Origin of the sequence: Candidatus Brevundimonas colombiensis (assembly GCA_029202665.1) — a bacterium.
GTDB lineage: Bacteria > Pseudomonadota > Alphaproteobacteria > Caulobacterales > Caulobacteraceae > Brevundimonas > Brevundimonas colombiensis.
The window spans coordinates 2985788-3041865 of sequence record CP119326.1 but is presented as its reverse complement, the minus strand read 5'-3'; the positions used below and the strand labels follow the sequence as shown (position 1 = coordinate 3041865).

Here is a 56078-nt window from a genome sequence, read left to right as displayed (position 1 = left end):
TGGGCAGGATCTGGTCTTCCAGGTGCACGGCGCCCGCGCCCGCCTCCTCGAAGGTCCGCACCATATGCATGACGTTCAGCGCCTCGCCGTAGCCGGTGTCGCCGTCCACCAGCAGCGGCAGGCCCGAGGCGCGCGCGATCTGGCGGATGAAGAAGGCGACCTCGTCCACCGTGATGATGCCCAGGTCCGGCAGGCCCATCGAGGCCGTCATGGCCGCGCCGGACAGGTAGACGCCGTCGAAACCGGCGTTCCGCGCCTGGATCGACGCCTGGCCGTTGTGGGCTCCCGGCAACTGCCAGATGCCGTCGCGGGCGAGGGCGGCGCGGAACCGCTTTCCGGCGGACTCGGTCGGCAGGTCCGAGGCGAGAAGATAAGGCATGGAGTGTCGTCTCTCAGAGGGGCTCAGGCGCGCTCGGCCAGGGGGGCGAAGGCCAGGTTCTCCGGCCCGGTGTAGTTGGCGGACGGGCGGATGATCTTGTTGTCCGTGCGCTGTTCGATGACGTGGGCGGCCCAGCCGGTGGTGCGCGAGATCACGAACAGGGGCGTGAACATCGCCGTCGGCACGCCCATCATGTGGTAGGAGACGGCCGAGAACCAGTCCAGGTTCGGGAACATCTTCTTCTCGTCCATCATGACGCTCTCGATGCGTTCGGCGATGTCGTACATCCGGGGCGACCCGGCCTCGTCGCTGAGCTGTTTGGCGACACGCTTGATCACCACATTGCGCGGGTCGGATATCGTGTAGACCGGGTGGCCGAAGCCGATGATGACCTCCTTGGCCTCCATGCGGCGGCGGATGTCGGCCTCGGCCTCGTCGGCGTCGGCGTAGCGTTTCTGGATCTCGAAGGCGACCTCGTTGGCGCCGCCGTGCTTGGGGCCGCGCAGGGCGCCGATGGCCCCGGCGATGGCCGAGAACATGTCCGACCCGGTCCCGGCGATGACGCGCGCGGTGAAGGTCGAGGCGTTGAACTCATGCTCGGCGTACAGGATCAGCGAGGTGTGCATGGCCCGCACCCAGCCCTCGGACGGCGGCGTGCCGTGCAGCAGGTGCAGGAAATGGCCGCCGACCGTCTCGTCGTCGGTCTGGACCTCGATGCGGCGGCCGTTCTGGCTGAAATGGTGCCAGTACAGCAGCATGGACCCCAGAGAGGCCACCAGCCGGTCGGCGATGTCGCGCGCGCCCGGGTGATTGTGGTCGTGGGCTTCGGGCAGGGCGCACCCCAGGGCCGAGACGCCCGTGCGCATCACGTCCATCGGATGGGCCGCCGCGGGCACGGTCTCCAGCGCCGACTTCACCGCGGACGGCAGGCCGCGCAGGGCCTTCAGCTTGGTCTTGTAGGCCTTCAGCTGGGCCTTGTTGGGCAGGGCGCCGTGGATCAAAAGATGGGCGATTTCCTCGAACTCGCTCGTCTCGGCGAAGTCCAGAATGTCGTAGCCGCGGTAGTGCAGGTCATTGCCGGACCGGCCGACGGTGCACAGCGCCGTATTGCCCGCCAGAACACCGGACAGGGCGACGGACTTCTTGGGTTTCACGCCGGGCGCGAGGGTGGTCTCGGTCATTGAAGTCTCCTCAAGGAAGGCTGGGATCGACGATGGAAGGATGTCAGGCCGGGGCGAACGGTTCTGGATGGCGCGAGAGGGGCGTCGGTCGCCCGTCGGCGTCGACCGCCACCATCTCGAAACGGCCATGAAGCGCGGGGCGGCGGACGCCGGTGGAAAGGATTTCGGCGACGCCCTCGACCTCGACGGTCAGGGAGGTTCGTCCGACCCGAACCACGCGCGCCACCATGTCGAGCAACTCGCCGACCTGCACAGGGGTGAGGAAATCGGTCGCCTCCGACCGGGCCATGACGACGTCCCGCCGCGCGCGGCGACTGGCCGCGATGAGGGCCGCCTTGCTCAACAGGGCCAGGCCCGACCCGGCGAACAGCGCGCCGTAGTGATTGGCCTGGTCAGGAAAGACCATCTCCGAAAAGCGGGTCTCTTCGTATTGAAACGGGGTCGGAGACGACATTGGACCTCGGGGCGCGGCCGATCCGCGAGGTCAGGAGATATTCACGGCCTACGCCTCATCAGAAGGACTAAAAAGGCGGAAAGCTGCGGAGCCGAAGCTGTGAACCTGCAAATAATGCAAAGCCGAACCCGGTCCTGATTTTGCAAAATTGGCGGATTTACAGAAGGGCTTTCACAAACTTCCGCCGTTTCAGTCGTCCTCACGCGCCGGTCTGACGCCTATTGAGGGCGCACTGTCCAACCTCCGTCTTCCTGCTCGAAAGATCGCACCGATGAATCAGGCCTACCGCAGTCGGTTGCTGAGCGCCCCCGGTGACATGCGCGCCGATTACTTCGACACGCGCGCCGCGATCCACGCGATCCAGCCCGGCGCCTATGACGGCCTGCCCTATGTGCTGCGGGTCCTGGCCGAACAGCTGGTTCGCCGGTGCGACCCGGCGCTGTTGCCGGACGCACTGCGTCAGATCATCCACCGCAAGCGCGACCTGGACTTCCCCTGGTACCCGGCGCGCGTCGTCTGTCACGACATTCTGGGCCAGACGGCGCTGGTCGATCTGGCGGGCCTGCGCGACGCCATCGCCGATCAGGGCGGCGATCCGGCCAAGGTCAATCCGGTGGTGCCGACCCAGCTGATCGTCGACCATTCGCTGGCGGTCGAGGCGCCGGGCTTCGATCCCGACGCCTTCGCCAAGAACCGCGCCATCGAGGATCGCCGCAACGCGGACCGCTTCCACTTCATCGAATGGACCAAGCGGGCGTTCGAGAATGTGGACGTCATTCCCGCCGGCAACGGCATCATGCACCAGATCAATCTGGAGAAGATGAGCCCGGTCATCCAGGTGCGCGACGGCGTGGCCTTCCCGGACACCTGCGTCGGCACCGACAGCCACACGCCGCACGTCGATGCGCTGGGCGTCATCGCCATCGGCGTCGGCGGACTGGAGGCCGAGACGGTCATGCTGGGCCGGCCGTCGATGATGCGCCTGCCCGACATCGTGGGCGTGAATCTGACCGGGCGTCGCGCCGAAGGCATCACCGCCACCGACATTGTTCTGGCCCTGACCGAGTTCCTGCGCGGGCAGAAGGTGGTGGGCGCCTGGCTGGAATTCTTCGGCGAGGGCGCCGACAGCCTGACCATCGGCGACCGGGCCACCATCTCCAACATGTGCCCTGAATATGGGGCCACGGCGGCGATGTTCTACATCGACCAGCAGACGCTGGACTATCTGCGCCTGACCGGGCGCGAGCCGGATCAGATCGCCCTGGTGGAAACCTATGCGAAGACGACCGGCCTGTGGGCCGACGCCTTGAAGACGGCGGAATACGAGCGGGTGCTGACGTTCGACCTGTCGACGGTCGAGCGTAATCTGGCCGGTCCGTCCAACCCGCATCGCCGCCTGCCCACCGCCGCCCTGCACGAGCGCGGCGTGGCGGTCGACCTGGAAGGCGCCCTGGCCGAAGAGCGCGAGGGCCTGATGCCGGACGGGGCGGTGATCATCGCCGCCATCACCAGCTGCACCAACACCTCCAATCCCCGCAATGTCGTCGCCGCTGGTCTGGTGGCGAAGAAGGCCAACGCCCTGGGCCTGGTCCGCAAGCCCTGGGTCAAGACCTCGTTCGCGCCGGGATCGAAGGTGGCGCAGCTGTATCTGGAGGCGGCGGGCCTGCTGCCCGAACTGGAGGCTCTGGGCTTCGGCATCGTGGCCTTCGCCTGCACCACCTGCAACGGCATGTCCGGGGCGCTGGACCCGGTCATCCAGCAGGAGATCATCGACCGCGACCTCTATACGACCGCCGTCCTGTCGGGGAACCGCAACTTCGACGGCCGCATCCACCCCTATGCGAAACAGGCGTTCCTGGCCTCGCCGCCGCTGGTGGTCGCCTACGCCATCGCGGGCACGGTGCGGTTCGACATCGAACAGGACGTGCTGGGCGTTGGCCCGGACGGCGCGGAAATCCGGCTCAAGGACCTGTGGCCCACCGACGCCGAGATCGACGCCATCGTCGGCGAATATGTGAAGCCGGAACAGTTCCGCACCGTCTATGAGCCGATGTTCGCCCGACGCGGCAGGGGCGGCGCGCCCGTCGCGCCGCTGTACGACTGGCGGCCGACCTCGACCTATATCCGCCGCCCGCCCTATTGGGACACCGAGGGGCTGGGCGCCCTGGCCGCCAGCCCTCGCACGCTCAAGGGGATGCGCCCTCTGGCCATCCTGCCGGACAATATCACGACCGATCACCTGTCGCCGTCCAACGCCATCCTGGCCACCTCGGCGGCGGGGGAATATCTGACCGCGATGGGCGTGCCGGAAGAAGACTACAACTCCTACGCCACCCACCGGGGCGACCACCTGACGGCCATGCGCGCCACCTTCGCCAATCCTCAGCTGGTCAATGAGATGGCCGTGGTGGACGGGGTGGTTAAGAAGGGGTCGCTGGCGCGGGTCGAGCCGGACGGCAAGGTCATGCGGATGTGGGAGGCGATCGAGACCTATCTCACCCGTCGCCAGCCGCTGATCATCATCGCCGGGGCCGACTACGGCCAGGGATCGTCGCGCGACTGGGCCGCCAAGGGCGTGCGCCTTGCGGGTGTCGAAGCCATTGCCGCCGAGGGTTTCGAACGCATCCATCGCACTAATCTGATCGGCATGGGCGTGCTGCCGCTGGAGTTCATCAATGGCGTGACCCGTCTTGGCCTGCAGCTGGACGGGACCGAGACCTATGATGTCGCGGGAACGCCCGCGCCGGGCGCCGAGCTTTCGCTGGTCATCCGCCGCGTCGACGGAACCGAAGAGACCGTGCCGGTCAAATGCCGCCTCGACACCGCCGAAGAGGTTTCGATCTATGAGGCGGGCGGCGTGCTGCAACGCTTCGCACAGGACTTCCTGGAACAGGAGCGCGCCGCCTGATGCCGCACCATCCGCAGATCCGCATCCCCGCCACCTATATGCGCGGCGGCACGTCCAAGGGCGTCTTCTTCCGGCTGGAGGATCTGCCTGAGGCGGCGCGCGTTGCCGGCCCGGTGCGCGACCGGCTGTTCCAGCGTGTGATCGGCAGCCCCGACCCCTATGGCAAGCAGATCGACGGCATGGGGGGCGCGACCTCCAGCACGTCGAAATGCGTGATCCTGTCGCCCAGCGAACGACCCGGCCATGACGTCGACTATCTGTACGGCCAGGTGTCCATCGATGCGGATTTCGTCGACTGGTCGGGCAATTGCGGCAACCTGTCGACGGCGGCGGGGGCCTTCGCCATCCATGCGGGCTATGTCGACGCAGGCCCGGATGGCGTCCGCACGGTCCGCATCTGGCAGGCCAATATCGGCAAGACCATCATCGCCCATGTGCCTGTAGAGGGCGGCGCGGTGCGGGAGGCCGGCGCTTTCGAACTGGATGGCGTGACCTTCCCCGCCGCCGAGATCGTGCTGGAATTCATCGACCCGTCGGATGGGGGCGAGGGGGGCGACGACGGTGCGGCGGGCATGTTCCCGACCGGCAACCTGGTCGACGAGCTTGAGGTTCCCGAAGAACTGGTCGCGGGCGGGCGGTTGAAGGCCACCCTGATCAACGCCGGGATTCCGACCCTCTTCGTCAATGCGGCGGATCTGGGCTATACGGGGGTCGAGCTTCAGGATGCGATCAACGGCGATGCAGCGGCCTTGAAGCGGTTCGAGGCCCTGCGCGCCATCGGCGCCGTCCGCATGGGTCTGATCGACACGGTCGAGGGCGCCGCCCGGCGTCAGCACACGCCCAAGATCGCCTTTGTCGCCTCGCCCGCCGACCATCTGGTCTCCAGCGGTCGCCGGATCGCCGCGTCCGACATCGATCTCTTGGTTCGCGCCCTGTCGATGGGCAAGCTGCATCACGCCATGATGGGCACCGCGTCCGTCGCCATCGCCGCCGCCGCCGCCGTGCCGGGGACGCTGGTCAATCTCGCCGCGGGCGGGGGGGCGCGCAGCGCCGTCCGGTTCGGGCATCCGTCGGGGGTGTTGCGCGTCGGCGCCGAGGCGATTGAGCAGGACGGCGGCTGGGTCGTTTCGAAGGCGGTGATGAGCCGCAGCGCCAGACGTCTGATGGAGGGGGTGGTCCTGATCCCTGCCGACGTGATCGAGGGTTGAAACCCAGCTGCGCCGACCCGGATCGGCCTCACATTTTACTTTGCAATATTTGCATATCTGCGGTTATCTTCGCAGTTATCACTGCTAAATCTTGCAAATTTAGCGCGGCAAAATGTGAAAGTTGTAAAACTGGATGAGCAAGACCTTCATGGGCGTTCGCCTGAGGCGGTTGCGGGAAGAGCGCAAGCTGACCCAGACGGCGGTTGCGCGGGCGCTTGGAATCTCCAACAGCTATCTCAGCCAGATCGAACAGAACCAGCGGCCCTTGACCGTGCCGCTGCTGTTGAAGCTGAACGCCGCGTTCGGGGTCGATGTCCAGTTCTTCTCGGAGGACGAGGAGGGGCGGCTGATCTCCGATGTCCGCGAAGCGCTCGTGGAGGGCGGCGCCGAACAGATTTCCACGGTGGAGTTGCGCGAACTGGCCCTGAACATGCCGGCGGTCGGGCGGGCGCTGGTCGGTCTGCATCGCAAGGCGCGTCAGAGCGCGGACCGCGCCGAGGCCATGGCGCTGCGGCTTGGCGAGAATTTCGACGAGGGCGCGCCTGCGCGGATGCCGTTCGAACAGGTTCGCGACTTCTTCTACGCACGCCGCAACCATGTCGCCGAACTGGATGAGGCCGCCGAACGTCTGTATGGCGCGGCCGGTCTTTCGCCGCGTCAGGTGCGTTCCGGGCTGGAGGCCTGGCTGGCCCAGCGACACGGCGTCCGCGTCGTCGTCGATGAGGCGGAGGCGGCGCTGCGTCGCTTCGATCCGTTGAACCGAACGCTCCATGTCTCGCCCTTCACCAAACAGGGCCAGCAGGCGTTTCAAATGGCCATGCAACTGGCCTTTCTGGAGTTCGGCGACCTGATCGACGACCTGCTGAACGCCGCCAGCCTCAGGGAGGTCGAGGCGCGTGATCTGTTGCGCATCGGTCTGGCCCAGTATTTCGCTGGCGCGGTCCTGCTGCCCTATGCCGATTTCCTGCGTCAGGCCGAGGCTGTCGGCTATGACATCGTGCGGTTGGGCCGTCATTTCGGGGTCGGGTTCGAGACGGTCTGCCATCGGCTTTCGACGATGCAGCGTGCGGGCGGCCAGGGCGTGCCTTTCTTCTTCGTGCGGGTGGACCGGGCCGGCAATATCTCCAAACGCCAGTCGGCGACGGATTTTCACTTCTCCAGGGTGGGCGGTTCCTGTCCGCTATGGAATGTCTATGAGGCCTTCACCCAACCCGGTCGCGTCCTGACCCAGGTGGCCCAGATGCCGGACGGCCGCACCTACCTCTGGATCGCAAGGACGGTGGGCAGCCCGGATCCGGCCTATGGGGCGCCGGGCAAGACGTTTGCGGTGGGCCTGGGGTGCGACATCCGCCATGCGTCGCGTCTGGTCTATTCGCATGGGCTGGACATGGTCGACCTGTCCGCCGCCACGCCGATCGGCGCGGGTTGCAAGGTCTGTGAACGGCCAGCCTGCCCCCAACGCGCGTTTCCGCCGATCGGCCGGGCCCTGCTGATCGATCCCGATCGCAGCGCGGCCACGCCCTACCCGACGGCCGCAGCCTGACGGCGCCTTGTCGCGCGATGCTGCGATTGCGGGCCTTTGACGGGGCGCGCCGCAGGCGGCTTTGCCGGATCGCAGGACCTCGGTCTTCGCCGGGCTGAGGCGAATATCATATAAAGATATCTTTATATGTTTATTGACTTGGCGTCGCGATCTGGCATTCTGTGGCGGTCGAGGTTCTCCGTACGGTTTTCGGGCTGTGCGGCGCTAAGAGGGAAGCCGGTGTGACGCCGGCGCTGCCCCCGCAACTGTGAGCGGCGAGCTGAAGGTTCATCTTATGTCACTGGGGTTCGCCCCGGGAAGGCCGGACCGGAAGCCGTGACCCGCAAGTCAGGAGACCTGCCCCGACAGATAACGTCCTCCGGCGGGGTGTCGGTCAGGTCGCATGAACGCCGCGACGGGACGATCCCGCGCGTGAGCGGTCGCGCGTCCCTGCCTGCTGTCCCGCCACAGCATCAACGGCAAAGACAATGGCGAGCAGCGACTTCACCTTCACCATCAAGCGCACCGCGCTGGACGAGGACTATGTTCCCGCCGCAAGCACGCGGATCACGACCAACTTCGCCAATCTGGCCCGTGGCGAGAGCCGTCAGGAGAACCTGCGCAACACTCTGAGGATGATCGACAACCGCTTCAACTCGCTGGCCTGTTGGGACAATCCGAAGGGGGATCGCTACGCGGTCGAGCTGCAGATCGTCTCGGTCGAAATGAGCGTCGCCCCGGGCGAGGGGACGGACAGCTTCCCGCTGATCGAAATCCTCCAGACGACGATCGTCGATCAACAGACCGGCCGGCGCATCGACGGGATCGTCGGGAACAGCTTCTCCTCCTATGTCCGCGACTACGATTTCAGCGTGGTCCTGCCGGCGCACATGAAGGCCAATCCCGGCGCCTTCGCACCGGCCGATTTCGGCGACCTGCACGGCAAGCTGTTCAAGCATTTCCTGAACTCGGCCGCCTATCGCGACAACTTCAGCAAGCCGCCGGTGATCTGTCTGAGCGTGTCCAGCAACAAGACCTATCACCGGACCGGCGCCGAGCACCCCGTGCTGGGCCTCGAATACGACAACGACGAGGTCTCGCCGACCGATGAGTATTTCGCGAAAATGGGCATGAAGGTCCGCTACTTCATGCCCAGGGGCAGCGTCGCGCCGTTCGCCTTCTATCATATCGGCGATCTGACGGCGGACTACACCGACCTGGAGCTGGTCAGCACGATCAGCACGATGGAGACGTTCCAGAAAATCTATCGACCCGAGATCTACAACGCCAACTCTCCGGCCGCCGAGCAGTATCAGCCCAGCTTGAAGTTGCAGGACTATTCGGTGACCCGCATCGTCTACGACCGCGAGGAGCGCAGTCGGCTGGCCGTCGAACAGGGCAGGTTCGTCGAGGAGCGGTTCATCAAGCCGTACCGGGCCGTCCTGGACCAATGGTCCGCCAACTTCGCCGCCTGATCCGTTCAAAATTACAAAGTCATCGACATGAAAACCCTGTTGCCCACCTCGACCGCCGGCAGTCTGCCCAAACCCTCATGGCTGGCGACGCCGGAGACGCTCTGGTCGCCCTGGAAGCTGGAGGGCGAGGAGCTGCTCGCCGGCAAGCAGGACGCCTTGCGCCTGGCCGTGGACGATCAACGGCGGGCGGGGATCGACATCGTCGGCGACGGCGAACAGACACGCCAGCATTTCGTCACCACCTTCATCGAACATCTCGACGGCGTCGATTTCGAAAAACGCGAGACCGTCAGAATCCGTAACCGCTATGACGCGAGCGTGCCGACCGTCACCGGCGCGGTATCGCGATCCAGGCCGGTCTTCGTCGAGGACGCGAAGTTCCTGCGGGCGCAGACCGATCAACCGATCAAATGGACCCTGCCGGGGCCGATGACGATGATCGACACCCTCTACGACGCCCACTATCAGAGCCGCGAAAAGCTGGCCTGGGAGTTCGCCCGCATCCTCAACCAGGAAGCCCGGGAACTGGAGGCCGTCGGCGTCGACATCGTCCAGTTCGACGAGCCGGCCTTCAATGTCTTCTTCGACGAGGCCAACGACTGGGGCATCGCCACCCTGGAGAGGGCGGCCGAAGGGCTGAAATGCGAGACGGCCGTCCACATCTGCTACGGTTACGGCATCAAGGCCAATACCGACTGGAAGAAGACGCTGGGCTCGGAGTGGCGCCAGTACGAGGAGACCTTCCCCAACCTGCAGAAGTCCACGATCGATATCATCTCGCTGGAGTGCCACCACTCCCGCGTCCCGATGGATCTGATCGAGCTGATCCGGGGCAAGAAGGTGATGGTCGGCGCGATCGACGTCGCCAGCGAGGTCGTCGAAACGCCCGAGGAGGTCGCCGAAACCCTGCGCGCGGCTCTCCGGTTTGTGGACGCCGACAAACTGTATCCGTCCACGAACTGCGGCATGACCCCGCTGTCTCGCCACGTCGCCAACGGCAAGCTGAAGGCCCTGGGCGCGGGGGCGCAGATTGTCCGGCAAGAACTCTCGGCCTGACCGCTGCGGCGCCCGCATGAGGCGGGTTCCAGAAAGAGTCCAACCATGACCCTCCTGAATGACTTCAGCGAAGACATCGACCTGCGCCGGCTGTTCGGGCGGTTTCCGACCGGCGTCACCGCCCTGTGCGGCATGGATGGGGACCAGCCTGTAGGCATGACCGCCAGCGCCTTCGTCGCGGTCTCGCTCAACCCGCCCTTGGTGTCGGTGTGTATCAAGCATGGCTCCTGGACCTGGCGGCGGCTTCGCACGCGCCAGCGCCTTGGAATAACCTTCCTCGGCCATGGACACGCGGCGACGGCGCGCCAGCTGGCGTGCAAGGCCGACGACCGCTTCCTGGGGCTGGACTACGAGGTGGCGTCCAACGGCGCGCTTTTTCTAAAGCAGGCGACGGCCTGGCTGGACTGCTCGGTCGAGAAGGAAATCGAAGCGGGCGATCACGACATCGTCCTCTTCCGGCTCCACCAGGCGGCGCTCGCAGACGACGGCGTCATGCCCCTGATCTTCCATTCCAGTGATTTTCACACGATTGCGCCTATCGATCAGCCGCTGACCGCGGCGCTGTCAGCCTAGCTCCATGGGTGTCTTTCAGAACCAGGCCTTCAGGCCGACGACGACCTGGGTTCTGTCCGCTTCGCCGTCGCCCGCCGCGATCAGGTCGGCGGTCGATCCCAGGGCGCGGGTCCATTCGACGCCGAGGTAGGGGGCGAATTGGCGGGTGAATTCGTAGCGCAGCCGCAGGCCCGCCTGGATCGACGACAGGCCCGAGCCGATCTGAAGTTCGGGTATGTCGCGGGCGGACAGGGCGGCTTCGATGCGCGGTTGCAGGATCAGGCGCTGGGTGATGCGCTGGTCGTATTCGGCCTCGACCCTGGCGGTCAGGTCGCCATTCGTTGACAGGAAGGCGGCGGCGTCGATCTCCCACCAATGGGGGGCCAGTCCTTGCAGGCCCAGCACGGCATGGGTCGTTTCCGGCCCATTGGGACGAAAGTCCTGACGCACGCCCGCCTGCAGGTTCCAGAACGGCGAGATGGCGCGGCTGTAGAGGGCCTGGACTTCTATTTCGTGCAGGCGGCCGTGCAGCTCGCCTTCGCCCTCGGTCTTCCACCAGAAGCGATGGATGTCGCCGCCCGTCCAGCCCTGGACATCCCAGACATAGGCGTCGGGGCCGTCTCCGAAACCCGTCTCCAGGCGGTCGATGACGACGGCGGTCGTGCGGACATCGCCGTTTTCGGCGATCAGCAGGCGGCGAGAGGCGGCCATGGCCTCGGCGCCGAACACGGTGTCGGCGGCGTAGGCCGGGCCGGATCGTGCGGCGTCGGGCGGGGGAGCGTTCGGCGTCGACATGCTCATGCCGCTCATGCCGCTCATCCCGCTCATGTCGTGACCGGCGTGCGGGTCCGCAGCCTGAGCCTCCATCTCGCCCATGTCGTGGCCCGCATGGGGATCGACGGGGGAGGCCATGGCGTGACCCGCGTGCGGGTCTGCGGCCTGCGGCGGGGGATGTTGGGCGTGTCCGGCGTGGGGATCGGCGGTCTGAAGCGCAGGCCGCGCCTGGGCGGCGTTGGCGGTCAGCAGCAGGGGCGCCAGGGCCAGGAGAAGGCGGCTCATGCGGCGGCTCCGTCCAGCGGGCGCACGGTCACGACGTTGAACATCCCGGCGTGCATGTGCATCAGCAGGTGACAGTGGAAGGCCCAGTCGCCGGGCGCATCGGCGGTCAGGTCGAAGGTGACTTTCGACCCCGGCGCGACATTGACGGTGTGCTTCAACGGCTGATGGCCGGCGGGTCCGCCCGTGACCAGTTCGAAGAAGTGGCCGTGCAGGTGGATGGGGTGGGACATCATGGTGTCGTTGACCAGGGTGACGCGCACCCGTTCGTTGCGCTCGAACCGGATCGGCTCGACCAGTTCGGAGAATTTGCGCCCGTCGAAGCCCCACATGAACCGCTCCATATTGCCGGTCAGGTGGATTTCCAGGGTCCGCGACGGCGGGCGTCGGTCCTTGTTGGGGCTGAGCGAGACCAGGTCGGTATAGACCAGCACCCGATGCGGCGCGTCCTCCAGACCCAGCGGCCGTTCGCCCAGGCGGTCGGCGGGCGCGGGCGAGATCATGTCCACGCCGACGCCCACCGCCATGGTCGGCGGCGCCTTGGCCGCATCGCGCATCGACATGGAGCCATGATCCATGGACGCGTGGTCCATCGCGCCGTGATCCATGCCGCCCATGCCGCCCATCCCCATGTCGCGCAGGGTCAGGTTCGGAACGGGCCTCAGCGGCGGAACCTCGGCCGTCATGCCCAGCCGGGGCGCCAGGGTGGCGCGCCCCATGCCGGATCGGTCGATGGCCTCGGATACGAGGGTATAGGCGCGGTCTTCGGTGGGACGAACGATCACGTCATAGGTTTCGGCGACGGAAATCTGCAACTCGTCGGTCTCGACCGGGCGGACGTTCTCGCCGTCGGCGTTGACCACGGTCATGGCCAGGCCGGGAATGCGGACGTTGAAGATCGACATGGCCGAGGCGTTGATGATGCGCAGGCGCACCCGCTCGCCGGGGCGGAACAGGCCGGTCCAGTTCTCCTCAGGGCCGTGGCCGTTGATCAGATAGGTGTAGGTCGAACCGTTGACGTCCAGGATGTCGCGCGGGTCCATCCGCATCGCCCCCCACATTCGCCGTTCCTCAAGGCTCATCCGGTCCGACCCGTCGATCAGTCCGGCCAGGGTGGTGCGCTGGCGATTGAAATAGCCGGGGCTCTTCTTCAGCTTGTCCAGAATCTGGTGGGGATGCAGGAAGCTCCAGTCCGACAGCACCAGCACATGCTCGCGGTCACAGGCGACCGGATCGGCCCCCGCCGGGTCGATGACGATGGGGCCGTAATGGCCCATCGCCTCCTGCAGGTTGGAATGGCTGTGATACCAATAGGTGCCCGACTGGATGACCGGAAACTCATAGACGAAGGTCTCGCCCGCCTTGATGCCGGGAAAGCTGATGCCCGGCACCCCGTCCATCTGGAAGGGCAGCAGCAGGCCGTGCCAGTGGATCGAGGTGTCCTCGTCCAGGGTGTTGGTCACGGTCAGCCGGGCGTTCTGACCCTCGCGCAGCCGGATCAGCGGCGCGGGCAGGGTTCCGTTGACGGTGACCGCATGGCCCGTGCGGCCGGCGACGGTGAAGGGCGAATGGCCCACGGTCAGGTCGATATTCGGCCCGGTCAGGGTCGGCAGGTCGGCCCGCAGGCCGGGCGATCCGGTCTGGGCCCAGGCGGGCAGGGCGGCCTGCAGCGCCATCAGGCCGCCGCCGGCCGCGACGCCGCGCAACAGGCTGCGGCGGTCGAGAGGGGGCCGGGTCATGGCGTCACCCGTTGCGGGGCCGCGCATCAAAGGGCCATGCCCAGCATGGCGGCCGCCATGGCGATCATCATCAGATTTTCGGTCAGGCTGACGAAGCCCAGCGGCACATTGGACGCCCCGCCGACGCAGGCGCATTTCAGCTCTCGCTTATCGACATAGACGGCCTTGAACACCGAAATGGCGCCCACGCCGCCGATGAACAGGGCGACCGGCGCCGACAACCAGGTCAGGGCGCCCGACAGCATCAGCACGCCCGCCCCCAGCTCGGCGAAGGGATAGACATAGCCATAGGTCGGCCATTTCTGCGCCAGAAGATCGTAGTTCAGGAACATGGTGGAGAACTTCTCCACATCCTGCAGCTTCAGCATCGCCAGCAGACACATGGCCGTGGCGATGAAGTTGGGCAGGATCGACACGCTGACCAGGGTTCCATAACGCAGCCAGGCGATGGCCGCCGCGATCAGCAGGGCGACCGCGAACACGGCCAGAACCGGGACGTAGCTGGTCTGGCCTGGCGCCGGGACCTTTTGGCCGAAGAAGCGGCGCAGATCGTCGTGGCCGCCGATACGTCGTCCGTCAATGAAGGTCTGGGGCGTGGTCTTGACGTCGTGCTCGGCCTTGAAGGCGTCGGTTTCGGCGCGGGTCGTCAGATGACGATCATCGACCCGATAGCCCTTGCGTTTCAGCAGCCATAAGGACTTGCGGCCATACGGACAGACGTGGTCCGGCATGACCATGCGGTAGAGGATGGCGGTCTTTTCGGGATGCGGCATCGAAGGTCCAGACGGGCTGACAACGGTCTGCGCCTTCTGTAGGGTCTGTACCATGGTACGGAGTCAAGCGATGGCGATGACGATAGGCGGGTTGGCCAGGGCCGGAGCGGTCGGGGTTGAGACCATCCGCTATTATCAGCGGCGCGGTCTGCTGGAGACGCCGGCGGGGGATGGGGCGATGCGCCGATACGGCGCGGCGGATGCGGACCGTCTGCGTTTCATCCGTCAGGCCCAGGCGGCCGGCTTCACCCTGGCGCAGATCGGCGAGCTGCTGACGCTGGATTCAGGTGCGGATCGAACCCGGGTGCGCGCCATGGCGGAGGCGCGGATCGAGGACCTTGATCGCCAGATCGCGGATATGCAGGCGGCGCGCACGGCGCTTCAGCGTCTGGCGTCGGATTGCGCCCGCAACGAGAAGGGGCCGTGTCCGATCCTGAAGGCCTTCGAACGGCCGACTACGGCGTGAAGTCGATGGTGCGTTCGAACTGAGCATCGACGGCGCGGCCATGTTCGGTGATGGGCGTGACCTGCGCATCGTTCATGAGCGCCAGGGCCGCCTCGCCGAAGCCATAGCCGGGCTTGGTTTCTTCCAGAACCACACAGTCGGTGAAATGCAGATCGGTTCATGCATCTTTGCATTATCGACCGACGCAAGGCGATGCTAGCAGGAGGGACACAAGAATAATGATCACGGGAGACCTCCAGGCCATGCGCGACATTCGCCATTTCATCGACGGCGCCGCCTTTGACGGCGCGTCCGGCCGTTTCGCCGATGTCTTCGATCCCAATACCGGCGAGGTCCAGGCGCGGGTTCAGCTGGCCAGCGTCGGCGAGGTCGATCGCGCGGTTCAGGCGGCGCAGAACGCCTTCGACGGTTGGGCTTCGACCAATCCGCAGCGCCGCGCCCGCGTGATGTTCGAGTTCAAGCGCCTGGTCGAGGCGAACATGAACGACCTGGCCGAACTGCTGTCCAGCGAACACGGCAAGGTCATCGCGGATTCGAAGGGCGACATCCAGCGCGGGCTTGAGGTGATCGAGTTCGCCTGCGGCATCCCCCATGCGCTGAAGGGCGAATACACCTATGGCGCCGGGCCGGGCATCGACGTCTATTCGATGCGCCAGCCGCTGGGCGTGGTGGCGGGCATCACCCCGTTCAACTTCCCGGCCATGATCCCGATGTGGATGTTCGGCATGGCCATCGCCGTGGGCAACACCTTCGTCCTGAAGCCGTCAGAGCGCGATCCGTCCCTGCCGGTGCGTCTGGGCGAACTGATGCTGGAGGCGGGTGCGCCGAACGGCGTGCTGAACGTGGTGCATGGCGACAAGACGGCGGTGGACGCCATACTGACCCATCCGCTGGTCCACGCCGTCAGCTTCGTCGGCTCGTCCGACATCGCCCATTATGTCTATCAGACGGGCGCGGCCAACCATAAGCGGGTCCAGGCCATGGGCGGAGCCAAGAACCACGGCATCGTCCTGCCCGACGCGGACATGGATCAGGTGATCAAGGATCTGGCGGGCGCGGCCTATGGTTCGGCCGGGGAACGCTGCATGGCCCTGCCGGTCGTCGTGCCCGTCGGCAAGAAGACGGCGGACGAACTGCGCGAGCGGATGGTCGCCGAGATCGAGACCCTGAAGGTCGGGGTCTCCACCGACGCGGGCGCCCATTACGGCCCCGTCGTCACCGCCCAGCACAAGGCCCGCGTCGAGGGCTGGATCGCCAAGGGCGTCGAGGAAGGCGCCGAACTGGTGGTGGACGGTCGCGGCTTCAGCCTGCAGGGGCATGAGAAGGGCTATTTCGTCGGCCCGTCGCTGTTCGACCATGTGAAGCCGACGATGGAGGCCTACCGCGAGGAAATCTTCGGCCCCGTGTTGCAGATCGTGCGCGCCGAAAGCTTCGAGGAGGCGCTGAGCCTGCCCAGCCAGCACCAGTACGGCAACGGCGTCGCCATCTTCACCCAGAACGGCCGCGCGGCCCGCGACTTCGCCGCCCGCGTCAATGTCGGCATGGTCGGTATCAATGTGCCGATCCCGGTGCCGGTCGCCTATCACAGCTTCGGCGGCTGGAAGCGGTCGGCCTTCGGCGACATCAACCAGCACGGCATGGAGGGGCTGCGGTTCTGGACCAAGACCAAGACCGTCACCGCCCGCTGGCCCGACAGCGAACTGGAACATGCGGATTCGTCGTTCGTCATTCCGACGATGCGTTGATGCCGACAATCGCCACGGTGCTCAAACGCGATGGGTGGATCCTCGCGCTGAATGCCGTGGCGATGACTGCCTATGTCTGGGCCGCTTCTCCGGGTTTGTTTGAATCTGAAACGCGCCAGTTTGATGTAGAGTACGCGCTGCTCAGTAGTCTGAGGATTCGGTCTGTCCTGCCGAGGCTTGTTATCGTCGGTCTGATCGATGTGGCGTGGATTATAGTTCAGTTGCGCCGCCACCCCCGCGCTGAAATCCGGGCCTTGGTTTTGAGCCCGCTGGTCATCTGCTGCGGGTGGGCTGCGGCACATGTCATCACTCGAATGTTTGGCTAGACGATTATGGACTTCGCCCTTACCGACGACCAGCGCGCCATTCAGGACGCGGCCCGCGCTTTCGCCGAGGCTGAACTGGCGCCCCATTCTGCCCGCTGGGACGAGGAGAAACACTTCCCCGTCGAGGTGATGAAACAGGCGGCCGAGATGGGCTTCTGCGGCATCTATACGGGCGAGGAGCATGGCGGCATGGGGCTGGGCCGGGTCGAGGCGGCCCTGATTTTCGAAGAGTTGTCGCGTGGCGACGTGGCGACGGCGGCCTTCATCTCGATCCACAATATGGCGACGTGGATGATCGACCGTTTCGGCTCAGACGACCTGCGCGGACGGTTCGTGCCGTCGCTGGTCAGGATGGAACGGCCCTCAAGCAGCGAAGCGATAGGGCCACAAGGGTGTATCGCGTCCTACTGTCTGACCGAGCCGGGTTCGGGGTCGGACGCGGCGGCCCTGCGGACGACGGCGGTGCGCGACGGCGACCACTATGTGCTGAACGGTTCCAAGGCCTTCATCTCGGGCGCGGGGACGTCGGACGTCTATGTCGTCATGGTCCGTACGGGCGGCGAGGGGCCGAAAGGCGTCAGCGCCCTCGTGGTCGAGGCCGGGACGCCCGGCCTGTCGTTCGGGGCGCAGGAAAAAAAGATGGGCTGGAACGCCCAGCCGACCGCCATCGTCCAGTTCGACGACTGCCGCGTGCCGGTCGCTAATCTGATCGGCGAAGAGGGGGCGGGCTTCCGCTACGCCATGGCCGGGCTGGACGGCGGGCGGCTGAACATCGCCGCCTGTTCGTTGGGCGGGGCGCGGCTGGCGCTGGAGACGGCTCAAGGATACGTCGCCACCCGCAAACAGTTCGGCCGACCGATCGGCGAGTTTCAGGCCCTGCAATTCCGTCTGGCCGACATGGCGACGGACCTGGAGGCGGCGCGCCTGATGGTGCTGCGCGGCGCCTGGGCCATCGACAACAACCACCCGGAAAAGACCAAATGGTGCGCCATGGCCAAGCGACTGGCCACCGACGCCTGTTTCCAGATCGCGGACGAGGCCCTGCAACTGCACGGCGGATACGGCTATCTGAAGGATTATCCGCTGGAACGGATCGTGCGCGACCTGCGGGTCCACCGCATCCTGGAAGGCACCAACGAGATCATGCGCGTGATCATCGCGCGGGAGATGGCCAAGTGAGCGAACTCGAAATCATCGCCCGCGTCGAGAACGGCGTCGGCCGCATCACTCTGAACCGGCCAAAGGCGATCCATGCGCTCAACCGGGCGATGTGCGAGACGATGATCGCGGCGCTGCTGGACTGGCGCGAGGATGCGGCGGTTCGGTCGGTGCTGATCGACCATGCGGGCGAGCGCGGCTTCTGCGCGGGCGGCGACATCCGCATGATTGCTGAGAGCAGCGCCGGCGACCGGGTGGAGGCGCGGGCCTTCTTCATGGCCGAATATCGGCTGAACGCCCTGATGTTCGGCTATCCCAAGCCGATCACGGCCATCGTGGACGGCATCGTCATGGGCGGCGGGGTCGGGATTTCGGAACCGGCCGATGTCCGCATCGCCACCGAACGCACCACCTACGCCATGCCGGAGACGGGCATCGGCCTGTATCCCGATGTCGGGGGCGGCTGGTTCCTGCCGCGCCTGCCGGGCCAGACGGGCGTCTGGATCGGCCTGACGGGCGCGCGGCTGAAGGCGGCGGACACCGTGGTCTTGGGCATCCACACCCATTTCTTGCCGTCTGAGGGCGTCGACGCGTTGAAGGCCGACCTGCTGGCCGAGGGCGCCGATCCGGCGGCGGTCGCGGCGCGCCATGCCAAGGATGCGGGTCCCGCGCCTCTGGCCGCCCACCGCGAGGCCATCGACCGGCTGTTCGCCTTCGATACGGTGGAGGAGATTTTCGCAGCGCTTGAGGCCGACGGATCGGACTGGGCGTCGGCCCAGCTGGCGACGCTGAAGACCAAGTCCCCGACCTCGCTGAAGGTCACGCTGCGACACATCCGCGAGGGGGCGAAGGCCGCGTCCTTCGACGACAACATGGCGGTCGAATACGCCGTCAGCGGCCGGATCGGCGCGACCCACGACTTCCAGGAAGGCGTGCGGGCCGTGATCGTGGACAAGGACAATGCGCCGAAATGGTCCCCGGCGGACCTGTCGGGCGTTACGGACGCGGCGCTGGACGCCTTGTTCGCGCCCCTGCCGGAAAACGAGAAATGGATGCCGCTGGCCTGACCGCTTCCCCGCTTTCGCGGGGATGAGCAGATGACAATAGGGAGAGAGACCATGACGAAGATCGCCTTCATCGGCCTAGGCAATATGGGCGGAGGCATGGCGGCGAACCAGGCCAAGGCGGGCCATGCGGTCGTCGCCTTCGACCTGTCGCCCAGCGCGCTGGAACGGGCCAAGTCCCAGGGCTGCGTCCCCGCCGCTTCGGTCGCCGAGGCGGTCGAGGCGGCCGAGGTGGTCATCACCATGCTGCCGGCCGGACCCCATGTGCTGAGCGTCTATTCCGAGCAGATCATCGGCGTGGCGCCGACCAGCGCCCTGCTGCTGGACTGTTCGACCATCGACGTGGAGACCGCACGCAAGGTCGCGGGGCTGGCCAAGGCCGCCGGTTACGCCTTCGCCGACGCGCCGGTGTCGGGCGGCACGGCGGCGGCGGATGCGGGGACGCTGGCCTTCATGGTCGGCTGTGACGAGGGTGATTTCGGCCGCGTCGAGGCCGCGCTGGCGCCGATGAGCCGCATCACCATTCGCGCCGGAGATCACGGCGCCGGGCAGGCCGCCAAGATCTGCAACAACATGCTGCTGGGCATTTCCATGCTGGGCACGTGCGAAGCCATCGCTTTGGCCGAAAAGCTGGGCCTCGACCCCGAACGCTTCTTCGAGATCGCGTCCAAATCCTCGGGCCAGTGCTGGAGCGTGACCAGCTATTACCCCTGGCCCGGTCCGGTCCCCGCCGCCCCGTCGAACCGCGACTATCAGGGCGGATTCGCCACGGCCATGATGCTGAAGGACCTGAAGCTGGCCCAGGACGCGGCGGCCAAGTCGGGGGCGAGCACCCCGCTGGGCGCCCAGGCCGAGGCCATGTACGCCCTGTTCGACGGCATCGGCCACGGCGGTCGGGACTTCTCGGCCATGTTGCAGATGCTGAGGGGACGGCTGGCCGAACTGGACGCCGCCTGACGGCCCTTTCGATTCGGCCGCGATCCTTAAAGCCGAAAAGCCCGCGACGTCTCCGCGTTGCGGGCTTTCTCGCGCGTGGGGTGGAGGCGCCCGTGCAGCGTCCAGGGCATCGGATGACGACCGGCTGCGACGGCCCGCGCCGTGATCCCATTAGTTACTGAAAACATGCGTCATTTCTTCGCGCCTTGCCGCTGCGAAGTCGACAGGCCTTAGGGCCGGCAAAGCCACACCGGCCGAAAATAGACGGAATTGCGACCTTCCGACGCTTGCGACCTTCATTACTCCTGTGTCATGTAACCGCTTACATTCGGTATCGACGGACTTCGACAAGGGGCCGGCACGATGGAATCAGGGAGATGATGGACTTGGACATGGCCGCACCCACCGCGCTGTCCGCAGGGCAGGATGGCGCGCCTTTCGCCAAGGCTGCGACCATGCGCGATGTGGCCGAGCGCGCCCAGGTGTCCGTCGCGTCCGTTTCCCGCGTGCTGAACGGTCTGGGCGTCACGTCCGACGCGACACGCCAGCGTGTGCTCGAGGCGGTGGAGCATCTGCGTTATGTGCCGCACTTCGGCGCCCGCAGCCTGTCGACCAGCCAGAACGACACCATCGGCGTCATCCTGCCCGACCTGTTCGGCGAGTTCTTCTCTGAGCTGATCCGGGGCATGGATCTGGCCGCGCGCGCGCACGGCAAGCATCTGATCGTCTCCAGTTCGCATGACGGCGCCGAGGACACCCTGGCCGCCGTTCGCTCCATGCGCGGCCGGGTGGATGGGATGATCGTCCTGTCGCCCCACGTCGGCGCCGCCAATCTGGCCAATGAGTTCGCCGGGCGGATGCCGGTCCTGCTGATGAACGCCGGCACGGCCGAGGCGGGGCGCGCCGCCATCGTCATCGACAACCATGGCGGAGCGGTTGCGGCGGTCCAGCATCTGCTGGCCACGGGTCGGCGTCGCATCGCCCACATTCGCGGCGCGGCGGCCAACGTCGAGGCTGACACCCGCGCCGCCGGCTATGTGTCGGCCCTGGACGGCCAGGCCCCGATCATTGTGGAAGGCGACTTCTCGCAGGCTTCGGGCCACCGCGCCGCAACCGCGCTGTTGGCCATGGCCCAGCGGCCCGACGCCGTCTTCGCGGCCAACGACATGATGGCCGTCGGCGCCCTTCTGGCCTTCCAGGAGGCGGGCGTGCGCTGCCCCGAGGATATCGCCGTGGTCGGCTTCGACGACGTGCCCATCGCCGCCCTGATGCGGCCCGCACTGACCACCATGCGCGTCAATATCGCCGAAATCGGCCGCCGGGGCGTGGAGCGCCTGATCGGCCTGGTTCGCGCCGGTCAGACCGGCGAAGCCGCCGACACGCGGTGCGAGATTGTCCGACCGACGCTGGTCGAACGCCAATCCACCGCGGCGGTCGCGACCGCCAGGTTCAACAAGGGGTGAGGGACGTCATGCCGACGCCAACCGATCCCAAAGCAAGGGGAGAACTCAGGATGAACCAGTTCAACACACGCAACCTGGCCCTGGCCGCCGCCTCGGCGCTGGCCTTGAGCATGGCGGTCGCAGGAGGCGCGTCGGCTCAGAACGCGACCACCACGCTCCGCGGCTCGGTCTATGACGGTCAGACCGCCGAAGCCGGGGCGGCTGTCGTCGCCACCGAGATTTCAACCGGTTACGCGACCCGGTCGCGGGTGGGCGCGGACGGGCGCTATGTCCTGTCGGGCCTGCGGCCCGGCACCTATCGTGTTCAGGTGACCAGCGCAGACGGCCAGACGGCGGAAGAGACCGTCACCCTGTCATTGGGTCAGGTTGGAACGCTGAACCTGGACGTCGCCGCCGCCGCGACCGGCCAGGCCACGGCGGGCGCGACCGAGTTGGGCGACATCGTCGTCACCGGCCGCCGCGTGTTCGAGGTCCGCACCCCGGAAGTCGCCACCAACGTCACCCAGCAGCAGATCAACAACCTGCCGCAGATCAGCCGCAACTTCCTGAACTTCGCCGCCCTCGCGCCCGGCCTGCGCGTCACCGAAGACGACACGGAAAGGACGATTTCGGCCGGCGGCCAGACGGCTCAGGCGATCAACGTCTTCATCGACGGTCAAAACCGCAAGTCGTTGATCAACGACGGCGGCGTCGCCGGTCAGGACGACAGCCGCGGCACGCCCTTCCCGCAGGGCGCCGTGCAAGAGTTCCGCGTCATCAGCCAGAACTTCAAGGCCGAGTATGAACAGGCGGGTTCGGCCATCATCACCGCCGTGACGCGGTCGGGCACCAACGAATTCCACGGCGACGTCTTCGCCTTCTACCAGGACCCGGATTGGGTGGCGCAGGACGAAATCTCGCGCCGTAAGGACTTCGAAAAAGCTCCCGTCCGTCGTCTGCAATATGGCGCCAGCCTGGGCGGACCGATCATCCAGGATCGTCTGCACTTCTTCGGCGCCTATGAGCGCAAGGACGAAGACCGTATCGCGCAGTCGTTCCTGAACCGCACGGAATACAACGACTTCTTTGCCGCCGACCTGGGCACGGTTTCCACGCCGTACGAGCAGGATGTCTTCTTCGGCAAACTGTCGTGGCAGATCGACGATCGTCAGCGCCTTGAGTTCAGCACGGAATACAAGACGGAAGAGGACATCCGCGGCGCCAGCGGCCAGAACGCGCCCAGCCGCGCCGCCCGCAACAACGGCGAGACCCAGGCCTTCAACCTGCGTCACCAGTTCCAGGGCCAGCATTTCCTGAACGAGTTCTCGATCGACTATCTGAAGTCGAGCTACGAGCAGTCGGTGATCAACGGCACGGACTATGGTCGTCAATACGTCATCTTCCGTGACGATGTGAAAGATGATGCAAATGATCCGTCGAGTTTGGGATTCCAGTATAACGTAAACAACCGAGACTCGACCGTATTCACTGCGGGCGGCCGTGCTGATGCGCAGTTCCTGGAGCAGAAAAGCACCACGATCCGCAACGATCTGACCATCCCGGACCTGGCCTGGATGGGCACCCACACGATCAAGATGGGTGCGAAGTATTCGATGCAGAATTATTTCGTGCAGAAGGATTTGGGGCGCAACCCGACGTTCGTGTACGACATCGAAGCCCGTCCTGAAATCAACGGCAGCCGCACTATCCCCGTCGCTGTCAACCTGGGCGTCGCCGTGCCGCCGGCGGACGTCGATAACAACGTCATCGGTCTGTATATTCAGGACGACTGGCAGATTACCGACAAGCTGGAACTGAACATCGGCATCCGGTGGGACTATGAGGATAATGCGGTCAACAATGATTACCGCACGCCGGATTCCATCCGCAACATGCTGGCGGCGATCCAGAACCTGCCGGGCTATGACTTCCCGTCTTACTTCAATCCCTCGGACTACATCTCGGACGGCGATCGCAAGGCGTTTAAGGGCGCCTTCCAGCCGCGCTTTGGGTTCTCTTACGACGTCTTCGGCGACGAGAAGACGGTGATCTTCGGCGGCGCAGGCCGTTACTATGATCGCATCGGCTTCAACTTCGCCTTCGACGAACGGTTCAAGCCCTTCCAGTTCAACAAGACGATCTATTTCTCCAACGCTGGGGGGCCGCGCGGGGGGCAGGACACCATCGCCTGGGATCCCCGCTATCTGACGCCCGCCGGACTGGACCCGTTGCTGGCCGCCAGCCCCGGCGCCGGCGAAGTCTTCCTGGTGAAGAACAACTTCGAGCCGCCGCGCACGGATCAGTTCAACATCGGCATCCGTCAGAAGTTCGGCCGCTGGCAGACGGCCTTGACCTTCGCCGCTGGTCATACCGAGGGTGAATCGGCCTGGTACATCGCCAATGCGCAGACCGAGACGGGCGGTCGCTTCAGCGGGCCGACCCCGGGTTCGGTCGGCTTCTCGCAGTTCCGCAACCTGATCTTCTTCCAGAACACGGATAAGGAACGCGACTACAAGGCGATCTATCTGACGGCCGACAAGCCATATAACGCCGAGGACCGCTGGGGCTTCAACATCGCCTACACCTATATGGACGCCACTCAGAACGGCAGCCGTGACAACGTGTACGGTGCGTTTGATTTCGACTACAACACGCCGGGGCAATCTCCCGAATATCGGTCTTCGACGGACGAGCGGCACCGCATTGTGGCGTCCGGCACCCTGGGGCTGCCTGCCGACTTCCTGTTGTCGGGCATCGTCACCCTCGGATCCGGTCTGCCTTATACGGTTTACGACTGCCCCACCGCGCCTGCGGGGGGACCCAACATCTGTTGGAACGGCGGAAATCCAGAGAAACGGGCCTTCTTCCCTGGCCTCAACTTCGCCTATCGCCAGGTCGATCTGCGTCTGACCAAGGGCTTCGATGTCTTTGGGGGGCAGCGGGTCGAGTTCATTGCGGACGCGATCAACATCTTCAACTTCACCAACTACAAGTCGTTCGACACCGGCTTCAACAGCCCGCGCTTTGGCGCTGGAACAGAAGTCTTCCTGCCGACCCGCAGCTTCCAGGTCGGCCTGCGCTACGCGTTCTAAGATCCTGAGCCTGGGCCGTCTTTCGCTTGTCGGAAGGCGGCCTTTCTTTTTCGATGCAGACCCTGTGAGCATGCCCATGAATCGTCGAAACTTCCTGATGCGGACCACGACGGGCGCGGCGGTTCTGGCCGCCGGTTTTCCGGTGATGGCGGCGGCGCAGCAGGCGGGCGGAGCGGCGGTGGCGACAGGCGCAATCAATGGGACGCAGCGGCGGCCCTTGCGGCTGGATCAGGAGATCGAGGAGCTTCAGGAGCGGACCTTCCGCTGGTTCGAGAAGGTGACGGATCGCAGGACGGGGCTGACGCCGGATCGCTGGCCCACGCCGTCCTTCTGTTCGGTGGCGGCTGTGGGGTTCGCCCTGACCTGCTGGCCGGTGGGCGTCGCGCGCGGCTGGATGAGCCGGGCCGAGGCGCGCGAGCGGACGCTCACCACGCTGCGGTTCTTCCATGATCTGCCGCAGGGCCCGGAGGCGACCGGCACGGCGGGCCACAAGGGCTTCTTCTATCATTTCCTGGACATGGAGACCGGGCTGCGGTTCGCGCAGAACGAGCTGTCCACGGTCGATACGGCCCTGCTGATCGGCGGCATGTTGTTCGCCGCCCGCTATTTCGACGGCCGTCATGCCGACGAGGCGGAAATCCGGCAGAAGGCCCAGGCTATCTACGAGCGGATCGAATGGCCGTGGGCCGTGATCCGCGACAACCGCATCACCATGGGCTGGCATCCCGAGAGCGGCTTTATCCCCTCGGACTGGCACGTCTATAACGAGGGGATGCTGGTGCTGCTGCTGGCCATCGGCAGTCCGACCCATCCGGTGTCGGTCAATGTCTGGCACGAATGGGCGGCCAGCTATGACGAGAGCTGGACCGACCGCTGGGGCAGTTGGCGGCTGAACTTCGCGCCCATCTTCGGGCACCAGTATAGCCATATGTTCATCGATTTCCGCGGCATTCAGGACGCCTGGATGCGGGGTCAGTCGGCCCAACTGGGCGAATACCTCGACTATTTCGAGAACAGCCGCCGCGCCGTCTACGCCCAGCAGAAATACGCCCACGACAATGTTGCGGGATGGGCCGGCTATTCGTCCGAGGTCTGGGGCCTGACGGCCTGCGACGGGCCGGGGGACTTCAAACAGGTGATCGACGGCAGGGAGCGCGAGTTCTTCAGCTATTCCGCGCGCGGGCCCGGCGAGCGTGACGACGGCACCATCGCGCCCACGGCGGCGGCCAGCTCCATCGCCTTCGCGCCCGAGATCGTCGTGCCCTGCGTCAAGGCGATGAAGCAGAAATACGGCGCGGGCGTCTATACCGAGTGGGGTTTCCTGGACAGCTTCAACCCGACCCTGACGGTGCGCGACGGGCCGTTGCAGCACGGCAAGATCGTGGACGGCGTCGGCTGGGTGGACGGCGACTATCTGGGCATCGACCAGGGGCCGATCGTCATCATGACCGAAAACCACAGGTCCGAGTTCGTCTGGCGCCATATGCGCGGCGAGCCCAATATCCGCCGCGCGCTCGACATCGCGGGCTTCACCGGCGGCTGGATGAACGGATGAGTCCAGGCCCGCACAGAAGGGGGGCGCTGGCCCTGATGGCGGGAGGGGCGGCTGCGGCCTGCACCCCGCGCCGCTCGGGCGAGACCGTTCTGCGCTTCTGGGCTATGGGCAATGAGGGCGGGACGGTCGGGCAGTTGATGCCCGAGTTCGAGCGGCGCAATCCGGGCGTCCGCGTCTCGGTGCAGCCTCTGCCGTGGACGGCGGCGCACGAGAAGCTGTTGACCGCCTATGCCGGGGCGTCGCTGCCGGATGTCAGCCAGATCGGCAATACCTGGGTGGCGGAGCTGACGGCCATCGGCGCCCTGTCGCCGACCCCGCCCCAGGCGGCGAACCTGCTGGCGGATCAGTTTCCGGCGGTGCTGGAGACGAACCAGATCGCCGGACGGGCCATGACCACGCCCTGGTATGTCGACACGCGGCTGCTGTTCTATCGCAAGGACCTGCTGGCCCGCGCCGGGTTCGATGCGCCGCCGCAGGACTGGGCCGAATGGAAGCGGGCCATGCATGCGATCAAGCGGGTCGCGGGCGGCGACAACTACGCCATCCTGCTGCCGCTGAATGAGTTCGAGCAGCTGCTGACCTTCGGGCTTCAGATCGACGAACCGCTGCTGCGTGACCGGGACACGCGCGGCGCCTTCTCCAGCCCCGGTTTCGTCGCGGCCCTGGCCTTTTATCGCAGCCTGTTCGCCGAACAGTTGGCGCCCCTGGCCTCGTCGACGCAGATTTCCAACGTCTGGACCGAGTTCGCCAAGGGCTATTTCAGCTTCTACTTCTCTGGCCCGTGGAGCGTGGGGGATTTCCGCAGCAAGCTGCCGGCGTCGTTCCAGCCGAACTGGGCCACCGCAGGCGTGCCGGGGCCGAACGGCCTGGGGGCCTCGGCGCCGGGCGGGTCGAGTCTTGCGGTATTCAAATCCTCCCCGCATCAGGACGCGGCCTGGGCCCTGGTCCGCTATCTGTCCGAACCGGCGGTGCAGGCCCGGTTCAACGCCATCGTCGGCGATCTGCCCGCACGCCAGAGCGCCTGGGACATCGCGGGGGTCGAACGCGATCCGATGCTGGCGCCGTTCAGAGGCCAGCTGTCGCGCGCCAAGGCGGTGCCCAAGGTGCCGGAATGGGAGCGGATCGTGACGGAGATGCAGATCGTCGCCGAACGGATGGTGCGCGGCGAATATACGCCTGAGACCGCCGCCGCCGAGATCGACCGCCGCGCCGACCGGCTGCTGGAGAAACGCCGTTGGATGATGGAACAGGGCAGGGTGGTATGACCGTCGCCGATCCGACATTGGCCAAGGCGGGGACAAGAGATCGCCCGCCGCGGGGACGCGGCGCGCGCGAGCGGGCGGCCTGGGCCTTCGTCGCCCCGGCCATGCTGGCCATCGGTCTGTTCTTCGCCATTCCGGTGATCGCGGCCTTGCTGCTCAGCCTGACCGACTTCGACATCTACGCCCTGGCGAACCTGGACAATCTGCGTTTCGTCGGCCTGCAGAACTATGAGCGGCTGCTGACCAATCCGCTGTTCTGGGGGGCGATGAAGAACACACTGACCTTTGCGGTGCTGGGCGTGCCCCTGTCCATCGCGGCGTCCCTTGCGGCGGCGGTGATCCTGAACGCGCGGGTGGTGAAATGGCGGCCGATCTGGCGGGTCATGTTCTTCGCCCCCTATGTCACCACCCTGGTCGCGACGGCGGTGGTGTGGCGCTATCTGCTGCACACGCGATATGGCGTCATCAACTGGGGTCTGACGAGCCTGGGCCTGCCCGCCGTGGACTGGCTGGGCGATCCCTCGACCTCCATTCCCGCCATCCTGATGTTCGTGGTCTGGAAGATCTTCGGCTACAATATGCTGATCTTCCTGGCGGTGCTTCAGACCGTGCCGGACGACCTGTACGAGGCCGCGCGGATCGACGGCGCCGGGCCGTGGAAGCAGTTCCGCCATGTGACCCTGCCGGCCATCGCGCCGACCATGCTGCTGGTCTCGATCATCTCGGTCGCCAGCTTCTTCCAGCTGTTCGCCGAACCCTATGTGATGACGCAGGGCGGGCCGGCCCAGAGCACGGTGACGGTGCTGTATTTCATGTATGAGGAAGGCTTCAAATGGTGGAACCTGGGCTCCGCCAGCGCGGTCGCGTTCGTGCTGTTCCTGTGCATCCTGGCCATCACCCTGGTCCAGTTGGCGGTGGCCAAGCGGGTGGGGGCGTATCAGTGAACATTCGCGCGATCCTGCTGAACCTGGCCGTCGCCCTCATCGCCCTGATCGTGCTGTTCCCGCTGGTCTGGATGGTGTCGGTCAGCTTCATGGCGACCGGCGAGGCGGCTGTGTTTCCGCCGCCGCTGCTGCCGTCGCATTGGACGCTGGAGCATTATCGCGACCTGTTCCTGAACCAGGGGATGGGGCGGTATCTGTGGAACAGTTTCGCCCTGGCGACCCTGGCCACCATCCTCGCGCTGGGGTTCACCGTCCCGGCCGGCTACGCCTTCGCCAAGCTGAAGTTCAAGGGGCGCGAGCGGCTGTTCCAGTTCCTGGTCGCCGCCCTGGTGGTCCCGGCCCAGATCGGCACCCTGCCGCTGTTTCTGATGCTGAAGGGGATGGGGCTGGTGAACACCTATGCCGGGGCGCTTGTGCCGTGGCTGGCCTCGATCTTCGGCCTGTTCCTGGTGCGCCAATATGCGCTGAGCATTCCCGACGAGATGCTGGAGGCCGCCCGGATCGACGGCGCCAGCGAGGGCCAGATCTTCCGCCGCGTGGTCCTGCCGACGCTGCAGCCGATCATCGTCACCCTGGGCCTGTTCGTCTTCCTGGGCAGCTGGAACGACTTCCTGTGGCCGCTGATCATCCTGACGGACCAGTCGAACTATACCCTGCCCGTCGCGCTCGCGGCCCTGTCGCGCGAGCATGTGCAGGACATCGAACTGATGATGGCCGGGGCGGTGGTCACGGTCGCGCCCGTGCTGATCCTCTTCCTGGCTCTGCAACGCTACTACATCCGCGGCATGCTCGCGGGCAGCGTGAAGGGCTGAGCTTCTCTCCCTGTCCCTCTGGGACGACGACAAGGATCAGGCCTCCCATGCGCCTTGCCGCCTCTCTGTTCGCCATCGCCGTGGCGATTTCGACCCCCGCCTTCGCCCAGACGACGCGGGTGCTGGACCCGATGGAGGACGCCGCCGCGTGGAAGGCCGACGCCTCCACCGATGTCTCCTCGACCGTGTCGTCGGTCGCGGGGCATGACGGGCGGGCTGTGCGTCTGACCTATGATTTCAACGGCAAGGCGGGTTACGCCTTCGCGGCGCGTGACCTGCAGTTCGACCTGCCCGACAACTACGAGATCAGCTTTTGGGTGCGTGGCCAGGGGCCGACGAACACCTTCGAGGTCAAGTTCACCGACGCCTCGGCCGAGAACGTCTGGTGGAAACAGACGGCCCGTTACGATTTCCCCGACGGCTGGACCCGCTTCGTCATCAAGCGCCGTCAGGTGTCCAAGGCCTGGGGCCCCAGCCCCGAGACCGAACTGCGCCGCGCCGAGCGGGTCGAGTTCGTCGTGGTGGCGGCCGAGGGCGGACGGGGCTTCATCGACATCGACCAGCTGTCGATCCGCGAACTGCCCGCCGACCCGGCCGTGCCGCCCCAGCCGATCGCCAGCGATGGTCGCTCGCCGTCCACCGCCGCGCGCGTCGTGGATCGGGACATCAAGACCGCCTGGACCCCGCCGGTCGCGGGCGCGCCGGTCCTGACGCTGGACCTGGGGTATGAGCGGGAGTTCGGCGGCCTGATCCTGCGCTGGGGCGAACGCGGCGCGGCGAGCGACTATCGCGTGTCGTCCTCGCTGGACGGGCGCGACTGGCGGCCGCTGGCGACCGTGACGGGCGGAAACGGCGGCGTCGACTGGTTGAGGACGCCCGAGGCGACGGCGCGCTGGCTGAGGCTTGAGCCGTTGAAGCCGCGGGCGGCGTCGGAGGTGGTCGGGTCGTCCGGCGCGGGCCAGAGGCTGGGCGCGGCCCAGGCGACGACCTATGCGCTCAACGAGATCGAGGTCGAACCCCTGGCCTTCGGCGCCGACGCCACGGTGTTTCTGGAGGCGGTGACCAGGGAGAACCGGCGTGGCCTCTATCCGCGCGGCTTCTCAGGCGAGCAATCCTATTGGACCCTGGTCGGGGTGGACGGGGGCGGAGAGAGCGGCCTGATCGGCGAGGACGGCGCCATCGAACTGCGCCGCGCCGGGCCCAGCATCGAACCCTTCGTGGTCGACAACGGGCGGCTGATCACCTGGGCCGACGTCAATATCGAACAGGGGTTGAAGGACGGCGACCTGCCGATCCCGTCGGTGACGTGGCGCGCCGATGACTGGACGCTGACGATCACCGCCTTCGCCGACGGTCCGCCCGATCAGGCGCAGTTGTGGGGGCGTTATGACCTGACCAACACGTCCAACCGGCCGCGCACCCTGACCCTGGCCCTGGCCGCGCGGCCGATGCAGGTGAATGCGCCGCGTCAGTTCCTGGCCATTCCCGGCGGGGTCAGCCCGGTCGAGCGCCTCGCCTGGGACGGCGCCCAACTGACGCTGAACGACGCGGTTCGCATCCAGCCGCTGGCGACGCCCGACCAGGTGGCGCTGGCGACCTTCGATGCGGGCGCCGATCCGCAGTCCCTGATCCTGCCGTCGGTTCAGCGACCGGCGGGCGAGGCGGCGACGACCACGGACGCCACAGGTCTGGCCGGCGGCGCCCTGACCTATCAGGTGACGCTCCATCCCGGTGAGACGCGCACGGTCGGCTGGGTCTCGCAACTGTCCGGCGACGCCCTGGCGCCCGAGCCGGCGGGGCAGGCGGCGGCGGTGCTGGACACGGTCGAAACGCGGCTGGCGGCCGAATGGCGGGGCAAGCTGGACCGGGTCGAACTGACCCTGCCGCCCGCCGCCCAGCGGATCGAGCACGCGCTGAAATCCTCCTTGGCCCATATGCTGATGTCGCGTCAGGGACCGATCCTGCAGCCCGGCACCCGCAGCTACAACCGCTCCTGGATTCGCGATGGGGCCATGATGGCCGAGGGGCTGAACCGGCTGGGCATGGCCGAGCATTCGGCCGATTATCTGCGCTGGTACGCCCCCTATGTGTTCGAGAACGGCAAGGTTCCGTGTTGCGTCGATGCGCGCGGCGCCGATCCGGTGCCCGAGAACGACAGCCATGGGGAGTTCGTCTTCCTGGCCGCCGAGACCTATCGCTACACCCGAGACGAGGCTCTGCTGCGCCAGGTCTGGCCCCAGGTTCAGAAGGCCATCGCCTATATGGACGGCCTGCGCGCCTCGACCCGGACGGCGGCGTTCGAGGCGCCGGACCAGCGGCATCTGTACGGTCTGCTGCCGCCGACGATCAGCCACGAGGGCTATTCGGACAAGGCGGCCTATTCCTATTGGGACGATTTCTGGGGGCTGCTGGGCTACAAGGACGCGGTCTTCATCGCCGAGACGCTGGGCGATACGGCGGCCGCCGCCCGCTATGCGGCGGCGCGCGATCAGTTCGCCGCCGACATCCGGGCCTCGATCACGGCGACGGCCGCCTATCACGGCATCGACTGGATCGCCGGGGCGGCGGATCGGGGCGATTTCGACGCCACCTCGACGACCATCGCCCTGTCGCCGGCGGGCGAAAAGGATGATCTTCCGCCCGAACTTCTGGCGCGAACCTTTGACCGTTATTGGGAAAACTTTCAGAACCGGCTGACCAACCGCACGGCGTGGAAGGACTATACTCCTTATGAATGGCGGCTGGTCGGGGCCTACGTTCGGTTGGGGCAAAAGGACCGTGCGCTGGCGGTGCTGGACTTCCTGATGGCCGACCGGCGGCCCGAGGCCTGGAACGGCTGGGCCGAGGTCGTGGGGCGCGAGAAGCGCGAGCCGCGCTTCATCGGCGACATGCCGCACGCCTGGATCAGCTCGGACTATATCCGGTCAGCCCTGGACCTGTTCGCCTATGAGCGGGACCGCGATCACGCCCTGGTGCTGGCGGCGGGCGTGCCGGAGGCCTGGCTGGACACCAACGAAGGGGTCGGGGTGACGTCCCTTCGCACCGCCTACGGGCCGTTGACCTACGCCTATCGCAAGGAGCAGCGGGGATATGTGCTGACCCTGGGCGGCGGTGCGAATCCGCCCGGCGGCTTCGTGCTGCAATGGCCGGCGGGGCAGGGGCGACCGGAGCGAGTGCGGATCGACGGTCGCGCGGCGGCGTGGGCGGGCGACGAGTTGGCCATTCCGGCAGGTGCGCGACGGGTGGAACTGCGCTGACAAAAATATGTCCTTCTCCCAGTGGGAGAAGGTGGCCCGAAGGGCCGGATGAGGGTCGGCCGGTGGGCCAAGTCGCGCCGCCTGACCCTCACCCTTTCGCACAAGAACGACGGCTTTCGCCGCCGTGTGCTCAAGCCCTCTCCCAATGGGAGAGGGTCACAGTCTACGAAACGCCTTCCCATCCGCATCGAACAGATGCGTTTGTTTCGCGGGGACATGCAGCGTCAGCCGCTCGCCGGCCCTGGCGCGCAGTTCGCCGGCCAACTGAACCGTCAGGGTGTCTTCGGACGCCGGATGTTTCAGGTGCGCCATGGTCGCCGCGCCCAGGGTTTCCACGAACATCACCTCGGCGGTCAGGGCGTCGCCGTCGCCGGTCGTGGTCAGGTGTTCGGGGCGGACGCCCAGCGTGACCGCATCGCCTGGCTTGGCGCAAGCGGCGTCCACGGCGACGCGGATCGTCTCGCCAGCGGACGTCTTCACCGTCGCACTGCCAGCCGACGCCTCGACGATCTGGCCCGCCAGCAGGTTCATCTTGGGGCTGCCGATGAAGCCGGCGACGAACAGATTGGCGGGATGATCGTACAGCGCCATCGGCGCGCCGACCTGCTCGATCCGGCCCGCGTTCAGCACCACGATCCGGTCGGCCAGGGTCATGGCCTCGACCTGGTCGTGGGTGACGTAGATCATGGTGGTCTTCAGCTCGGCGTGCAGCCGCGCGAACTCGTAACGCATCCGCACCCGCAGGGCGGCGTCCAGGTTGGACAGGGGCTCGTCGAACAGGAAGACCTCGGGCTCGCGCACGATGGCGCGGCCGATGGCGACGCGCTGGCGCTGGCCGCCCGACATGGCCTTGGGCTTGCGGTCCAGATAGTCGGTGATGCTGAGCGCCTCGGCGGCGGCGCGGACGCGGCGGTCGATCTCGCCCTTGTCCGTCTTGGCCAGTTTCAGGCCGAAGGCCATGTTCTCATAGGCCGTCATGTGCGGGTAAAGCGCATAGGACTGGAACACCATGGCGATGCCCCGGTCCGACGGCGACAGGTCGTTGACCACGCGGTCGCCGATTGAGACCTGGCCGGTCGTCGCCTCTTCCAGACCGGCGATGGTGCGCAGCAGGGTGGACTTGCCGCAGCCCGAGGGGCCGACGAAAACCACGAACTCGCCATCGGCGATTTCCAGATCGACGCCCTTCAGCACCTGAACGGCGCCGAACGCCTTCTTCACGTCGACCAGACGGACGTTCGCCATTCTTCCTGTTTCCCTTGGACCGCTTCTGTTTTGCCGCACCGTAACCGGTTACATCGGCGGATCAATGCCGCGTGTTGGCGATGGGCTGCCTCAGCGCATGGATCTCGGGCCCCTGGCGCCCCGCCACGCCGCATCCCGGCCTTCGCGGTTGCTGGCTTAAGCTGCAAGGATCGCCGCCGCACGCCGCAAGGCGACCGGTCCTCAGGTCGTGGGTTTGAGGGCGATCTGGAAATGGCGGTCCATGACCTTGGTCGGATTGACCTGGGCGCCGTCGCGGCGGACCTCGAAATGCAGGTGCGGGCCGGTGGAATAGCCGGTGGAGCCGACCAGGCCGATGCGCTGCGCGGGCGTCAGCTGGTCGCCGCTGGCCACGTCGATGCGGCTGAGGTGGCCATAAAGGGTGGTCATGCCGTTGGGGTGGCGCACCTCGATGAAGTTGCCGTAGCCCCCGGCGTCGTAGCCGGTTCGCAAGACCTGGCCCTCGGCGGCGGTGAAGACACTGGTCCCCTGGGGCGCGGCGATGTCGACGCCCTTGTGGGCGCGGGCCTGGGCCTCGATGGCCAGTTTCCTCAGGCCGAAGGCCGAGTTGATCGCATAGCCGCGCACCGGGGCGGTGAAGACGATCTGGCGCGTCACGGGGCCGGCCTTTTCCGCCTCGGCCTTGATCGGCGGGGCGACGGGGACGGCGACGGGCGTCGGCGTGCGATCCGGCGCGGCGGCGACATTGGGCGCGGCTGCGGCGGCGAAAACGGCCACGGCGGCGAAGGCGGCCGTCTGGCCGGAGTGGATCAACAGGGTCTTGCAACGCGCCATCGGCGCATTGGTCATCAGGCGTCGCATTCGGCGGCGTCTCCCAGCGTCTTTACGCTCTGGAATGAAGGGACGCGGCGTTCGACGACGCCCGGCGTTCCGTGGAAGCCGGCTTATGACGCAGCGCTGGGGCGACTTTGGGGCCTGGATCGGCGGCGGATGGTCGCAGGGCGGAACCCCCTGGGGATACCCCTCAGGCGATGATGTCGGGCAGGATGACGTCCTCGATCTTCACGATTTCGTCCTTGATGGCCAGCTTCTTGCGCTTCAGCCGGGCGATCATCAGCTGATCCGGCACGGCCGCCTGGCCCAGGGCGTCGATGGAGGCGTCCAGATCGGCATGCTCCTGACGCAGCAGTTTGACGCGGGCGTGCAGCGCCGCTTCTTCTTCGCTGATGTCAGGCAGGTCGTCGTTCATGGTCTGGTCCCCAAGGGGCTTATAGCGACGCTGGCTTCAGGCCGGAAGGGCGTCGGCCAGGCGGATCAGCGCCGGGCGAGGGGTGACGGACGCCCAGACCCGGGCTGTGGCCGCCAAACCCTCGATGGCGGGCCGCGCCGGGCCCGTCGGCGGGGGCGTCAGCGCCTCCAGCGCCTCCAGCAGATTCCGTTCGGCCTCAAGCTCCAGACCCTTGATGCGGGTGCGGATCGTCTCGCGCGGGCCGTCGTCGATGTCGGGTACGGGCGCCTTCAGGATGCGGCGCACGGCCCGCAGCGGGGCGACCACCACCCTGTCCCAGGCGCGGGCGGTGTCGCAGGCGGCCTCGATCGTCTCCGCATCCGGTCGGCGCCCCGTCGCGGCGACCCAGGCGGACCACAGCAGCAGCGGCGCATTCTGGTCGTGATTGTCCTGCAGCGCCAGACAGGCGTCCGAAACGCCCGGCGCGCCATAGGCGGCGACGGCCCAGTCCCACAGCGACATCAGCTCAGGCCCTTCCAGCGCCGCACGGCGTTCCAGTCCAGGCCGAACAGGTCCAGGGCGCGGCCCACCGACTGATCGACCATCTCCTGGATCGAGGCCGGTCGGGCGTAGAGGGCGGGCAGGGGCGGGGCGATCACGGCGCCCATCTCGGCCAGGGCCGTCATGGTCCGCAAATGGCCCAGGTGCAGCGGCGTCTCGCGCACCATCAGCACCAGCGGCCGCCGTTCCTTCAACGTGACGTCCGCCGCGCGGGTCAACAGGGTCGAGGTCACGCCCGTCGCGATCTCGCTCATCGTCCTGACCGAACAGGGGGCCACGATCATGCCCAGGGTGCGGAAGGAGCCGGAGGCGATGGTCGCGCCGACATCGCCAAGCTTGTGCGTCACGGACGCCTTGGCCGTCAGGGCGTCCGGCGTCAGATCCGTCTCCTGCGACAATGTGAGCAGGGCGGCCTTGGTCACCACCAGATGGCTCTCGATCCCCAGATCGTTCAGCGCATCCAGCGTCCGCGCGCCGTATATTGCTCCGGAAGCCCCTGAAATTCCGACCACGATCCGGGCGGGCGGGTTCCGTATGGCTCCGTTCACATCATCGACCATTTTTGCGGTCAGCCTCCATGGTGTCCGGCGAGGCGGCTGTCACCGGAATGTGATTCCACAGCCTGCCAAACCGGGCGCTCACTCTACTGGTCCCTAACCTGAGGAGGCGCAAGCCATGACCATCGAGGCTCGTATTCGCGAACTGGGTAACCGTCATCGCAATCTGGATCAGACCATCCAGAAGGAGTTGTCGCGGCCCTCCGTGGACGCGTTGCAGGTCAGGGAGCTGAAGCAGAGGAAGCTTCGGCTCAAGGAAGAGATCACCAGCCTGGAGACCCGCGCCCACTGAACGGCGTCAAACCTCCCAAAACGACGACGGCCCCGGAGATCGCTCTCCGGGGCCGTTTTCGTTGCGTGAAGCAGGATCAGTCCTTCGTGCCGAACACCGATTCCGCCGTCGGTTCGGCGGTCGGGCGTTGGCGGGCTTCGGGGACAAACTCGGGCTCGACCTCGACCTCTTCGACGGGCTGGATGGTGCCGCCGCCCTTCTTCAGGTCGTCCTTGGCCTTCTTGTCGGCGGCCTTCTTGACGATCTCGTCCAGGGCCAGCTGGCCGACCAGGCCCAGGGTCACGGGATCGACCGGCTTGATGTTGGCCGAATTCCAGTGGGTGCGGTTACGCACGCTCTCGATCGTGGACTTGGTCGTGCCCAGCATCTTGGCGATCTGGGCGTCGGTCACTTCGGGGTGGTTGCGCACGAACCAGGCGATGGCGTCCGGGCGGTCCTGGCGACGCGAGACGGGCGTGTATTTCGGCGCGGGCTTGGCCGACTTCAGCAGTTCGGCGTGACGGCTGACGATGGCCTTCATCCGATAGTTTTCGTCGCCCTGGGCCTTGTCCAGCTCTTCGCGCGTCAACTGGCCGCCGGTCACGGGATCGACGCCGCGAATGTCGCGCGCCACGTCGCCGTCGGCGATGCCGCGAACTTCCAGCGGGTGCAGGCCGCAGAAATCGGCGATCTGCTCGAAGCTGAGGGAGGTGTTGTCGACCAGCCAGACCGCAGTGGCCTTGGGCATCAGAATGTCGCTCATGGGGCGTTCGTCCCGGTGTTGTAGGGGCCGCCGAATGAGGCTTCGGCTAGCGTTGGATACGACGGCGCCCGGCCTTTCGACCGGGCGCTTATGAGGTCGATATAGGCCTATTCGGGCGAAAAGAAAACGCCGCCCGACAATCGCATACAGCAACGGTTCATCCGCTCCGGTGCAACCTTCGCGGTAGTGAAGGCTTTGAGCCTCCAGGAGAGGAAAACCACGATGTCCATTCTACTTTCGGCCGCGCTGGCCGCCGCGATGGCGGGCCAGGACTACAGCAGCCAGCGGGTCGCCCCCCGCGGCAGCTACGCCCAGACGTGCACCGAGTCCTACACCAATCGCGGTCGGCTGTACGCCGATTGCCGCGACATGCGCGGGCGGATTCGCGGCACCTCCATCGAACTGGCGCGCTGCGGCGACGAGGAGATCGTCAACAACGACGGCCTGCTGGTCTGCGGCCGCTTCCGTGGCGACTATGAGGACAGCCAGTCCGGTCGCCCGGGTCGCCCGGGCGGTGGCTGGGGGCCGGGTAATGGCGGACCAGGTAATGGCGGCCCAGGCTGGGGCGGCCCGGGTCATGGCGGTCCAGGTTGGGGCGGTCCGGGTTGGGGCGGCGGCAACGGCGGCGGCTGGGGCCGATCCTCGATCGTCGTCTATGAGAACTCCAACTTCAGAGGCGCCTCGCGCGAGTTCACCAGCGAGGACCGCAATCTGGGACGCACGCCCTTCAACGACCGTATCAGTTCGATGCGCGTTCAGGGTCGTTGGGAAGTCTGCACCGACGCCGAGTTCCGGGGGCGCTGCCGCATCGTGGACGGCGACGTCCGCTACCTGGACGGCGGCTTCAATGACAACATCTCGTCCTTGCGTCCGGTCGAAGGCGGCTGGCGTTCCGATCGCTAGACCCGAAGCATGATCTTGCCGATGTGCGCGCCGGCCTCCAGTTCGGCGTGTGCATCGGCGGCCTGTTCCAGCGGATAGACGGCGTCGATGCGCGGCGTGACGGCCCCGGACGCGATCCAGGGCCAGGCCGTCGCCTCGACCGCAGCCGCCAGACGGGCCTTCTCGTCGGCGGCTCGGCTGCGCAGCGTCGATCCTGTCAGGGTCAGGCGTTTCAGCATGATCCGCTGCAGGTCCATCTCGACCTTCGCGCCGGTCAGGGAGGCGATGACCACCCAGCGCCCGCCGGCTTTCAGGCTTTGCAGATTAAGATCGGCATAGTCGCGCCCCACCATGTCCAGGATCACATCGACGCCGCCCGCCCCCTTGATGGCGGCCTCCAGGTCGTCGGTCCTGGCGTCCAGGCTGACGTCGGCCCCCAGCGCGGCGGCTGCCCTGGCCTTGTCGGCGCCGCGAGACGTGGCGATGATGGTCGCTCCGGCCGCCTTGGCCATCTGGATCGCCGTCACGCCGATGCCGCTGGTCGCGCCGTGGATCAGAAGGGTTTCGCCAGCCTTGAGGGCGCCGCCCTCGAACACATTGGTGAAGACGGTGAAGACCGTCTCGGGCAGCGCCGCCGCCTGAATGAAATCCAGACCATCCGGGATCGGCAGGACGTGGCGGGCGTCGACCAAGGCCTGTTCGGCGTAACCCCCGCCGCCTAGAAGGGCGCAGACCCGGTCGCCGATCCGCCAGCGCATGACGCCTTCGCCGACCTGGGCGATCTCGCCGGCGACTTCCAGCCCCAGGATGTCGGACGCGCCCGGCGGCGGCGGATAGGCGCCGGTGCGTTGCAACAGGTCCGGCCGGTTCACGCCCGCCGCCCGCACGCGGATCACCACCTGGCCCGGTCCCGCTACGGGATCAGGACGCTCTGCGATCCTTAACGCCTCGGCCGGCCCTGAGCCGCCTTCGATCTCGATGACCCGCATCGCACCCGCCTTGCTTTCGTCCGTGTCAGGGCGTTCAGATAGGCGCCCCGGCCCGCCTTGGCCATCACCGGAACGAAAGGCGCAGACGATGTTCGAGGATCTGGAACCCCGGCCCCAGCGCGGCGAACCCCTGCGGGCCTTGTCGCGAGAGGATCTGGACGTCTATTCCATCGAGGATCTGCAGGAGCGTATCGCCGCCCTGGACGATGAAATCGCCCGCGCCCGCAGCGCCATCGAGGCGAAACGGTCCAAGAAAAACGCCGCCGACGCCCTGTTCAACTTCGGATCCTGATCGCGAAAGCGGTCCCGGCATGGCATGAGCGTTGCATCGTTGCGACGAACGGCTCCGTGGGGGTCGATTGCAGGACGGCCCCGCTTACCCGATGATCAAAGCTGAAATGACCTTCGCCTACGCCTCAACCGACCGCAGCCGCACGGTGCGCGATTTCGCCCGTTCGGAACTGTTCGACCGCACGTTCCGCGAAGGCATGGAGCTGGTGGAGGAGACGGCCGCCTATCTGGACGGGGAGGGACGCCGCGATTCCAAGATGCTGTCGCGCGCCGCCGCCCTGGCCTATGCCGCCGAGAGCATGAAGCTGACCACCCGGCTGATGCAGATCGCCTCGTGGCTCCTGGTCCAGCGTGCGGTGCGCGAGGACGACATGTCGCCCGAAACGGCGTGCGAGGCGCGCTACCGTCTGAACGACCGCCGTATCGAGGGCGAGCCCAGCCACGCCGAACTGCCGATCGCCCTGGTCGAATACCTGGTGCGGTCCGAGAAGCTTTTCGAACGGACCCTGTATCTGGATCGCCGCATGTATCTGGACGATCAGGATCAGGCCCCGGAAAACCCCGTGCTGTCCCAGATGGGAAGGCTTGAGGCCGCTTTCCGGGGCTGATCCTTCAAGGGGTTACGGCCCGACGTCGTTGGCGTCGGCGCGGCCGTCGTCGATCGGTTTGGGCAGGTTGACGCCGATGCCCAGCGCCTGAGCCAGCTTGTCGTCGCGGCCATAGACGTCCTCGCGGAAGGCCACGCGCCCCTGGCCGTCCACGAAGGCGGTCCAGTACAGCAGGCGCACCGAAATCTCGCGGCCCGTTGTCACCCGCGTCGTCTCGCGGCTGTCCTGTGCGGCGTCGAACTGACCCAGTTTGGTCGGATCGGGCGACAGCAGCAGACGCGCGAACTCCACCGCATTCTGCACCCGCACGCAGCCGTGGCTGCGCTGGCGCGTGGACAGGTTGAAGGCGGCCTTGGACGGCGTGTCGTGCAGGAAGATGGCGTAGCTGTCGCGCAGCTCGAACTTCACATAGCCCAGGGCCGAACGCGGACCGGCGCGCTGGATGACCATGCCGTCCTTCACATACATGTCGTTGGCCGCCAGATAACCCGGCCCCTTGGGCAGGATTTCACGGCGCGCAATGCCGGCCGGCACATACCAGGGCGGATTGGCCACGACCGAGGCGAACGGCTTCTCCAGGCTGGGGGTCTGGTTCGCGGCCGACCCGACCACCACGCGGTTGGAGTGAACGGGCTTGCCGTCCTTCCAGTAGACCATGATGGCGGCGGCGGTGTTGACCTCGATCCGCTCGGGCGCGAGGTCGCGCTTCAGCCAGCGGCGGCGTTCCAGGTTCAACGCGATCTGACGCGCGCGATCTTCGGCCGTGGCGGACAGAGACCGCTGGGTTCCCGCGCCGATACGCCCGTCCGCGCCCAGGCCGTGACGGTTCTGGAAGCCCTGGACTGCGCGTTGCAGTTCGGCGTTGTAGGTCAGGCCCTGCGCCTTCAACCGCGCGCCGTCGGCGGCCGACAGATCGCCCTCGGCGGTCAGGCGGTCGATCAGGGCGGGGATGCGGCGGTCGCTGTTGCCCGGCTCGATGGTCGCGCCCTGGGTGAAGCGGGGCCAGCCGCCCTGGGCCGCCAGCCGGCGATAGCGCACATATCCGGCCGACAGGTTCTGATAGCCGATGTCGGTGGGGGCCAGGCCGTCGTACCAGTTGGCCAGGACATTGCGGTTCAGGGCGTCGGTCAGGCCACGCGGCAGGTCGACGCGGTTCTTCTGCATCTCCCACAGCTCTTCGACCGTTTCCGGCCGCACCTTGCCCTCGGCCAGGACGCGGGCGTAGGCCAGGGCGGCCGCCGTGGTCCGCAGGTCCGCGCTGGCCGGGTCCGCCGCCAGGCCGACGAAATCGAAATAGTCGTTCGCGGCCAGACCGTGCTTGTCCGCCCGCGACGCCGCCGTGTTCAGGGCGCGCACCCGTTCGGCGTTCCACACCGGGCGCCAGTTGTTTAGCTCGTAGAAGGCGCGGACGTCGGCCTGCTGGGTCTGCGGCAGGCGGGAAATCTGATCGTTGAAGCTGTTGTAGAAGGCCGTCGCCTCCGGGCCGCGCTGCACGAAGACCTGTTGCGCGCGCGCCGTGGAGCCAAGGGCCATGGCCGCCGTGGCGACGCCCAGACCCAGTTGCCGTCTATTCATTAACCTGTCCGCTTCTTCGATCGCTTCGGCCAGCGTGGCCGATGCCCCTGGTACCCGAACGTTTCTACATTATCGGTGTTCCGGCCAAACAAAAAGCGCCGGTCTTGCGACCGACGCTCTTCGTGACCTGTTTGCTGCAACATGTCGCAGCCAGGACGCCCTTACTTCTTGATGAAGCCGGCGAACTTGTTGTTGAAGCGCGAAACGCGGCCGCCGCGGTCCATCAGCTGGGCGTTGCCGCCGGTCCAGGCCGGGTGCGTGGTCGGATCGATATCCAGGTTCAGCGTGTCGCCTTCCTTACCGTAGGTCGAACGGGTCTGGTAGGAGGTGCCGTCGGTCATCACCACGGTGATGAAGTGATAGTCGGGATGCGTGTCCGCTTTCATGGTCGTCGTCCGGTCTCTGGCGCGGTGACGATGCCGACCGTCGGTGCGCGTGAAAGTGAGAATTCCGCTGAAAGGTCCAGCGGAAAAGAGCGCGGCGTTTACACCGGGGGGCGTTCCGGGGCAAGAGGCGGGCGCCATGACCGATCAGACCGCTTCCGCCCCCGCCAATCGTGCTTCCGGTCTGGCCTCCGTCGAGGGGCGGCCCAGCGCGGGCGCCCTGCTGGCGGACCAGATGTCCGAGGCGGGCGAGAAACGCGCCAAACGCCGCGACATCCGCCCCCTGGCCCGCCTGATCCCCTTCGCCCTGCGGCACAAGGGGCACGCCCTGATGGCGGTCTTCTGGCTGCTGCTGTCCACCGCCGCCTCGCTCGGGCTGACGGCCCTGGCCCGCGGCGCCATCGACCACGGGTTCGAGGCGGGCGGGGCCAATCTGAACATCTGGTTCCTGCTGCTGGGCGCCAACGCCCTGTTCCTGGGCCTGGCCACGGCCGCCCGCTATTATTTCGTCACCCGCACGGGCGAGCGGGTCATCGCCGATGTCCGCAAGGGTCTGTTCGGCCGCATCCTGACGCTGGACCCGTCCTTCTACGCCCATATGCGCACGGGTGAGGTTCTGTCGCGTCTGACCACCGACATCGCCCTGGTCGAGACGTTGATGACCACCTCGATCTCCTATGCGCTCAGGAACTTCCTGACGCTGATCGGCGGCGTCGCCCTGCTGTTCTTCGTCAGCCCCAAGCTGACCGGCTTCGTCCTGTTGATCGTGCCCTTCCTGCTGGGGCCGATCTTCATCTTCGGCCGCAAGGTCCGAAAGCTGACCGTGACGTCCCAGGATCGCTTCGCCAACGCCGTCGGCTTCGCGGGCGAGAGCGTCGACGCCATCGAAACCGTGCAGGCCTTCGGTCGCGAACGCAGCGCCATCGACCGATTCGGGGCGGCGGTGGAGGACGCCTTTTCCGCTTCGCTGACCCGGATGCAGGCCCGCGCCTGGATGACCGCCCTGATCATCGTGGTTATGTTCGGCGGCGTGACCCTGGTGCTGTGGCTGGGCGCCCAGGATGTGGTGAAGGGCGCCATGACGCCGGGCGCCCTGCTTCAGTTCGTGCTGCTGTCGGTGTTCGCCGCCGGCGCCGTGGGCGCGCTGGGCGAAAGCTGGGGCGACGTGCAGAAGGCCGCCGGGGCCATGGAGCGGATCGAGGAGTTGATGCGCGCCGTGCCCGACATCGCGCCGCCGGCCCAGCCTTCGGCCCTGCCGCAGCCGCCACGCGGCGAACTGTCGATGTCCGCCGTCGGCTTCTCCTATCCGGGGCGGCCCGACCTGCCGGCGCTGAAAGGGTTCAGCCTGACCGTGCGGCCGGGCGAGACGGTGGCCCTGGTCGGCCCGTCCGGCGCGGGCAAGTCCACGGTGTTTCGTCTGCTGCTGCGCTTCTACGACCCCCAGACCGGCATGGTCTCGGTCGATGGCGTCGATGTGCGTCAGGCCGACCCCGTCGCCGTGCGCGACCGTTTCGCCTGGGTGTCGCAGGAGACGCCGCTGTTTTCCGGCTCGGCGCTGGAGAACATCCGCTTCGGTCGCGAGGATACGACCCTGGAAGAGGCCCGCGTCGTCGCGGATAAGGCCCAGGCCCTGGGCTTCATCGACGCCCTGCCCGAAGGGTTCGACACGCCGCTGGGCGAGCGCGGCAAGAGCCTGTCCGGTGGTCAGCGCCAGCGTCTGGCCATCGCCCGCGCCCTGGTCCGCGACGCCCCCATCCTGCTGCTGGACGAGGCCACCAGCGCGCTGGACGCTGAAAGCGAACGTCTGGTTCAGGTCGCGCTGGATCAGGCGATGGAGGAACGCACCACCCTGGTCATCGCCCACCGTCTGGCCACCGTCCTGCGCGCCGACCGGATCGTGGTCATGGACGACGGCCGCGTGGTCGAGGAGGGGACGCACGACCAGCTGGTCGCCAAGGGCGGCCTCTACGCGCGCCTGGCCGAACTCCAGTTCCGCGCGGGATGATCCAATTGCACACATGGTGTGCAATTGGTCTCATGCAGTTCAAGGGGTTAGACGAAATTGCACCATTTTCAGGGGTGCAGTGCAATTGGACGGTCAGTCTGGCGTGACTGTATATTATCTAGTCAAATCAATGGTTTGATAGGATTTCGCGCGCCAGGCCCGGAAAGTCGCTGAACAGGGCGTCCACCCCCGCCTCGGCGAAGGCGGCGGCATAGCCCGCCATGTCGCCGTGATCGGCGATACCGGCGCCCCGGCGGCGTTCGGCGGGCAGGAAGGCGTTCTCCGCGCGCAGGGTCCAGACCACGACCTTCAGGCCCGCCGCATGGGCGTCGGCGACCAGCGGACTGGGCGCGGTCGTGCGCCCCTCGGCGTCGCGCGGCAGGACCAGGGTCATCTCGGGCGCAACCCAGGCGGCATAGGCGGCCATGGTCTTCAACCCCTCGGGCGTAATCATCGGGGCATAGGTCAGGCCGGGCCGATCCGCCGGACCGCCCGCGCCTGCGACCAGCTGGGCCAGCGGCGCCTTGATGCGGCCCGCCAGTCGTTCCAGCGGCCCGACCTCGAAACACTGGACGATGATCGGGGCGTCCGCGCCGGTCAGGTCCAGTCGTTCCAGCTCGGCGACGAAGGCGTCCTCCATCGGCAGGCCGATGCCCGCGAAATAGGTCGGGTGTTTCAGTTCGGGCGCGACGGCGATGGTGCGGCCGGTCCGGGCCGAGGCCGCGCGGGCGATGGCCGCCACCTCGTCGAAGGTCAGGATCGGCTCCTGCCCGTCGAACGTCGCGCTGGACGGGCGAAAGGCGGGCAGCCGCTCCCTGGCCCTCAGCGTCTTCAACTCGGCCAGGGTGAAGTCCTCGGTGAACCAGCCCGTCGTCTGGACCCCGTCGATGACCTTGGTGGTCTTGCGTGCGGCGAACTCGGGGTGGCGTTCCACATCGGTCGTGCCGCCGATCTCGTTCTCGTGCCGATCCACGAACACCCCGTCCTTGGTCAGCACCAGGTCCGGCTCGATCACGTCCGCGCCCTGTTCGATGGCCAGGTCATAGGCCGCGCGCGTATGCTCGGGCCGCTCGCCCGAGGCCCCGCGGTGCGCGATGATCAGCGGCTGGGCCAAGGCGGGCGTTCCCATCAGCAGGATGACGGCGGTCAGAATGCAGCGGATCATCCGGCCTGGATAGGGCAGGCAGGCGACAGGCCGATGACTGTCTCCTGCCCACATCGGGAGGAGGGGGACCGCGAAACGGTGGAGGGGGTCTTAAAGCCCCACGGGCCTCTAAAAAGCCCCTCCGTCATGGCGCTGAAGACGCGCCGCGCCACCTCCCCATGTCATGGGGAGGAGACATAGGCCTATCCCTGCAGCACCTTGCGCAGATGCGGATGCAGTTCGGTGTTGGACGCCAGGACGGACACGCCCGTCTTGGGGTCGCCGTCCTCTTCGATGGTCGTGACCCGGCCGCCGGCCTCGGTGACGAACAGGATGCCCGCCGCCACGTCCCAGGGCTTCAGGTTGCGCTCATAGTAGCCGTCGTAGCGGCCGGCCGCGACCCAGGCGAAGTCCAAGGCGGCCGAACCCAGGCGACGGATGCCCGCGACGCGTTGGCCAATGGCGTGGATGTCCTTGATGGCCTGGGCGTGGCCCGACTTGCCGATGAAGGGCAGGCCGGTGGCGATCAGGCTTTCGGACAGGTCACGACGACCGGCGACGCGGATGCGCTGGTCGTTCAGATAGCAGCCCTTGCCCTTTTCGGCCCAGAACAGCTCGTTCATGACGGGATTGTAGGTCACCCCGGCGACGATCTCGCTCGACCCGTCCGGCGCGCGCCGCTCCAGCCCCACCGTGATGGCGAAATGGGGCATGGCGTGCATGAAATTGGTGGTGCCGTCGATGGGATCGACGATCCAGGTGTGGGACTTGTCGGTCCCCTCGACCATGCCGCGCTCCTCGCCCAGGAAGCCATAGCCGGGGCGGGCCTTCATCAGCAGTTCGAACAGGGTGTCTTCCGCCTTCAGGTCGGCGGCGGTGACGAAATCGCCAGGGCCTTTGCGCGAGACCTGAAGCTGGGAGACTTCGCCGAAGTCGCGCAGCATCGGGCGGGCGGTCTTGCGCACCGCATCGGTCATGACTTGGAGCAGGGCGGAAGCGAGGGCCATCGGCGGATCTCCTGGTCCGAAAGTCCTTCAAGGCGTCAGCCCGGACAGACGGAGAAGTTCAAGGGCGACGTCAAAACGGCGTCGGTGAGAGGTGTTGGTGAGCAAGGGGGGAGCGAACGGTGCAGCCTCGGCTCACCCCTTGCTCACTACCACCCCTCGCTCACCCGAACAGTCAGTCCGCGCGGCGGACGTATTCGCCGCTGGTCGTGTCGACGATGATCTTTTCGCCGGCCGACATATAGGGCGGGATCATGATGCGCACGCCGTTCGACGCCAGCGCGGGCTTGTAGGACGAAGAGGCGGTCTGGCCCTTAACCGTCGGCTCGGTCTCGGCGACTTCCAGCACGACCTGATCGGGCAGCTCCAGGCCGATCGGGCGCTCTTCATGCATCTCGATGACGACCTTCATGCCTTCCTGCAGATAGGGGATGCGTTCCTCGCCGACCCAGTCCTTCTGCAGTTCGATCTGCTCGTAGGTGGCGTCGTCCATGAAGACCAGGCTGTCGCCGTTGTCGAACAGATAGGAGAAGTCCTTCTGCTCCAGCGTCACGCGCTCGACCTTGTCTTCCGAACGGAAGCGTTCGTTCAGCTTGTTGCCGGTTTCGAGGTTCTTGGCCTCGACGTTGGCGAAGGCGCCGCCCTTGCCGGGCTTGACGTGGCTGGCCTTGGTGACGACCCACAGGCCGCCGTTGTGCTGCAGGACCATGCCGGGCTTGATGGTGTTGCCGTTGATCTTCATGGGGTCACATTGGAATTGGGGTTGCGCCCGCGCGACCGTTCGGAGCGTGGCGAAGGGCGCGATCCCTAGAGGAAGCCCCGCGAAAGGGCAAGGCGACGCGCTTAATGCAGGGTGCGCCCGCGCGACGCGTCCTCGGTCTTGCGATGCAGGAAGTTGCCCAGCCGCACGCCGGAGCCGGTCGGGGCCGCCATCTTGCCGGCCCCTTCATCCAGCTTGCGGGCTTCATGGGCGAAGGCGGCGGCCAGACCGGCCGACGACATGGCGGCCATCACCTGCCGCGCCATGGAGGAGGGACGCAGACCCAGCCAGACGGCGTTGACTGTCTGCGCCGCCACCCACAGGCCCATGGCGCGCGTGCGCTCCTTTTGCGGCGGGGCGTTCCACACGCGCACGGCCGACAGGGTGGTGGCCGAAAACACAGCCGGCAGGATCAGGCTGAACGCCCCCTTCGGCTTTTCGGTGATCGGCAGATCCCTGTCGCGCAACTGTTTGAGGTTGCGCCGCGGCTTCAACGCGCCCGAGGCGATGGTGTGGGCCAAGAGGGCGAAGCCGACGGTCAGCGCGATCCCGGCCACCACATGGCCGGTGCTGCGGCCCTGGCTGTTCAGCAGGTCCGCGGCGGCGTCGCGCACGTCGTCGATGGCTTCGTCAATATCGGTCATGGCGCGCTCCAGCTTACCTTCGAAAAGCTAATGGCCGGAGCGGACCACGGTTCCCATCAGTTGCCGGTGGCGGCGCTGTCGGTCACGATCTCCTTCATGGCCGACTGCAGATAGTTCTGCGCGCCCATCAGCTGGATCAGCTTGTGCTGATTTTCCAGGAAGTCGATGTGTTCTTCGGTGTCGGCCAGGATTTTCATCAGCAGGTCGCGGCTGACATAGTCACGGGCTTCCTCGCACTGGGTCACGGCGGCGGCGGTGGTCGCGCGGCTGTCCACTTCCAGCTGCAGGTCGGCGCCCAGGCATTCGATGGGATCTTCACCCACCTTCAGCTTGTGCAGGTCTTGCAGGTTGGGCAGGCCGTCCAGGAACAGGATGCGTTTGATGAGCATGTCGGAATGCTTCATCTCGCCGATCGATTCTTCGTAGATGACATTGCCCAGGTGGGCCAAGCCCCAGCTTTCGAACATGCGCGCATGCAGGAAATACTGGTTCACCGCCGTCAGTTCGTTGGTCAGCACTGCGTTCAGCGTGCGCAGGATTGCGGGATCGCCCTTCATGGCCATGGTCCTTGGTCTCTCTGACGGCGCGGTCGCCGTCTGTCGAACCCGGCAATAGCACAGTAAAACCCGCATTGTTTATTTGCGAGTTTTTATCACTACATTGATAGTGCGAGTGATTTTCGGCCGCGATGGGCGGCGAGGACTATTCGGCTGCGAGTGCGAACGCTTCGCGGCTGTCCTGGATCATCTGGCGCATCTCGCAGACGCACTTGGCGCATTGCGCCTGACATTGATGGCTGGCGAAGATGTCGCGCGGACGCTGGGCGCCCGCCTCGATGGACTGGGCCACATCCCGCTTGCGAAGGCCGTTGCAGTTGCAGACGTACACGAGTGTTCTACGCGATCCACCGACTGAGAATGGTTCGCTATAGCACCCCTTAAGGCGATTGCAAGTCGTTCTCATGGCCTCGGGCGGCGGCGACCGTTGACGCGACGTCGCAGGGGAGGGAAGGACAACCATGCCCAAGACATCTCCCGTCCCCGCCCGCCCGCCGTGCCGACTGTATCTGATCACGCCGCCCGCTATTGCCAATCTGGACGCCTTCGCCAGAACCCTGGACCAGGCGCTGGCGGCAGGCGACGTGGCGGCCTTGCAGATCAGGTTGAAACCGGCGCAAGAGGCGGTCATCCGCCAGGCCGTTGCGGTGCTGGCTCCGATCGCGCGTCGCTATGATGTGGCGGTGATCCTGAACGACCGACCCGATCTGGCGCGCTCCACCGGCTGCGACGGCGTCCATATCGGCCAGGAGGACGGCTCTCTGGCCGAGGCGCGTCGGATCATGGGGCCGGACGCGATGATCGGCGTAACCTGCCATGACGACCGGGACCTGGCGTGGGAGGCGGCCGAGGGCGGCGCCGACTATGTCGCCTTCGGGGCCTTCTATCCGACTGCGACCAAGGCGACGGTCCACACCCCGCCGCTGGAGCTTCTGACCATCTGGCAGGAAACGGTGGAGACGCCCTGCGTCGCCATCGGCGGCATCACGGTCGAAACGGCCGAAACAGTGGCCCGCGCAGGGGCGGATTTCATCGCCGTATGCGGCGGAATCTGGAGTTATGACGGCGGTGCAGCCGCGGCGGTTAAGCTGTTCAATCAAAAGTTGAACTTCCAACTTTAAGGGATGTTAGGAACCCTGTGGTCATGTGCGTCTGACACTCTTTGGTCAGGACGCTTTCATGATGATGAGCCGCGTGCTCAGCAGCGACGTCCCTCCCGCCTCTTCCAAGACGGCGACGCCGAAGGCTGCTCAGTTTTCAACGGAACGCCGCAACGGTCCTGAGGCCTTTCAGCCGCTGGCGCCGGTGCTGACCGGCGTTGCGGTGGCCATACTGGTCGCCACGGCCATCGCCTACGGCCGATCCTCCGGTCTGGTCGCAGGTCTGTGGGGCGCCAGCGGCCTCGCGATCGCCGTCTGGCTGCGCACCAGCCGGGGGCGCGCCAATGATCTGACTTTCGCCGGCGTGCTGATGGTCAGCGTCCTGATCGGCGAGATCATCGCGGGCAATAAACCTCTGCTGGCGCTGGCCTTCGCCCTGTTCAGCATGGTCGAGATCGTCGGCGCCGTTCTCATGGCCCGCAGATTCGCGCCCACCCTGAACATGTCCACCCTGAACGGGGCGGCGGGGTTTCTGTTCTTCGCGGCCGTGCTGGCGCCCATTCCCGCGGCGCTGGGCAGCGTGCTGATCCAGATGCAGAGCGGTCAGCCAGATGTCTGGCGGGGCTTCCAGACCTGGTGGTTCGGTCACGCCCTGGGCATCGCCGTCCTGGGCGCCATGGGGCTGTCGCTGACCCGCGCGACCTTGGCGCGCCTCAGCCGGCCCGCCAAGCTGCTGGAGGCGGGCGGGCTGCTGGCCTGCGTCCTGGGATTTTACGCCGCCAATCTCAGCGGCAATCTGACCGCCGGCTTCCTGCTGATGCCGTTGCTGATGGCCATCGCCGTGCGGCTGGGCGTGGCGGGAACCGCCTTCGCCCTGGTCGTGGTGGCTCTGCTCACGGTCGGCGGGGCCATGACGGGTCACGCCACCTACACGCAGGGCGGCCGGGCCGACCAGGTCATGATGGCGCAAGTCCTGGTGCTGGTCGGCTATATGCCCTTCCTGTTGGTGGCCTCGTTGCTGGAAGAGCGCGACGTGCTGGCCGAGCGCGCGCGTCTCGGCCGCGAGCGGGCGGAAAAGGCGTCCGAGGCCAAGTCGCGTCTGCTGGCCAACGTCGCCCATGAGATCAAGAGCCCGGTCGCCGGCATCATCGGCATCGGCGACCTTTGGCGTCAGGGCCAGCTGGGTCCGGTCACGCCGCAACAGGCCGAGATGTCGGACATGCTGGTCTCCACGGCGCGCCAGATCGAAGCCCTGGCGCACGACCTGCTGGACGTGGCGCGGGCGGAATCCGGCGCCGTTCGGGTCGACCTGCGGCCCACCGACATTCCCGGCCTGCTGGAGGATGTCAGACGCATCTGTCTGTTGCGGGCCGAGGCCGACGGCCAGGTGTCGATCGATGTGGTCTATGAGGGCGACGGCCTGGTCGCCGTGGCGGATTCGCAGCGTTTGACCCAGGTCGTGACCAATCTGACGATCAATGCGCTGAAGTATGGCGCGTCGGGGGGATGCATCATCCTGCGGGCGCTGCGCGCCGAGGACTGCGTGCGGATCGAGGTCACGGACTTCGGCCCCGGCCTGTCCCTGCAGAAACAGGCGGAACTGTTCGAGCCGTTCAATCGTCTGGGCCTGGAGCGTTCGACGGTGGAAGGGCACGGGGTCGGTCTGGCGCTGGCCAAACGGTTGGTCGAACTGCAGGGCGGCTCGATCGGCGTGATCTCTGCGCCGGGCGACGGCGCGACCTTCTGGGTTATGATTCCCAAGGCGTGAGGTCGCGCTTGCGAACAGGGCCGCGCCGCGCGATGGTCCGGCCATGACCCTGATCGCCCTCGCCGCCGCCGTCGCCCTGTCCGGTCAGGCCGCGCCGCCTCCGCGCGCCGGCAGCGACCTAACGCGCGATCTGAACAGCGCGCCGCCCTCCGCCGCATCGGCGGCGCCGCGCGCAACGCCGTCGTCGACCACGCCCGCCGCTACACCGTCGTCGTCGCCGTCATCACGGGCCACCACATCTGCGCCGACACGCGCCCAAACCGCTGCGCCCCAGACCCCGGCGCCCCAGACCTCTGCGCCCCAGACGACAAACCCCGCGCGGTCCAGCCCCGCCGCGCCTGCCGCTCGACCCACGACCACGCAGCCGAGCGCGCCTGCGCAGACTGCGCCAGCGGCCTCAACGCCGGCTCCCGCTCCGACGCCCAGCCCCGCCGCGCTGGATGCGGCGGGGATCGCGGCTCTGCCGTTCCGTATCGAGCTTCCGGCCGGCGTGGTGATGGTTCCGGCGCGGGCGGGCGCGGATGCGGCCATCTATCGCATCCAGCGGGGCGACCTGACCCTGGCCATGATCTACGCCGGGCCGTCGTCGCAGTTTCCCATCTATGACGGCGACATGGTCCGCACGGGCGGCCGGACCTCCATCGTCGTGAACGAAGGCGGTCGGCGTTTGGCGATGGAGCATCTGTTCCAGCGCGCCGCGACGCCCAAGGAAATCCATGTCTGGATCGCCAGCGTCGTCGGCGCGGACCGCGATCTGGCCGAGCGGATCGGCCAGTCGGTCGATCCTCGATAGGCGTCAGGTCTCGGACCAGACCGCCATCTCTGTCCCCGAGGGATCAGCGAAATGGAACCGCCGGCCGCCGGGGAAGGCGTAGATCGGCTTGACGATTCGCCCGCCGGCCGCCTCAACCCGGCTCAGCATGGCCTGCAGATCATGGGCGTAAAGGACGGGCAGGGGCGCCGCCGTGCGGTCGGCCGGATCCGCGTCGAAACCCCCGTCCAATCCCTGATCGAAGGCGGCGTATGCCGGGCCATAGTCGATGAACGTCCAACCGAACGCCTGACTGTAAAAGGCCTTGGTTTCCGGCAGATCGGCGGCCGGCAGTTCCAGGTAGTCGAGTTTTCCGTCTTCACGCACGGTTGATCTCCTGCTGTTCAAGCCACCAACGCAGCCTCTTGCACGCCGGCCCGACTTGCGCAAACCTGCAAACGGTTCGCAGTTGCAGGAGTCGAGCGGTGATCGTGATGACCACGGGATTGGCGGGCTTGGTCGCCCTGATGCAACGCGACGAAAGGCCGCCGACGGTCGTTCGGCCGGCTCCTGTCGTCGCTCCGGTTCAACCGGCGGACGTCGTGCGACGACGGGTTGGCCTCTGACCCGTTCCCGACCGGGTTCAACCGACCTGGGCGCGGTGCCTCAGGAAGGCGTCGGCCAGGACGCAGGCGGCCATCGCCTCAACCACCGGCACGGCACGCAGGGCGACGCACGGGTCATGACGCCCCTTGGTGCGCAGATCCGTCTCTTCCCCGTCGCGGGTTATGGTCTGGCGCAACGTCAGGATGGAGGAGGTCGGTTTGAACGCCACCCGCGCCGTCACCGGCTGGCCCGTCGAAATGCCGCCCAACACCCCGCCCGCCTTGTTTGACAGAAAGACCGGCTGTTTGTTCAGGTCCAGACGCATCTCGTCGGCGTTCTCCTCGCCGGTCAGTTCGGCGGCGTCGAAGCCTGCGCCGATTTCCACGCCCTTAGCCGCATTGATCGACATCAGGGCGGCGGCCAGCTCCGAATCCAGCTTGCCGTAGATCGGCGCCCCCCATCCGGCCGGAACCCCCGTGACCTCCAGCGCCACCACGGCGCCGACCGACGAACCGGCCTTGCGCACGCCGTCCAGATAGGCCTCCCAGTCCGCCACGACCTCAGACGAGGCGGCGAACAGGGGATTGGCGTGAACGGCGTCAAAGTCGATCCTGTCCGGCGCGATCCGGTGCGGCCCGATCTGCACCACGCCTGCGCGGATCTTCACCCCGTCGCCCAGCACCCGACGCGCCACGGCCCCGGCCGCCACGCGGCTGGCGGTCTCGCGCGCCGAGGATCGGCCGCCGCCCCGATGGTCGCGCACGCCATATTTGGCCTGATAGGCGTAGTCGGCGTGGCCGGGCCGATAGGCGCGGGCGATCTCGCCATAGTCCTTGGACCGCTGGTCTTGGTTCTCGATCATGATCGAGATCGGCGCGCCGGTGGTGACGGGCCCCGCGCCGTCGTCGAACACGCCCGACAGGATGCGCGCCGTGTCGCTTTCCTTGCGCTGGGTCACGAAGCGGCTGCCGCCGGGCTTGCGCTGGTCCAGCCATGGCTGGAGGTCGGCCTCGGTCAGCGGAATTAGTGGCGGACAGCCATCGACCACGCAGCCTATGGCCGGGCCATGGCTCTCGCCCCAGGTGGTCACGCGAAACAAATGGCCGAAGGTATTGTGCGACATGGCGCGACTTAGGCCGCCAGACGTTCCTGCGTCCAGACCCGCGTGAACCGGATCAACAGGTCTTCGGCCGCGGACGGCGTGTCCGACGCCGGTTCCAGGGTGACGAACAGATGCCCCGCCGCCCGCGATCCGCGCGCGGGCAGGCCCAATCCCTTCAGTCGCACGCGAATAGGCGCCGTCCTATCCGCCGTGATCCAGGCCGAGCGGGTTCCCACGTGCGTCTCGATCTCCACCCGGCCGCCATCGGCCATCAGGCGACGCTCGACCGGCCAGGACATGAACAGGTCGTCGCCCATCGCCGACAGGCCGTCTTCGGGCCGGATCAGCACCGACAGATAAAGATCGCCGCCGTCCGCGCCCCCCTGTCGCAGTCGCAGATGGTCGCCGGTGCGCAGGCCCTTAGGCGTGGTCACGCGCACGGTGCGGACGCCCAGCCTGACCTCGACCTTGCCGCCCGCCAGCGCCTGCATCGGCGACAGGGCCAGGACCGGCGCGGGCGCAGGCCGAAGCCGAGGCGGGGCCAAGGCCGTTCGCTCGGGCTGGTGCGCCTGGATCAGCCGATAGGCCGCGATCACGCGCCGGAAACGTTCGGCGTCGCCGCCCGTCCGGTCCGGCCGCGCCGCCTTCACCGCCGCGCGAAAGGCGTCCTTCAACGTCGGCGCGTCGACATCGGCCGCAACGCCCAGGACAGCTAGGGCCTCGCGGATGCCGGAAACATCGGGTGAAGGGCGGTGCGCGCTCATGGCCCCACCGTTCGCCGATCAGGGTCAATGGGCGGTTAACCGTGATCGGATCGGCGCCGTTTTGACCTCGATCATTTGCACGGACGACCCCAGGCGCTAGATCATGGCCATGACCGCATCCGTGATCCCGCCCAGCCCGTCGCGTGAGGAATACGCCCGCGACTACGCCGCCGCCCTGGCCGCCAACGGCGACGACGGCATCTTTCAGTGCGCCGAACCCATCGGCCTGTTCGTCGAATGGCTGGCGGATGCGCGGGGGCATGAACCGAACGACGCCAACGCCATGACCCTGTCCACGGTCGACGCCGACGGTCTGCCGGACGGGCGGATCGTGCTGCTGAAGGACGTCGATGCGCGCGGCTTCACCTTCTATTCCAACAGCGAGAGCGCCAAGGGCGTCGAACTGGCGGGTCATCCCGTCGCCGCCCTGACCTTCCACTGGAAGACCCTGCGTCGTCAGGTGCGGGTGCGCGGCGCGGTCAAGCCGGTGACGGAGGCCGAGGCGGACGCCTATTTCGCCAGCCGCGCGCGCGAAAGCCGCATCGGCGCCTGGGCCTCGGACCAGTCCCGCCCGCTGTCGGATCGCGCGGCGCTGGAAGAGGCTGTCGGCCGCGAAACCGCGCGCTTCGACGGCCAGGACGTCCCGCGTCCCGAGCGGTGGACCGGCTGGCGGGTCGCGCCGCGCTCGGTCGAGTTCTGGCGTGATCGCCCCTTCCGCCTGCATGACCGACTGCGGTTCGATCGCGATGGCGAGACCTGGCGCACTTGCCGCCTCTGGCCCTGACGCCCGTTCGGAGCGTTCGGCGACTGGGCTGGCCGGCTCGTCGCGTCCGTCGTGATGAACCCCTTCCAGGCCCGCCTCGACACGAGCATCAACGGCTCTAGGCGCGGAACAGCAGCGACCCGTCGCCATAGGAATAGAAGCGATAGCCGTCCGCCACTGCATGGGCATAGGCCGCCTTCATCGTCGCCTGACCGGCGAAGGCGCTGACCAGCATGAACAGGGTCGATTTGGGCAGGTGGAAGTTGGTCATCAGCACATCGACCGCCCGGAACCGATAGCCCGGCGTGATGAAGATGGCCGTGTCGCCGTGGAAGGGTCTGATTTCGCCGTCCTCGGCGGTGGCGCTTTCCAGCAGGCGCAGCGAGGTGGTGCCGACTGAGATGATGCGGCCGCCGTTGGCGTGGACGGCGTTCAGGGCGGCGGCGGCGTCGGCTGAGACCTCGCCCCATTCGCTGTGCATCCTGTGGTCGGCCAGATCGTCGACCTTGACCGGCAGGAAGGTTCCCGCCCCGACGTGCAGGGTCACGGCGTGGGTGGAGACGCCGCGCGCCCGGATGGCGTCAAGCAGAGCGGGGGTGAAGTGCAGGCCCGCCGTGGGGGCGGCGACCGATCCGTCATGCTCGGCGAAGACGGTCTGATAATCCGAACGGTCGCGGTCGTCCTCGGGCCGTTTGGCGGCGATATAGGGCGGCAGGGGCATGACCCCGACATCGCGGATGGCGTCGTCCAGCACCGGGCCGGACAGGTCGAATCTCAGGGTGATCAGGCCGTCGTCGCCCTTGGCCGTGACGGTGGCGTCCAGTCGGCCCAGGTCGCAGGCGGCGTCGCCATGGGCGCCGAACCTTATCCGGTCGCCCGGCTTGATGCGCTTGCCCGGCTTCATGAAGGCGGACCAGACGTCGGGCGCGTCGCGGTGGTGCAGCGTCGCCTCGACCTCGACCGTCAGGGTTTCGCCCTCGGGTCCGACACGCTGGCGCACGCCGGACAGGCGGGCCGGGATCACCCGCGTGTCGTTAAACACCAGGGCGTCGCCGGGGCGCAGAAAGCCGGGCAGGTCGCGGATGATCCGGTCCTGAAGCACATCGCCCTCGACCACCAACAGGCGGGCGGAATCGCGCGGATCAGCCGGACGCAGGGCGATGCAGTCCTCGGGCAGGTCGAAATCGAAATCAGCCGTCTTCATCGGGCGCTCTATACGGGCGTCGGGCGGGGTGCGCTATGATTTGGAGTGAGGGTGGCTGGAAGTGGACGCGTCCGATGTCTGAGAAGGATGGGAAGCGGACCTTCGTTTACAGGCCGTCCGCGGGCGAAGCTGGTGGGGTTTCATTCATTAGGTAGCGTTTCGGCGTCATCCAGAAAAACCAGACGCAGCCGTTCTGGCTGTAAACCGTCTGC

55 protein-coding genes and 1 riboswitch (2 of these 56 running past the window's edge) are annotated in these 56078 nt (G+C 66.8%); of the genes, 28 read left to right on the top strand and 27 right to left on the bottom strand.

The window, feature by feature from the left end; all coding sequences use genetic code 11:
- The 3 genes in view from prpB to P0Y50_14920 are tightly spaced (at most 43 nt apart) and all read right to left on the bottom strand, a layout consistent with a single transcriptional unit that may run on beyond the window.
- On the bottom strand, nt 1–379 hold the 5' portion of the coding sequence (gene prpB / locus P0Y50_14930) for a methylisocitrate lyase (protein WEK39809.1). The gene continues 545 nt to the left of window position 1, outside the view; 379 of the gene's 924 nt are visible here — the first part of the coding sequence; the start codon lies at nt 377–379; the stop codon falls past the left edge of the window.
- Nucleotides 380–402: 23 nt separating this feature from the next.
- A complete protein-coding gene (prpC, locus tag P0Y50_14925; protein WEK39808.1) occupies nt 403–1560 on the bottom strand; it encodes a 2-methylcitrate synthase in 1158 nt (385 codons plus the stop codon).
- 43 nt (nt 1561–1603) lie between these two features.
- Nucleotides 1604–2014, bottom strand: coding sequence for a hotdog domain-containing protein (locus P0Y50_14920; GenBank protein ID WEK39807.1), 411 nt, complete (start codon nt 2012–2014; stop codon nt 1604–1606).
- Nucleotides 2015–2285: 271 nt separating this feature from the next.
- On the opposite strand from P0Y50_14920, the gene acnD reads away from it, so the two are divergent.
- The 6 genes from acnD (at nt 2286) to P0Y50_14890 (ending at nt 10756) form a co-directional block, all read left to right on the top strand.
- Entirely contained in the window at nt 2286–4922 is a 2637-nt protein-coding gene (gene acnD / locus P0Y50_14915; protein ID WEK39806.1) for a Fe/S-dependent 2-methylisocitrate dehydratase AcnD, read from the top strand.
- Nucleotides 4922–6130: a 2-methylaconitate cis-trans isomerase PrpF gene (gene prpF / locus P0Y50_14910; GenBank protein WEK39805.1), complete on the top strand. Its 1209-nt coding sequence runs from the start codon at nt 4922–4924 to the stop codon at nt 6128–6130. The genes acnD and prpF overlap by 1 nt, the downstream gene beginning before the upstream one ends.
- A gap of 133 nt (nt 6131–6263) precedes the next feature.
- Nucleotides 6264–7673, top strand: coding sequence for a short-chain fatty acyl-CoA regulator family protein (locus P0Y50_14905; GenBank protein ID WEK39804.1), 1410 nt, complete (start codon nt 6264–6266; stop codon nt 7671–7673).
- 154 nt (nt 7674–7827) lie between these two features.
- Nucleotides 7828–8032, top strand: a riboswitch (cobalamin riboswitch).
- 108 nt (nt 8033–8140) lie between these two features.
- Complete coding sequence (locus P0Y50_14900; GenBank protein ID WEK39803.1) at nt 8141–9127, top strand: DUF1852 domain-containing protein; 987 nt, start codon at nt 8141–8143, stop codon at nt 9125–9127.
- Nucleotides 9128–9154: 27 nt separating this feature from the next.
- Nucleotides 9155–10183: a methionine synthase gene (locus P0Y50_14895; protein ID WEK39802.1), complete on the top strand. Its 1029-nt coding sequence runs from the start codon at nt 9155–9157 to the stop codon at nt 10181–10183.
- Nucleotides 10184–10228: 45 nt separating this feature from the next.
- Complete coding sequence (locus tag P0Y50_14890; protein ID WEK39801.1) at nt 10229–10756, top strand: flavin reductase family protein; 528 nt, start codon at nt 10229–10231, stop codon at nt 10754–10756.
- A 15-nt stretch (nt 10757–10771) separates the two neighbouring features.
- Here the strand turns inward: P0Y50_14890 and P0Y50_14885 are convergent, their stop codons facing one another.
- Genes P0Y50_14885 through P0Y50_14875 form a run of 3 tightly spaced genes read right to left on the bottom strand, consistent with a single transcriptional unit; the run spans nt 10772 to nt 14303 of the window.
- Nucleotides 10772–11794 (bottom strand): copper resistance protein B, encoded by a 1023-nt coding sequence (locus P0Y50_14885; protein WEK39800.1) that lies wholly within the window; start codon nt 11792–11794, stop codon nt 10772–10774.
- A complete protein-coding gene (locus tag P0Y50_14880) occupies nt 11791–13530 on the bottom strand; it encodes a copper resistance system multicopper oxidase (GenBank protein ID WEK39799.1) in 1740 nt (579 codons plus the stop codon). The genes P0Y50_14885 and P0Y50_14880 overlap by 4 nt, the downstream gene beginning before the upstream one ends.
- Nucleotides 13531–13556: 26 nt before the next feature.
- Nucleotides 13557–14303, bottom strand: coding sequence for a glutaredoxin (locus P0Y50_14875; protein ID WEK39798.1), 747 nt, complete (start codon nt 14301–14303; stop codon nt 13557–13559).
- Nucleotides 14304–14373: 70 nt separating this feature from the next.
- On the opposite strand from P0Y50_14875, the gene P0Y50_14870 reads away from it, so the two are divergent.
- Nucleotides 14374–14769: a MerR family DNA-binding protein gene (locus P0Y50_14870; protein ID WEK39797.1), complete on the top strand. Its 396-nt coding sequence runs from the start codon at nt 14374–14376 to the stop codon at nt 14767–14769.
- Here P0Y50_14870 and P0Y50_14865 read toward each other — a convergent pair.
- Entirely contained in the window at nt 14759–14902 is a 144-nt protein-coding gene (locus tag P0Y50_14865; protein ID WEK39796.1) for a hypothetical protein, read from the bottom strand. The genes P0Y50_14870 and P0Y50_14865 overlap by 11 nt on opposite strands.
- Before the next feature lie 109 nt (nt 14903–15011).
- On the opposite strand from P0Y50_14865, the gene P0Y50_14860 reads away from it, so the two are divergent.
- From P0Y50_14860 to P0Y50_14805, 12 genes are all read left to right on the top strand, one after another.
- Nucleotides 15012–16514, top strand: coding sequence for a CoA-acylating methylmalonate-semialdehyde dehydrogenase (locus P0Y50_14860; protein WEK39795.1), 1503 nt, complete (start codon nt 15012–15014; stop codon nt 16512–16514).
- Nucleotides 16514–16840 (top strand): hypothetical protein, encoded by a 327-nt coding sequence (locus P0Y50_14855; GenBank protein WEK39794.1) that lies wholly within the window; start codon nt 16514–16516, stop codon nt 16838–16840. The genes P0Y50_14860 and P0Y50_14855 overlap by 1 nt, the downstream gene beginning before the upstream one ends.
- A 6-nt stretch (nt 16841–16846) precedes the next feature.
- Nucleotides 16847–18019 (top strand): isobutyryl-CoA dehydrogenase, encoded by a 1173-nt coding sequence (locus P0Y50_14850; protein ID WEK39793.1) that lies wholly within the window; start codon nt 16847–16849, stop codon nt 18017–18019.
- Nucleotides 18016–19065 carry an enoyl-CoA hydratase/isomerase family protein gene (locus P0Y50_14845; protein ID WEK39792.1) on the top strand — a complete coding sequence of 350 codons (1050 nt, stop codon included), beginning with the start codon at nt 18016–18018 and terminating at the stop codon, nt 19063–19065. Before P0Y50_14850 ends, P0Y50_14845 begins: the two co-directional genes overlap by 4 nt.
- Nucleotides 19066–19116: 51 nt before the next feature.
- Nucleotides 19117–20019, top strand: coding sequence for a 3-hydroxyisobutyrate dehydrogenase (gene mmsB / locus P0Y50_14840; GenBank protein ID WEK39791.1), 903 nt, complete (start codon nt 19117–19119; stop codon nt 20017–20019).
- A 371-nt stretch (nt 20020–20390) separates the two neighbouring features.
- Nucleotides 20391–21461 (top strand): LacI family DNA-binding transcriptional regulator, encoded by a 1071-nt coding sequence (locus tag P0Y50_14835; GenBank protein ID WEK39790.1) that lies wholly within the window; start codon nt 20391–20393, stop codon nt 21459–21461.
- 50 nt (nt 21462–21511) lie between these two features.
- Nucleotides 21512–24532 carry a TonB-dependent receptor gene (locus P0Y50_14830; protein WEK39789.1) on the top strand — a complete coding sequence of 1007 codons (3021 nt, stop codon included), beginning with the start codon at nt 21512–21514 and terminating at the stop codon, nt 24530–24532.
- A gap of 76 nt (nt 24533–24608) precedes the next feature.
- Nucleotides 24609–26087 carry a glucoamylase family protein gene (locus tag P0Y50_14825; protein WEK39788.1) on the top strand — a complete coding sequence of 493 codons (1479 nt, stop codon included), beginning with the start codon at nt 24609–24611 and terminating at the stop codon, nt 26085–26087.
- Entirely contained in the window at nt 26084–27352 is a 1269-nt protein-coding gene (locus P0Y50_14820; protein ID WEK39787.1) for a sugar ABC transporter substrate-binding protein, read from the top strand. Before P0Y50_14825 ends, P0Y50_14820 begins: the two co-directional genes overlap by 4 nt.
- Nucleotides 27349–28293, top strand: coding sequence for a sugar ABC transporter permease (locus P0Y50_14815; GenBank protein WEK39786.1), 945 nt, complete (start codon nt 27349–27351; stop codon nt 28291–28293). Before P0Y50_14820 ends, P0Y50_14815 begins: the two co-directional genes overlap by 4 nt.
- Complete coding sequence (locus tag P0Y50_14810; GenBank protein ID WEK39785.1) at nt 28290–29105, top strand: carbohydrate ABC transporter permease; 816 nt, start codon at nt 28290–28292, stop codon at nt 29103–29105. The genes P0Y50_14815 and P0Y50_14810 overlap by 4 nt, the downstream gene beginning before the upstream one ends.
- 47 nt (nt 29106–29152) lie before the next feature.
- Nucleotides 29153–32362 carry a discoidin domain-containing protein gene (locus P0Y50_14805; protein WEK39784.1) on the top strand — a complete coding sequence of 1070 codons (3210 nt, stop codon included), beginning with the start codon at nt 29153–29155 and terminating at the stop codon, nt 32360–32362.
- Nucleotides 32363–32518: 156 nt separating this feature from the next.
- On the opposite strand, the gene ugpC is transcribed toward P0Y50_14805, so the two are convergent.
- The 5 genes from ugpC to P0Y50_14780 form a co-directional block, all read right to left on the bottom strand.
- Nucleotides 32519–33607, bottom strand: coding sequence for a sn-glycerol-3-phosphate ABC transporter ATP-binding protein UgpC (ugpC, locus tag P0Y50_14800; protein ID WEK39783.1), 1089 nt, complete (start codon nt 33605–33607; stop codon nt 32519–32521).
- A gap of 201 nt (nt 33608–33808) precedes the next feature.
- Entirely contained in the window at nt 33809–34447 is a 639-nt protein-coding gene (locus P0Y50_14795) for a M23 family metallopeptidase (GenBank protein ID WEK39782.1), read from the bottom strand.
- 163 nt (nt 34448–34610) lie between these two features.
- The gene (locus P0Y50_14790) at nt 34611–34835 is read right to left on the bottom strand and encodes a DUF465 domain-containing protein (GenBank protein ID WEK39781.1); all 225 of its coding nucleotides are present in this window, start codon (nt 34833–34835) and stop codon (nt 34611–34613) included.
- Between the two features lie 36 nt (nt 34836–34871).
- Nucleotides 34872–35336, bottom strand: a complete 465-nt coding sequence (locus P0Y50_14785; GenBank protein ID WEK39780.1) for a TIGR02444 family protein — start codon at nt 35334–35336, stop codon at nt 34872–34874.
- Nucleotides 35336–35935 (bottom strand): UbiX family flavin prenyltransferase, encoded by a 600-nt coding sequence (locus tag P0Y50_14780; protein ID WEK39779.1) that lies wholly within the window; start codon nt 35933–35935, stop codon nt 35336–35338. The genes P0Y50_14785 and P0Y50_14780 overlap by 1 nt, the downstream gene beginning before the upstream one ends.
- Nucleotides 35936–36050: 115 nt before the next feature.
- On the opposite strand from P0Y50_14780, the gene P0Y50_14775 reads away from it, so the two are divergent.
- Nucleotides 36051–36224 carry a DUF465 domain-containing protein gene (locus P0Y50_14775; GenBank protein WEK39778.1) on the top strand — a complete coding sequence of 58 codons (174 nt, stop codon included), beginning with the start codon at nt 36051–36053 and terminating at the stop codon, nt 36222–36224.
- Nucleotides 36225–36300: 76 nt separating this feature from the next.
- Here P0Y50_14775 and P0Y50_14770 read toward each other — a convergent pair whose 3' ends face one another.
- A complete protein-coding gene (locus tag P0Y50_14770; GenBank protein ID WEK39777.1) occupies nt 36301–36966 on the bottom strand; it encodes a DUF1013 domain-containing protein in 666 nt (221 codons plus the stop codon).
- 222 nt (nt 36967–37188) lie between these two features.
- Here P0Y50_14770 and P0Y50_14765 point away from each other — a divergent pair, with 222 nt between their 5' ends.
- The gene (locus P0Y50_14765; GenBank protein WEK39776.1) at nt 37189–37869 is read left to right on the top strand and encodes a beta/gamma crystallin-related protein; all 681 of its coding nucleotides are present in this window, start codon (nt 37189–37191) and stop codon (nt 37867–37869) included.
- Here the strand turns inward: P0Y50_14765 and P0Y50_14760 are convergent.
- Complete coding sequence (locus tag P0Y50_14760; GenBank protein ID WEK39775.1) at nt 37866–38837, bottom strand: NAD(P)H-quinone oxidoreductase; 972 nt, start codon at nt 38835–38837, stop codon at nt 37866–37868. The two genes, P0Y50_14765 and P0Y50_14760, sit on opposite strands and share 4 nt — an antisense overlap.
- Nucleotides 38838–38925: 88 nt before the next feature.
- Between P0Y50_14760 and P0Y50_14755 the strand changes: the two genes are divergently transcribed.
- Together P0Y50_14755 and P0Y50_14750 are read left to right on the top strand one after the other, a co-directional pair.
- On the top strand, nt 38926–39129 hold the full coding sequence (locus P0Y50_14755) for a DUF1192 domain-containing protein (GenBank protein WEK39774.1): 204 nt from the start codon (nt 38926–38928) through the stop codon (nt 39127–39129).
- A 91-nt stretch (nt 39130–39220) separates the two neighbouring features.
- A complete protein-coding gene (locus tag P0Y50_14750; protein WEK39773.1) occupies nt 39221–39736 on the top strand; it encodes a DUF1465 family protein in 516 nt (171 codons plus the stop codon).
- A 12-nt stretch (nt 39737–39748) separates the two neighbouring features.
- On the opposite strand, the gene P0Y50_14745 is transcribed toward P0Y50_14750, so the two are convergent.
- Nucleotides 39749–41311 carry a L,D-transpeptidase family protein gene (locus tag P0Y50_14745; GenBank protein WEK39772.1) on the bottom strand — a complete coding sequence of 521 codons (1563 nt, stop codon included), beginning with the start codon at nt 41309–41311 and terminating at the stop codon, nt 39749–39751.
- Between the two features lie 161 nt (nt 41312–41472).
- Nucleotides 41473–41697 carry a 50S ribosomal protein L31 gene (gene rpmE, locus P0Y50_14740; GenBank protein WEK39771.1) on the bottom strand — a complete coding sequence of 75 codons (225 nt, stop codon included), beginning with the start codon at nt 41695–41697 and terminating at the stop codon, nt 41473–41475.
- 136 nt (nt 41698–41833) lie between these two features.
- On the opposite strand from rpmE, the gene P0Y50_14735 reads away from it, so the two are divergent.
- Nucleotides 41834–43699: an ABC transporter transmembrane domain-containing protein gene (locus P0Y50_14735; protein ID WEK39770.1), complete on the top strand. Its 1866-nt coding sequence runs from the start codon at nt 41834–41836 to the stop codon at nt 43697–43699.
- A gap of 127 nt (nt 43700–43826) precedes the next feature.
- On the opposite strand, the gene P0Y50_14730 is transcribed toward P0Y50_14735, so the two are convergent.
- From P0Y50_14730 to P0Y50_14705, 6 genes are all read right to left on the bottom strand, one after another.
- Nucleotides 43827–44864: a glycerophosphodiester phosphodiesterase family protein gene (locus P0Y50_14730; GenBank protein ID WEK39769.1), complete on the bottom strand. Its 1038-nt coding sequence runs from the start codon at nt 44862–44864 to the stop codon at nt 43827–43829.
- A 182-nt stretch (nt 44865–45046) separates the two neighbouring features.
- A complete protein-coding gene (locus P0Y50_14725; protein WEK39768.1) occupies nt 45047–45850 on the bottom strand; it encodes an inositol monophosphatase family protein in 804 nt (267 codons plus the stop codon).
- A 172-nt stretch (nt 45851–46022) separates the two neighbouring features.
- Nucleotides 46023–46589 (bottom strand): elongation factor P, encoded by a 567-nt coding sequence (efp, locus tag P0Y50_14720; GenBank protein ID WEK39767.1) that lies wholly within the window; start codon nt 46587–46589, stop codon nt 46023–46025.
- Nucleotides 46590–46690: 101 nt separating this feature from the next.
- Entirely contained in the window at nt 46691–47251 is a 561-nt protein-coding gene (locus tag P0Y50_14715; GenBank protein ID WEK39766.1) for a tryptophan-rich sensory protein, read from the bottom strand.
- A gap of 56 nt (nt 47252–47307) precedes the next feature.
- Nucleotides 47308–47808: a bacterioferritin gene (bfr, locus tag P0Y50_14710; protein ID WEK41588.1), complete on the bottom strand. Its 501-nt coding sequence runs from the start codon at nt 47806–47808 to the stop codon at nt 47308–47310.
- A gap of 145 nt (nt 47809–47953) precedes the next feature.
- Nucleotides 47954–48139 carry a (2Fe-2S)-binding protein gene (locus tag P0Y50_14705; GenBank protein WEK39765.1) on the bottom strand — a complete coding sequence of 62 codons (186 nt, stop codon included), beginning with the start codon at nt 48137–48139 and terminating at the stop codon, nt 47954–47956.
- A gap of 130 nt (nt 48140–48269) precedes the next feature.
- Between P0Y50_14705 and thiE the strand changes: the two genes are divergently transcribed.
- The 3 genes from thiE to P0Y50_14690 are packed head-to-tail and all read left to right on the top strand — an operon-like array spanning nt 48270 to nt 51469.
- A complete protein-coding gene (gene thiE / locus P0Y50_14700) occupies nt 48270–48929 on the top strand; it encodes a thiamine phosphate synthase (protein ID WEK39764.1) in 660 nt (219 codons plus the stop codon).
- 58 nt (nt 48930–48987) lie between these two features.
- A complete protein-coding gene (locus tag P0Y50_14695) occupies nt 48988–50676 on the top strand; it encodes an ATP-binding protein (protein ID WEK39763.1) in 1689 nt (562 codons plus the stop codon).
- Nucleotides 50677–50719: 43 nt separating this feature from the next.
- Nucleotides 50720–51469 carry a hypothetical protein gene (locus P0Y50_14690; GenBank protein WEK39762.1) on the top strand — a complete coding sequence of 250 codons (750 nt, stop codon included), beginning with the start codon at nt 50720–50722 and terminating at the stop codon, nt 51467–51469.
- Between the two features lie 3 nt (nt 51470–51472).
- On the opposite strand, the gene P0Y50_14685 is transcribed toward P0Y50_14690, so the two are convergent.
- The 3 genes from P0Y50_14685 to P0Y50_14675 form a co-directional block, all read right to left on the bottom strand.
- Entirely contained in the window at nt 51473–51814 is a 342-nt protein-coding gene (locus P0Y50_14685; protein WEK39761.1) for a VOC family protein, read from the bottom strand.
- 256 nt (nt 51815–52070) lie between these two features.
- Nucleotides 52071–53156, bottom strand: a complete 1086-nt coding sequence (gene aroC / locus P0Y50_14680; GenBank protein WEK39760.1) for a chorismate synthase — start codon at nt 53154–53156, stop codon at nt 52071–52073.
- 8 nt (nt 53157–53164) lie between these two features.
- Nucleotides 53165–53899, bottom strand: a complete 735-nt coding sequence (locus P0Y50_14675; protein ID WEK39759.1) for a DnaJ C-terminal domain-containing protein — start codon at nt 53897–53899, stop codon at nt 53165–53167.
- A gap of 103 nt (nt 53900–54002) precedes the next feature.
- On the opposite strand from P0Y50_14675, the gene pdxH reads away from it, so the two are divergent.
- Nucleotides 54003–54683, top strand: a complete 681-nt coding sequence (gene pdxH / locus P0Y50_14670; GenBank protein WEK39758.1) for a pyridoxamine 5'-phosphate oxidase — start codon at nt 54003–54005, stop codon at nt 54681–54683.
- Between the two features lie 97 nt (nt 54684–54780).
- Here the strand turns inward: pdxH and queA are convergent, their stop codons facing one another.
- Complete coding sequence (queA, locus tag P0Y50_14665; GenBank protein ID WEK39757.1) at nt 54781–55866, bottom strand: tRNA preQ1(34) S-adenosylmethionine ribosyltransferase-isomerase QueA; 1086 nt, start codon at nt 55864–55866, stop codon at nt 54781–54783.
- Between the two features lie 106 nt (nt 55867–55972).
- On the bottom strand, nt 55973–56078 hold the 3' end of the coding sequence (locus P0Y50_14660; GenBank protein WEK39756.1) for a hypothetical protein. It continues 335 nt past the right edge of the window; the window shows 106 of its 441 coding nt (coding positions 336–441); its start codon lies beyond the right edge, outside the window — the gene reads right to left on this strand; its stop codon occupies nt 55973–55975.

Bases quoted from the DNA above. Each gene is read 5' to 3' on its own strand.
- bfr (WEK41588.1), bottom strand. From the start codon at position 47,808: ATGAAGGGCGATCCCGCAATCCTGCGCACGCTGAACGCAGTGCTGACC.
- P0Y50_14790 (WEK39781.1), bottom strand. From the start codon at position 34,835: ATGAACGACGACCTGCCTGACATCAGCGAAGAAGAAGCGGCGCTGCAC.
- P0Y50_14860 (WEK39795.1), top strand. From the start codon at position 15,012: ATGCGCGACATTCGCCATTTCATCGACGGCGCCGCCTTTGACGGCGCG.
- P0Y50_14785 (WEK39780.1), bottom strand. From the start codon at position 35,336: ATGTCGCTGTGGGACTGGGCCGTCGCCGCCTATGGCGCGCCGGGCGTT.
- P0Y50_14920 (WEK39807.1), bottom strand. From the start codon at position 2,014: ATGTCGTCTCCGACCCCGTTTCAATACGAAGAGACCCGCTTTTCGGAG.
- P0Y50_14885 (WEK39800.1), bottom strand. From the start codon at position 11,794: ATGAGCCGCCTTCTCCTGGCCCTGGCGCCCCTGCTGCTGACCGCCAAC.
- P0Y50_14900 (WEK39803.1), top strand. From the start codon at position 8,141: ATGGCGAGCAGCGACTTCACCTTCACCATCAAGCGCACCGCGCTGGAC.
- P0Y50_14880 (WEK39799.1), bottom strand. From the start codon at position 13,530: ATGACCCGGCCCCCTCTCGACCGCCGCAGCCTGTTGCGCGGCGTCGCG.
- P0Y50_14875 (WEK39798.1), bottom strand. From the start codon at position 14,303: ATGCCGCATCCCGAAAAGACCGCCATCCTCTACCGCATGGTCATGCCG.
- P0Y50_14690 (WEK39762.1), top strand. From the start codon at position 50,720: ATGACCCTGATCGCCCTCGCCGCCGCCGTCGCCCTGTCCGGTCAGGCC.
- P0Y50_14780 (WEK39779.1), bottom strand. From the start codon at position 35,935: ATGGTCGATGATGTGAACGGAGCCATACGGAACCCGCCCGCCCGGATC.
- rpmE (WEK39771.1), bottom strand. From the start codon at position 41,697: ATGAAAGCGGACACGCATCCCGACTATCACTTCATCACCGTGGTGATG.
- P0Y50_14905 (WEK39804.1), top strand. From the start codon at position 6,264: ATGAGCAAGACCTTCATGGGCGTTCGCCTGAGGCGGTTGCGGGAAGAG.
- P0Y50_14695 (WEK39763.1), top strand. From the start codon at position 48,988: ATGATGATGAGCCGCGTGCTCAGCAGCGACGTCCCTCCCGCCTCTTCC.
- P0Y50_14725 (WEK39768.1), bottom strand. From the start codon at position 45,850: ATGGCCCTCGCTTCCGCCCTGCTCCAAGTCATGACCGATGCGGTGCGC.
- P0Y50_14805 (WEK39784.1), top strand. From the start codon at position 29,153: ATGCGCCTTGCCGCCTCTCTGTTCGCCATCGCCGTGGCGATTTCGACC.
- P0Y50_14855 (WEK39794.1), top strand. From the start codon at position 16,514: ATGCCGACAATCGCCACGGTGCTCAAACGCGATGGGTGGATCCTCGCG.
- queA (WEK39757.1), bottom strand. From the start codon at position 55,866: ATGAAGACGGCTGATTTCGATTTCGACCTGCCCGAGGACTGCATCGCC.
- P0Y50_14775 (WEK39778.1), top strand. From the start codon at position 36,051: ATGACCATCGAGGCTCGTATTCGCGAACTGGGTAACCGTCATCGCAAT.
- P0Y50_14735 (WEK39770.1), top strand. From the start codon at position 41,834: ATGACCGATCAGACCGCTTCCGCCCCCGCCAATCGTGCTTCCGGTCTG.
- P0Y50_14795 (WEK39782.1), bottom strand. From the start codon at position 34,447: ATGCGACGCCTGATGACCAATGCGCCGATGGCGCGTTGCAAGACCCTG.
- mmsB (WEK39791.1), top strand. From the start codon at position 19,117: ATGACGAAGATCGCCTTCATCGGCCTAGGCAATATGGGCGGAGGCATG.
- P0Y50_14675 (WEK39759.1), bottom strand. From the start codon at position 53,899: ATGAGCGCGCACCGCCCTTCACCCGATGTTTCCGGCATCCGCGAGGCC.
- P0Y50_14830 (WEK39789.1), top strand. From the start codon at position 21,512: ATGAACCAGTTCAACACACGCAACCTGGCCCTGGCCGCCGCCTCGGCG.
- P0Y50_14825 (WEK39788.1), top strand. From the start codon at position 24,609: ATGAATCGTCGAAACTTCCTGATGCGGACCACGACGGGCGCGGCGGTT.
- P0Y50_14715 (WEK39766.1), bottom strand. From the start codon at position 47,251: ATGACCGATATTGACGAAGCCATCGACGACGTGCGCGACGCCGCCGCG.
- P0Y50_14895 (WEK39802.1), top strand. From the start codon at position 9,155: ATGAAAACCCTGTTGCCCACCTCGACCGCCGGCAGTCTGCCCAAACCC.
- ugpC (WEK39783.1), bottom strand. From the start codon at position 33,607: ATGGCGAACGTCCGTCTGGTCGACGTGAAGAAGGCGTTCGGCGCCGTT.
- P0Y50_14755 (WEK39774.1), top strand. From the start codon at position 38,926: ATGTTCGAGGATCTGGAACCCCGGCCCCAGCGCGGCGAACCCCTGCGG.
- prpF (WEK39805.1), top strand. From the start codon at position 4,922: ATGCCGCACCATCCGCAGATCCGCATCCCCGCCACCTATATGCGCGGC.
- P0Y50_14815 (WEK39786.1), top strand. From the start codon at position 27,349: ATGACCGTCGCCGATCCGACATTGGCCAAGGCGGGGACAAGAGATCGC.
- acnD (WEK39806.1), top strand. From the start codon at position 2,286: ATGAATCAGGCCTACCGCAGTCGGTTGCTGAGCGCCCCCGGTGACATG.
- P0Y50_14870 (WEK39797.1), top strand. From the start codon at position 14,374: ATGGCGATGACGATAGGCGGGTTGGCCAGGGCCGGAGCGGTCGGGGTT.
- thiE (WEK39764.1), top strand. From the start codon at position 48,270: ATGCCCAAGACATCTCCCGTCCCCGCCCGCCCGCCGTGCCGACTGTAT.
- P0Y50_14745 (WEK39772.1), bottom strand. From the start codon at position 41,311: ATGAATAGACGGCAACTGGGTCTGGGCGTCGCCACGGCGGCCATGGCC.
- P0Y50_14760 (WEK39775.1), bottom strand. From the start codon at position 38,837: ATGCGGGTCATCGAGATCGAAGGCGGCTCAGGGCCGGCCGAGGCGTTA.
- P0Y50_14750 (WEK39773.1), top strand. From the start codon at position 39,221: ATGATCAAAGCTGAAATGACCTTCGCCTACGCCTCAACCGACCGCAGC.
- aroC (WEK39760.1), bottom strand. From the start codon at position 53,156: ATGTCGCACAATACCTTCGGCCATTTGTTTCGCGTGACCACCTGGGGC.
- efp (WEK39767.1), bottom strand. From the start codon at position 46,589: ATGAAGATCAACGGCAACACCATCAAGCCCGGCATGGTCCTGCAGCAC.
- pdxH (WEK39758.1), top strand. From the start codon at position 54,003: ATGGCCATGACCGCATCCGTGATCCCGCCCAGCCCGTCGCGTGAGGAA.
- P0Y50_14820 (WEK39787.1), top strand. From the start codon at position 26,084: ATGAGTCCAGGCCCGCACAGAAGGGGGGCGCTGGCCCTGATGGCGGGA.
- P0Y50_14730 (WEK39769.1), bottom strand. From the start codon at position 44,864: ATGATCCGCTGCATTCTGACCGCCGTCATCCTGCTGATGGGAACGCCC.
- P0Y50_14770 (WEK39777.1), bottom strand. From the start codon at position 36,966: ATGAGCGACATTCTGATGCCCAAGGCCACTGCGGTCTGGCTGGTCGAC.
- P0Y50_14890 (WEK39801.1), top strand. From the start codon at position 10,229: ATGACCCTCCTGAATGACTTCAGCGAAGACATCGACCTGCGCCGGCTG.
- P0Y50_14765 (WEK39776.1), top strand. From the start codon at position 37,189: ATGTCCATTCTACTTTCGGCCGCGCTGGCCGCCGCGATGGCGGGCCAG.
- prpC (WEK39808.1), bottom strand. From the start codon at position 1,560: ATGACCGAGACCACCCTCGCGCCCGGCGTGAAACCCAAGAAGTCCGTC.
- P0Y50_14850 (WEK39793.1), top strand. From the start codon at position 16,847: ATGGACTTCGCCCTTACCGACGACCAGCGCGCCATTCAGGACGCGGCC.
- P0Y50_14835 (WEK39790.1), top strand. From the start codon at position 20,391: ATGGCCGCACCCACCGCGCTGTCCGCAGGGCAGGATGGCGCGCCTTTC.